Here is a 55,433-nt window from a genome sequence, read left to right on the forward strand (position 1 = left end):
GCGACCGAGGCCCGGGCGACCCCTCCAGCCGTGGTGTGATGCTGGACCTCGACGCCAAGACCTTCGCCGAGCTGACCGGCGGCCGCTTCAACCCCGAGACCCTGGGCGTGGACGGCATCGGCGGCGAGGGCCACATCAAGATCGACTACGTGGTCACCAAGTGGGGCGACGGCGTCGGCCGGAAGAACTACCCGGTCGCCTTCTCCACCGGCTCCTGGTCCGAGAAGGACACCAACCCCGTGACCCAGCCGGTGTCCGTCAAGAAGCCCACCGGCTGACCCCTCCCACCGGCTGGCGTCTTTCTCCGGCTGGCGCCTCCCGGCCGGTTGACGCCTCCCTCCGGCTGGCGCCTCCCACCGGCTGACCTCTTCCGCCGGCCGACATGGCCGCACGCTCGCAAGGGCGCCCCTCCACCGCCAGGGGCGCCCTTTTCGTGTACGGAATGTGTTTCACGGGTCGAGGTGTCGCCCCGGCAAGCGGCACATCAACGATCCCGGAGTGCAACGCCACGTGCGCCGACAGGCCGATCGCGCGCTGTCAAGGTGAGCCGGCGGGTTGGCGGTGCATGGCCGGCCTCGCCAACGGGGTGGTGATGCTCCGCGGCGTCTCTGGCCAACGGTTCGGCCGAGTGTCACCGGTGTGCGCCGACGGATCGGTCATCCGCTCTCCGGCCTGGGTGTTCTCCGGCGGTCGGGACGTGGGTTCGGGCGGCGGCGGCAACATCTACGCCCTGCGCCCATGAGAACCCGGCCCGGCGGCGCCGTCGCGATCGTCGACACTCTGGCGCCAGATGAGTGATCTACGTTGTAAAGGCGCCCGGCTGAATGACCGTCCGGTGATCCAAGTGGCGTACGGAAGACGAATCAAGGTCACCTCTCCGAGAAGGGACTTCGATGGCCCAGCCTCACTGGTTACGCAAGGCTCTCGCGGCCGGAGCGATCCTGGCCGCCGCCGCGGGCGTTCTGGCCCCCGCATCCTCCGCCTCGGCAGCCGGCGTCTCGACCGCCGTCGTGCCGCCGCCTTACGCGGCTGACCTGCCCGATCTCAGCACCCCGGCCGTGGCCTACGACCGTGCCGGTCAGCCCGTCGCGACCGGTGCCGCCGTGCGCGGGGCCGATGGCGCGCTGCTCTACAGCGCCCGCTCGGGCTCCACGTTCGGGCCGCTCCAGTCGCTCGGCGGGGTGATCGTCGGCGATCCGTCGGTGGTGGTGAACTCCTTCGGCACCCACTTCTTCGTCCGCGGGACCGACGATCAGGTCTACACCAACACGATCACCCCGTCCGGCGCCGTGACCGGTTACTCGACGGTGCCCGGCCTGACCGTCACCGGCGACGTCGAGGCGCTCGTGCCCAACCTCGCTCCGGCGGGCAGCCTGCGGATCTTCGCGCGCGGCCAGGACGGCGCCGTGTGGACCAACAGCCTCAGCGCCGGCGCGTGGGCGGGATGGAGCAGTTTGGGCGGCTTCGCCACCAGCGACATCACCGCCACCCGGACCTTCGCCGTCCCGAACGACACCGTCCGGGTGTTCGTCCGGGGTGCCGACCACCGCGTCTACGTCAGCAGGGTGAGCGCCGGCGGCGTCACCGCGTTCGAGCCGCTGGGCGACCTCCAGGTCACCAGCAACATCGCCGTCGCCGAGGACGCCCTCTTCGGTGGCGGCTTCATCGCCGCCCGGGGCACGGACAGCGGTGTCTGGACGCTCAACCTGTTCACGATCCCGTACGTATGGAAGCCCCTCGGCGGGACCGCCACCAGCGACCCCGCCATCAGCTTCCAGGGCAACGTCACCTCCCTGTACGTCCGGGGCACCGACGACGCCCTCTACGTCAACAAGGCGGCCTCGCCCGATGCCCCCTACCGCGGTTACGAGCGGATCGACGGCGCCGTCGCCGGCAACCCGGCGGCGTTCGGCCCCGGCGTCAGCGCGCTGGGGCCCGGCCTCCTGCTGGCCCGCCTAGCCGGCGGATCCCTGGGCCTGAACGTGGACCCCTCTCCCACGCTCCAGCCGCCGCACAAGTTCGGCGGCTTCACCCCGGTCCCGGGCCCGGCCGTCGGCTGAGCACGTTCCACGAAGTGCGCCTCATGGTCGCTCGCGTCTGCTAGCGGCGCGAGCGACCGTCCGGGCCGTGATCAGGGACGATGCGGGGAACCGCACGGTGATGGACAGACCGCCTTCCGGCCGGGCGACGGCGGCGAGGGTGGCCTGGTGGGCCTGGGCGACGGCGTCCACGATGGCCAGGCCGAGGCCGTAGCCGTCGCCGCGCCCGCGGCTTTCGGAGGCGAGCCTCTGGAAGGGCTGGAAGAGGCGCGGGACCTGGTCGCCGGGGACGACCGGCCCGCTGTTGGCGACGGTGAGGGACGCCTCCGTGCCCGAGGTCCAGGTGGTGACCGTCACGTGCCCGCCCGCGTGGTTGTGGCGGACGGCGTTGTCGACGAGGTTCGCGACGAGGCTCTCGACCAGGCGCGGATCCCCGGACGTCGTCGCGGGCGCCAGGTGCCCGGCGAGGTCGACACCCTCCCGGATCGCGTGCTCGCGGCGGGAGGCGAGCACCTCTTCGACGACGGAGGAGAGGTCGACGGCGTCCCAGCGGGTGACGCCGCGCTCGCTGGTGGCCAGGGCGAGCAGTGCCCGGACGAGCCGTTCCTGGTGTTCGCCGAGGGAGAGAGCCTCCTGACAGGCCGATCGCAGCGTGCCGGCATCGGCGTCCGGGTCGGTGAGAGCGACTTCGAGCAGCGTGCGCTGGCCGGCGAGAGGGGTGCGCAGTTCGTGGGAGGCGTTGGCCACGAAGTGGCGCTGGGCGTCGAACGCGGCCTGCAGACGGGCGAGCAGGCCGTCGAGGGTGTGGCCGAGCTCGGTCAGCTCGTCCCTGGGCTCGCCGAGGCCGAGGCGCCGGTCAAGGGTGCCGGCGGAGATGATCCCGGCGGTGGCGGTGATGGCGCGCAGCGGGTGCAGGAACCGGCCGGCGACGTACCAGCCGATAGCCAGGGCGACGGGGACCAGCAGGACCAGCGCGACCGCGGATCCCGCGAGAAGCCGGGTCAGGCTGATCCCCGGCCCCGACCCGGTGATCACGCCCGGCGAGAGGCCGCCCACAGGGGTGGTCATCTCCACGCTGGCCAGCGGGACGTCGACGAGGACGACCACGAACACCCCGGCCGCGTAGACGCCCGCCGCGTAGGCGAGCGCGAGCCGGGTCCGCAGGGACCTTCTGGCGGATGTGCGGGCGGTCATGACGGGCCGACGCGGTAGCCGCCCTCGCGGACGGTCTCGATCACGGGCGGGTCGCCGAGCTTGACCCGCAACCGGTGCACGGTGTGCTTGACGGCGCTGGTGAAGGGGTCGGCGGCCTCGTCCCAGACGCGTTCGAGCAGCTCCTCGGCGGAGACGACCAGGCCGGGCACGGCGAGCAGGCATTCGAGCAGCGCGAACTCCCTGGGGCTCAGCTCCAGCCGCCGGCCCGCCCGTGACACGGTCCGGCGGGCCGGATCGAGGGTGAGGTCGCCCCACGTCAGCGTGGGCGGGAGCGGCGGGGTGGCGCGGCGGGCCAGCGCGCGGACGCGGGCGACGAGTTCGGCGAACGCGAACGGCTTGGGCAGGTAGTCGTCGGCGCCGAGGCCGAGCCCGGCGACGCGGTCCTCGATGGTGCCGGAGGCGGTGAGCATCAGCACGCGGGACTCGCAGCGGCCGTGGGCCAGCCGCCGGCAGATCTCGTCCCCGTGGACGCCGGGCAGGTCGCGGTCGAGGATCACCACGTCGTAGCGGGTGGCGGCCAGGCGGTCGAGGGCGGCGGTCCCGTCCAGGACGACGTCCACGGCCATGCCCTCGCGCTGCAGGCCGGTGCCGATGGAGCGGGCGAGAACCTCGAAGTCCTCGACGACGAGGACCCTCATCGCCGCTCACCGCCCGCCGTCGTGCGGGCGGGTCGGCCGGACCGGACACGGGATCGGGGTGCCATGGGGCAACGATGTCAGATCCCCGGTCGCAGCCGGGTCGCGGCGGCCGCGACCTCACCGGAACCGGGTGCCGCGTACAACCGTCGCCATGAGTTCCTTCACCTCCAGCCCCACCGGCTCGCGGGACGGCTTCCGCCGGCTGCTGCGTGCGCGGTGGGCCGGCCTCCGCTCCGCCCGCGGCCGGACGCTCGCGATGGCGGCCTCCGTGCTGGTCACCGTGTCGCTCGGACTGCTGATCGCCGGGGGCGTGCGCAGCACCTGCGTGACCTCGGCGGGAGAGGGGCCCTGCCCCGCGCCCCTGGTGGGTCCCGACGGTACGGCGGTCAGCGACAAGTACTACTTCGTGCACCAGCCGCTCAAGGGCGACGGCAGCATCACCGCCCGGGTGTCGGACCTGACCGGGCAGATGCGGCAGCCGGACCTCGTGCCCGGCGTGCGCAACGTCAAGCACGGGGCGGTGCCGTGGGCCAAGGCGGGGCTCCTCGTCAGGCGGAGTCTCCAGCAGGGCACGTCGTACGCCGCCGTCATGATCACCCGCGGTCACGGGGTGCGGATGCAGCACGACTTCATCCACGACGTGGCCGGCAGCGCCGCGCGGGGGCCGCGGTGGCTGCGGCTGGACAGGTCGGGCGACCTCCTCACCGGGTACGAGTCCGGCGACGGCAGGACGTGGACCCGGGTCGGCGAGGCCCGGCTGGCCGGGCTGCCGGAGACCGTCGAGATCGGGCTCTTCGCCACCTCGCCGGGCGCGCTGTGGACGATGGCCTCGGCCTTCGCCCAGGCGACGGCCACCTTCGACCGGATCACGCTGCGGGGCGCGAGCGGTTCGTGGCGGCATGACGACGTCGGCGTCACCCTCGGTCCCGACGGCAGGACCCCGCATCACCCGGGCGGAGCCGTCGAGTCGGGCGGCAAGGTCGTCGTGACCGGCGGCGGGGACATCGGGCCCGCCACGGTGGAGGGCGGCCTGCGTGCCGACCTCCTGCTGAGCGGCGGGGGCCTGGGGCTGATCCTGGTGCTCGTGGCCGCCGTCATGTTCCCCCCGGCGGAACGGGGGCGAAGCGTGCTGGCGGCCGAGGCCGTGGTGGTCGGTGCGGTCGCGTTCGTGGCCGGGCTGGTGGCCGCCGGGGTCGTGGTTCCCGCCGGGCTGGCGTTGCTGCGAGCACACCGGAACCCGATCCAGCCGATCACCCTGGGCACCGAGCTGCGGGTGATCATCGGGTACGCGGCGCTGGCCGCGATCTCCGCCTTGCTGGCTCTCGGGCTGGCCGCGCTGGTCAGGAGCAGGATTCTCGCCGCCGGCCTGGCCGTCGCGCTGATCGTGGTGCCGTATCTGCTGGCGAGCGCGGGGGTGGCGCCATGGCTGCTGGCGATCACTCCCGCCGCCGGGTTCGCGATCACGCAGAGCGTGCCCGCGTTCGCGCACGTGGACGTGGGCCCGTCACTCCTCGAAGGCCACCACCCGCTTGCGCCGTGGGCGGGTCTGACGGTGGCCTGCGGCTACGTCGTCGTCGTCCTCGGGGCGGCGATCATCGCGCACCGGCGGAGGGCCGCACCCGCCTGAGCCGTCACGACGTCTTCCGCCAGACCGAGATGTGGCTCCGGCTGTCGCCGGTGTAGGGCTCGCGGTTCCAGCCGGACCACCGTTCGCGCAAGGTCATTCCGGCGATGCGGGCCATCAGGTCGAGCTCGGACGGCCACACGTAGCGGTGCGGGGTCGAACGGGTCTCCAGCCGGCCGTCCACGACCCAGTAGTGATGGGAGACGGCGGTCTGTGACGCCACGTCGTACTCCTCGAACCCGAGATGCGCCGGGGTCACGGTGAACGGGTGGACGGTCTGGCCCGGTGGCAGGCGCCGGAGCTCGGGGATGTAGACCTCGATGACGAACGAGCCGCCGGGTCCGAGCTGGTCCGCCACGGTACGGAAGCATTCGACCTGCTCATCCTGGGTGGTCAGGTTCGTGATGGTGTTGCGGACCAGGTAGGCGAGGGTGAAGTCGTGACCCACCTTCGTCGTGGCGAAGTCGCCGATGATCACACCCACGTGCTCCGCGCCCGGTTTGCCGTCCATCTCGGCCGCCATCGCCGGCGACAGCTCGATGCCGTGCACCCGGACGCCTCGCCGGCTTAGCGGCAGCGCGATGCGGCCGGTGCCGATGCCCAGTTCGAGCGCGGCGCCGCCCGGGCCGGCCAGGCCGGCGAGGAAGTCCACGGCGGGGTCGACGACCGCGGGATCGAACAGCTCCGGCCATTTGTCCTCGTACGTGCGCGCGGTGTGTTCGTCGAAGTTGTTCTCTGGCACGGAGGTGGTTGTGCCCGGGAACGCGGGGTGGTCACCATCCGATTCGGTGAGGGCTATTCGCCGCCCTCGACACAGAACTCGTTGCCTTCGGGGTCGGCCATGATCACCCACCCGCCGGGGCTGACGCTCCGGCGGTCGTCCACGAGGTGCGCGCCCAGCGATTCGAGCCGGGCGATCTCCTGCTCCTGTGATCCGTCACGAGGCACGAGATCGAGGTGCAGGCGATTCTTGACCCGTTTCGGCTCAGGCACCTCGACGAAGACGAGGTGAGGGGAGCCGCCGCCGTCGAGGCCCACCCACCAGAACGGGTTGCCCGGCATGTCCACCTTCGAGCGGGGCCAGCGGGTGACCGCGCTCCAGAAGCGCGACATGGACTCGGGGTCGGCGCAGTCGAACGTCACGTTCAAGATCGAGGACCTGCTCACGCCCGCCTCCTCCGCCGGTCTCGTCCCGGCGGAGCCTCGCACGGGTGGCTGAACGGGGCAAGCGGTTTTCCGGCCCGCCAGACCATTGGTGCGGGGTCCGGCGGGCGGGTCCTGGAGGCCCGCCCGCCGGACCCCGGTCACCTGATGGATGGGACGGGGACCTTCGACCAGTCGATGTCCGAGCCCAGGTAGAAGCTCGGGTAGGCGGGCTGGTTGTAGGCGGTCTGCTGCCGGGCCACGTCCACCCGGTACTGCGGGTCGTGCATCAGGGTGTACAGCTTCCTGTCGGTCAGCTCGGTGCTGACGTACATCCGGACGGCGCTGCTGTCGGCGGTGCGGACCAGCAGTTCCTCGCGCCAGTCGCCGAACACGTCCGCCACCAGGCCGGGGTTGCCCTTGGTCCAGTTGTTGGTCAGCGTGCCCTCGGCGGTCAGCAGCGTGCCGCGCCGGCGGTCGTCGATCGTCGGCGTCTGCAGCTCCGTGGTGGCGGTGCCGTTGACGATCTGGGTGGTCATGTCGGCGGCCCAGCGGATGCTCATGTTCGTGCCGGGCGCGTCGCGGCCCAGGTACTCGCCGCGGGCCGACCACAGGCCGGCCTGGATGGCCTGGTCGGGCGGCATCGACGACCAGGTCTCCAGACCGGGGACGGCCGGGTCGACGTCGCCGGCCATGCCGCGCCCGGTGTCGACGCCGCTGTAGCCGCCGTGGATCACCTTGCCGGTGGCCGCCTCGCGCAGCGCCCAGCCGTACGGGGCCCAGGCGCCGCCCTCGTGCACGGTCCAGATCTCCAGGCCGGGCCGGGCGGGGTCGATGTCGCCGACGTGCATCGCGTCGCCGTGGCCGAGCCGGACGTTCTGGCCGGGCACGTTGCTCTGCGGCGGAGCCTGCGCGAAGGAGGAGTAGAGCAGGTCGCCGTCGTCGTCGATGGTGGCGGAGCCGTAGACGATCTCCTGCCTGCCGTCGTCGTCCACGTCGGCCACGCTCATCGAGTGGAAGCCCTGCGTGGTCAGGCTGGCATACTCGGGGTCGCTGCCGTCCACGCCGTGCGGACTAGCGTTGAACGGGTTGGCCATCGGGACGTGGCCGCTGTCGACGTACCAGCGCTCCTTGAGCCGCCTGCCGTCCCAGTCGTAGGCGACCAGCGTGGTGCGGGTGTAGTAACCGCGGGCGAAGATCGCCGACGGCCGCCTGCCGTCGAGGTAGGCGACCGAGGACAGGAAGCGGTCGACCCGGTTGCCCGGCTCGACCCTGGCCATCGCGTAGTCGCCCCACAGCAGGCCGTCGTCGCCGCGGCCGGGCTTGTAGGGGATGGTCTGCAGCTCGCGGCCGGTCGCGCCCTCGAAGACCGACAGGTATTCGGGGCCGGTCAGGACGAAGCCGGCGAACTCGCGCAGCCGGTTGTTGCCGCTGCGGGCGGGCGCGTAGACGTCCACGAAGTACGTGGCCAGCTCGACGGCGTCCGCGTGGGAGAGCGGGTAGCGGTACTTGGGCGCGATGCCGAACGCCGCTTCGAGCGTGGCCGGCCAGCGTCCGGCGACGACCTCCGGGTGCTCGTGCCATTTCTCGAACATGGCGGCGACATGGTCGAAATAGTCTGCGGCGCTTTTTCGATAGTCGTCGGTATTCGCGTATCCGGCTTTGACGTCCGCGCGCGGCATCGTGACATAACGCTCGGAGACGACCTGGCCCCTGCCGCCGTACCGGATGATCTTCGTGCCGGGGGCGGTCTTGAGCATCATCTCCGAACGGCCGTCGCCGTCGAGGTCGTAGACCAGGAACTGGGTGTAGTGGGCGCCGGAGCGGATGTTGACGCCCAGGTCGAGGCGCCAGCGCAGGGTGCCGTCCAGTTCGTACGTGTCCACGTAGGTGTTGCCGGTGTAGCCGCGCTGGGAGACGTCCTTGCTGTTGGACGGGTCCCACTTGACGACGTACTCGTATCGGCCGTCGCCGTCCACGTCGCCGACGCTCAGGTCGTTGGCCGCGTACGTGTACGCCTCGCCGGCGGGGGTCACGCCGTCGGCCGGCTTCTTCAGCGGAAGGTCGTAAAACGTTTTAAGCCAAGGCGTGGCTGAATCGCTCTTACGGCCTTCGCGGCCCTTGACGATCGGCGCCACCCGGTACTCCGAACGGGCCGTGCCCCTGGCGTCCTTGTAGTTGGTGCTGTCGGTCACGGTGGCGATGGGGCGGCCGTCGCGGTAGACGCGGAAGGTGGCGCCCGTCATGCCGTTCGGGCCGTGGCCGGCGACCTCGTCCCCGAGCAGACGCCAGCTCAGGAAGACGCCTTCGCCGGTGGACGCGGCGACCAGGCCGCGGTCCAGCTGCTCCAGCCGGGGGCCGGGGCGGTGGCGGCCGGAGGCGTGCGGGGCCTTGGAGCTCTTGGAGGCGCTCGTGCTCTTCGCGGCTCCGGCGCCCGGGGTGCCTGCCGTGTCCGCGATCGAGGGGAGCGCGGTGAGCGGCAGGCAGAGCAGAGTGGCCAGGCCGGTGGCCAGCGCTCGGCGGATGCTGCTGGGGGGTCTCATGGTCACGAGCTCCGCAGATTAAATCGATATAATTTTAGCTGGGAGAGTATTGGTGGATGGCGGCCTCTGTCAAGGCTTTGTTACCGGTCGATTTCTGGCCTGGCGAAATGGGGCGTTCGCCGCGAAATAGTCGTTAGTGGAAATGAGGCGATTCGCCGGGCGGGCGGTGAGCGGAAACGCCTATGGCGCGATCTGCACCTCGACCCCGGTGAAGCCCGCGGGGACGCCGTCCGTCACCAGCAGGTCGGCCGCGTCCCAGTCGCACACCCGGATCGGGGCGTTCAAGGAGAACTTGCGCGCGTCGCCCACGACGATCGTCCTGCGGGCGACGGAGATGAGCCGGCGCTTGGTCTCGGCCTCGTACGGCGTGGCCCCGTACACCCCCGAGGCGTCGAGCGCGGTGGCGGCCAGGAACAGGGTCCGCACGCTGAGGTGTTCGAGCGCGGCCAGGGTCTCGGGGCCGCCGAAGGAGCGGGTGTCCCTGCCGTACTGACCGCCGACGCCGATCAGCGTGACGTCCGGGCGGGGGGCCAAAGCGGCGATGGCGGGCAGCGAATGGGTGATCACGGTGAGGCCGGCGTCGGGCGGCAGCAGCTTGGCGATCTCCAGCGTGGTGGTGCCCGAGTCGAGCGCCACGGTCGTGCCGGGCTCGACATGCCGCACGGCCGCGGCGGCGATCGCGTGCTTGGCGACGGCGGCCTGCTCCGACCGGTCGGCGAACGGCGGCGCCGTAGCGTCCGCCGCCGTCGCGCCGCCGTGCACGACGCGGATGAGGCCGTCCTGGGCCAGTCTGCGCAGGTCGCGGCGGACGGTGTTGGGGGAGACGCCCAAGTGGGTGACCAGGTCCGTGGCGGCTGCGTACCCGTCCAGCTCGATACGGCGCAGGATCGCCTCGCGGCGCGCCGGGGCGGACGTGTAGCGCAGGCTGGTGGCCTCCGGGGCGCGGCTCATGTGACCATGATGCCTCATGGGTTGGCGCTTTTCCGCCAACTTCTGGATTTATAGTGACAACATGACGACACCACGGCCCCTGCCCGCCCCTCTCGCCGCTTCGCGTGCTGAGGGCCTGCGGGTGGAGGGGAACGACGGTGGCTGTGAGCGAGGGTGCCGGTGGTGCGGTGCCCGGGGGAGCGGGTGAAGGTCGTCGTGGCGGAGGACGGGTTGTTGGCTGGGGTTGATGTCGGCACCACTCACGTCAAGGTGGGGCTCTTCGATCGGTGGGGTGGGTGTGTCGCGGCGGTGCGGCGGGAGACGCCGCGCGAGCTGCCCGCGCTGGTCGCCGTCGTGTCGGACGCGCTTGGTGAGTGTGCCGCGCGGGCGGGGCGGGGGCCGGAGGCGATCGGGATCGCTGGGATGGCCGAGACCGGGGTGCCGCTCGACTCGTCGGGACGCCCGCTCAGTCCCATGTTGTGGTGGAACGACCCCAGAGGCGCGGAGGAGGCGGCCCGGCTGGGGCGGGACGCGGTGGCTCTGTACGCGCTGACCGGGAGGTGGGCCGACGCCAAGGCGCCGCTGGCCAAGTGGCTGTGGTTGCGGGCCCACGCGCCGGAGGTGCTGCGGGCGATGCGGTGGTGGGCGAGCGTGCCGGACGCTCTGGCGTACGAGCTGACGGGGGTGCTGCGCACTCATCCGACGCTGGCCGCGCGCACCCTGGCCTACGACGTGCGGCGCGGGTGCTACGACGAGGACCTGCTGGCGCTGGCGGGACTGTCCGCAGACCGGCTGCCACCCGTGGTGTCGGCGGTGGAGCCGGTCGGTGGGCTGGCGGCCGCCATTCCCGGGGTGGCGCCGGGCGTTCCGGTGGTGGTCGCGGGTCATGATCACGCCGTGGGGTCGTGGGCCGCCGGGGTACGGCGTCCGGGCGACGTGGCCGACTCGCTCGGCACTGCCGAGGCCGTGATGGTGCCGGCCAGGGAACGCCCCGACCCTCGTACGGGACTGGCGCTGGGCGTGACGGCGGACCCGTCGCTGGACGGAACCGGAACGGTGCTGGTCGGCGGGCTGCCGACGAGCGGCGCGATGCTCGACTGGCTCCTCGATCTGCTGAGCCCGCCGACAGGTGACGACCCCGCGCACTCCCGGCCCGGTGAACGACGTGACTACACGGCGCTGCCCGGGTTGCTCGCCGGGGTGCCGCTGCCTACCGGGATCGTGGTTGAGCCGTATCTGCGGGGCCGGGTCGCGCCCGCGCCTGATCGGGACAGGCGGGTGGCGGTGTCAGGGGTCGGCTCCGGGCACGGGGCGGGTGATCTGCTGGCCGCTGCCGTTGAGGGCACCTGCCTGCACGTCCGCTGGATGCTGGACGAGCTCACCGCCGTGACCGGCACCGCGCCGGAACGGCTGGCGGTCTTCGGCGGGCAGGTCAGGATTCCGCTGTGGATGCGGGTCAAGGCCGCCGTCTCGCCCGTCCCCGTGGAGGTGGTCCGTTCCGACGACGCGGTCTGCGCGGGCGCGGCGCTCATCGCCGGGCAGGCGGGCGGGTCGCTGCAGGACGTTCCCGTACTGCCGCGCGAGCCGATGCCGTCCGACCCCGCACTTCAGGCCGCCTACCTGCCCCCATACGAGCGTTTCCTGACCCGAGCCACAGCCCAGAGCACCCCAGAAGCTGGGACACAGAAGAACCCCAGAAGCTGCAGCACAGAACAGGAGCACCAATGACCAGCCCCGGCACTACCCCCGAGCCGACACTCGACCTGCTCGCCCGCCCCTCCGGCGGGTTCGCGATGGTCGCCATGGACCAGCGCGAGAGCCTGCGGCAGATGTACGCCGCCGCCACGGGCGAGCGGGTCGGCGATGAGGTGCTGACGTCGTTCAAGCTGGCGGTGGCACGTGAGGTCGGGCCGTACGGCTCCGGGTTCCTGATCGACCAGGACTACGGGTTCGAGCAGGTGGCCGCCGAGGGCGTGGTGCCCGGCGGGCTGATCGTCGCCGTGGACAGTCTGCGGCAGGACCCGGACGGGCCGGTCGAGGACACCGGGATCGACGAGCGGGTGGACCTGGCCGCCGCGCGCGCGGCCGGGGCGGTGGCGGCCAAGTTGCTGCTCATCTGGCGCGACGACGAGGAACGGGAGCGCCGGCTGGAGACGGCGGCCGAGTTCGTCCGGCGCTGTGCCGCGGCCGGACTGCTCTCCGTGCTCGAAGGCGTCGCCAAGCCCGCTGCCGGGGAGACCGGGTTCGACGGGCCGGCCGCGATCAGGGAGGCGGCGCGGGAGCTGGCCGGGCTGCGGCCGAGCCTGTACAAGGCGCAGGTTCCGCTCGGCGGGGCCGCGCCGGAGGAGAAGCTGCTGGAGGAGTGTGCCCTGCTGGACGAGGTGATCCCCGTCCCGTGGGTGGTGCTCTCGCAGGGCGTGGAGCGCGACGACTTCCCGGCGTCCGTGCGGGCGGCCTGCCGGGCGGGCGCCTCGGGCATGCTGGCCGGCCGGGCCATCTGGAGCGACGTCGTCGGCGAACCTGACCTGGCCGCGCAGCTGCGGGCGCGTTCGGTGCCCCGGCTGCGCAGCCTGGCCGCCATCGTGGACGAGTACGCGCGACCCTGGAACGCCCGATGACCGGGACGGCGATCGCGATGTTGCACACGGTGCCCGCTCTCGCCGCGCCGCTGGCCGAACTGGCCGCCGAGGTGCGGCCCGGCGCGCGGGTGCTGCACTTCGTGGACGAGAGCCTGCTCCAGGACACGATCGCGCACGGCGGCCCGCCGCCGCACGTCCTGCGCCGGGTGGTGTCGTACGCCTCCTACGCCGAGGAGTCCGGGGCGGGCACGCTGCTGGTCACCTGCTCCTCCATCGGCGAGGCCGCCGAGCTGGCCCGGTCGTTCACGCGGCTGCCGGTTCTGCGCATCGACGAGCCGATGGCCGAGGAGGCGGTACGGTCCGGCGCGCGCGTCGGTGTGCTGGCCACCCTCGCCACCACGCTCGGCCCCACCACCCGGGCCGTCCAGCGGGCCGCGGTCCGGCAGGAGGCGGAGCGGGAGGTGGTGCCGTACCTGTGCGAAGGGGCCTTCGAGGCGCTGCGCTCCGGCGACCCGGCCCGCCACGACCGGCTGGTCCTGGACGGTTTCAGGGAGCTGAGCGGGGAGGTGGACGTGGTGGTGCTGGCCCAGGCGTCCATGGCGCGGATCGTGGCGGAGGCGGCGCAGGGGCACGATGCGCCGGGCGTGCCGGTGCTGTCGTCGCCGAGGTCGGGGGTGGCGCAGCTGGCCGGAACCAGCGCCCGAACCGGTGGGTGACGCGGCCGGCCGGAACCAGCGCCCGAGCTGAGGGGTGACGCGGCCGGCCGGAGCCAAGTGCCTGAGCCGGCCGGTCTCAGTGCCTGAGCCGGCCGGGTCAGCGGCCGAGACGGTGGGTGACGCGTACTCGCCACAAGCCGGGCCCGCAGGCCAGGTACGTGAAGCCGTAGTCGTCGTGGCCGGCCGCCAGCGCGTCGCACAGGTCGCCCGGGTCGGTGCTTGAGCACAGATCGAGCTGCTCGCCGCGGGACAGCCGGTGCAGCCGGTCGCCGATGGCCTCCGTCAGCCGGTCGGCCGGAAGGGCGTCCAGGTCGACGGCGGGGCCCTCGGTCAGCGGGTACCAGCGGTGCGGGCAGGCGCCGAGGGCGGAGGTGGAGGAGGCCGGTCCGCCCGGCGCGGCCAGGACCGCCTGCTCGGTGGCGAGGTGGTCGCCGAGCTGGGTGAGCAGGTCGCGGACGGTCGTGGCGATCTGCGCGGGGGAGCGGGCGCCGCGTTCGCGGGCCGCGGCGGCGAGGGTGTCCACGCAGGCGCGCAGCCGGGCGTGGTCGCGGGCCAGCCGGGACAGCTCGGGCGTGGCCTCGTGGGCGGGGAAGAGCAGCCGTTCCTCGTCGGTGACCTGCCTGATGAGCTCGGCGCGCAGGTAGCCGGCCAGCGCGGTCAGCTCGCGGCCCGGCCAGCGGTCCTGGGCGGCGACCCGCAGCACGTCACGGGCCCGGCCGGTGACCTGGGTCAGGAGGTGGGCGTGTTCCATGGGCAACGTCGTCTGGGTATCCATGATCCCTTCCTTCGAGAGGAGCGGAGCGAACCGGAGCCGATGGGCACACGCGCGTCAGTCGGGCGAGGGCGCGGGCTCGGACTCGGGTGAGGGCTCGGGTGAGGACGAGGACGAGGGCGAGGGCTCGGGTGAGGACGAGGGCGAAGGCGAGGCGCTTTCCCACTCAGGGGGCAGGATCGCGGTGTCCATCCGCCGGAGCTCGTCGCGGTGCAGCGCGCCCAGGCGGGTCAGGACGCGTTCGCCCGCCGGAGCCAGCGCCACCCGCACCGCCCGCCCGTCGCTGGGATGGGCGCTCCGCTGCACGAGGCCCTGGTTCTGGGCCCGGCCGACGAGCTCGACCACGCTGTGGTGACGCAGCAGCAGCCGGTCGGCGAGCTCCCGCACGCTCGCCCAGTCACGGCCGGGGAACCCCTTGAGCGCCAGCAGCAACTGGTACTGCTGCGGGGTCAGGCCGGCGGCGCGCACCGCGTCCTCGCTGAAGCGCAGGTAGGCGCGGATCGCGAAGCGGAACCTGGCCAGCGCCTCGAAGTCCTGCTTGGTCAGGGGCTCAGGTTGCGCCGCTGCGTCGTCCACGACCGCGCCGCCTCTCTCTCGCGTCTCCCGGGTCACCCGCGGCCCGGGCCGCGGGTGACAGCGTCCATGGACTTCATTTTATATCGTGCTACGATACAAAATGTCCAGGTGGCGTGGGAGCGTGCCTGGTGGCATCGCCCTGGAGGTGTGTCGTGCTCGATGATTACGAACGTGCGGCCCTGCGGGACATCCAGCGCCGGTTATCAGACGACGATCCGGACTTCGCCCGATCGTTCGGCGCCGGCGCCCAGCGCCTGGAACGGGCGGCGACACCGCTCCTGCCCAGGGAGGCGTACACGATCATGACCGTGTTCGGCGCGGCGTTCGCGGTCATCTCGCTGCTGGCCGGATCGCCGTTCGTGGCCCTGCTGTTCGCCGGGCTGAGCGGCTGGACCTGGTACGCCCGCTCGCGCGGAGCGGAGAAGGGGCCCTGACGCCCGGCGAGAGACGGCGAAGCCCCCGGCGCCCGCGCGAACCAGGCACCGGGGGCTGAGCCCCGTGCTCACCAGTCGTGGACGGTGCCGTCCTTGAGCCGGTTGAACGGCAGGTAGGCCGGCTGGTACGGGAACCGCGCCGCGGCCTGCTCGTCGAGCTCCACCCCGAGCCCCGGCAGCTCACCCGGATGCAGGTAGCCGTCCTCGAAGGTGAACGACTGCCGGAACACCTCGTTGGTCGCCGCCCCGTGCTGCATGTACTCCTGGATGCCGAAGTTGTGGATCGCCAGGTCCAGGTGCAGCGCCGCGGCCATGCCGACCGGGGAGATGTCGGTCGGGCCGTGGATGCCGGACTTGATCTGGTACTGGGCGGCGAAGTCGAGCAGCTTGCGCATGGCCGTGATGCCGCCGGTGTGGGTGACGGCCGAGCGCACGTAGTCGATGAGCTGCTCGCGGATCAGCGTCTGGTAGTCCCACACGGTGTTGAACACCTCGCCGATCGCCAGCGGCGTGGTCGTGTGCTGCCGCACCAGGCGCAGCGCGTCCTGGTTCTCCGCCGGCGTGCAGTCCTCCAGCCAGAACAGGTCGTACGGCTCCAGCGCCTTGCCCAGCCTGGCCGCCTGGATCGGCGTCATCCGGTGGTGCCCGTCGTGCAGCAGCGGCAGCTCGGGACCGAACTCGTTACGCACCGCCTCGAAGACGCCGGGCAGGTGACGCAGGTAGGCGCGGGTGTCCCAGTCCTCCTCGGCGGGCAGCGGGGTGCGCTGGGCCGGCTCGTAGTCGTAGCGCTTGCCGTCCACGCTGGGCTGGGCGGCGACGCCGTACACGGCGTTGATGCCCGGCACGGAGGTCTGCACCCGGATCGAGCGGTAACCCTGCTCCAGGTGCCGGCGGATCGAGTCGAACAGCTCCTGCTCGTCCCGGCCCGAGGCGTGCCCGTACGCCATGATCCCGGTCCTGGAGGCGCCGCCGAGCAACTGGTAGAGGGGCATCCCGGCGGCCTTGGCCTTGATGTCCCACAACGCCACGTCCACGGCCGCGATGGCGGCCATGGTGACGGGCCCGCGCCGCCAGTACGCCGAGCGGTAGAGGAACTGCCACGTGTCCTCGATGCGGTGCGCGTCCCGCCCGATCAGCAGGGGGACGACGTGGTCGGCCAGGTAGGAGGCGACCGACAGCTCGCGCCCGTTGAGGGTGCCGTCGCCCAGCCCGGTGATCCCGTCATCCGTGGTGATCTTCAAGGTGACGAAGTTGCGGTCCGGACTGGTGACGACGACGTCCGCGGCGATGATCTTCACAAGGGTGCCTTTCTCACAACAGGAACGGGGCTCACCATTCCGCGAACGAGCCGTCGCGGTGCCGCCAGATCGGGCCGCGCCAGGCGTGCCCCCGCTTGTCGGCGGCGCGGACCGAAGCCTCGTCGATCTCGATGCCCAGGCCGGGCGCGGTCAGCCGCTCGATGTGGCCGTCCGCGAACGCCAGCGCGGCCCGGTCGACGCAGTAGTCGAGCACGTCGGCGCCCCGGTTGTAGTGGATGCCGATGCTCTGCTCCTGGATCAGGTAGTTCGGCGTGGCGAAGCCCACCTGGAGGCAGGCGGCCAGCGCGATCGGGCCGAGCGGGCAGTGCGGGGCGAGCTGCACGTCGTACACCTCGGCCAGGGCGGCGATCTTGCGTACCTCGGTGATACCACCGGCGTGCGCGAGGTCCGGCTGGGCGACCGCGATGCCGGCCTGCAGCACGGGCAGGAACTCCTGCCGGCTGTAGAGCCGCTCCCCGGTCGACACCGGGACCGGCGTCGAGCGGACGAACTCGCCGATGAGGTGCGAGTTCTCCGGGACGACCGGCTCCTCCAGGAACAGCGGCCGGTACGGCTCCAGCAGCGGCGCCAGCCGGCGGGCGTTGGCCAGGGTGAAGCGCCCGTGCAGGTCCACGGCCACGTCGCGGGTGTCGCCGAGCACCTCGCGGGCGGCGGCCACCCGGGCGACCACGGCGTCCAGCTCGGCGACCGAGGCGAGCGGGCTCATCCGGCCGGAGGCGTTCATCTTCACCGCGGTCAGCCCGGCCTCGACCTGGGCGGAGATGTGGTCACGCACCTCGCTGGGCTCGTCGCCGCCGACCCAGCCGTACACGCGGATCCGGTCCCGGACCGGGCCGCCGAGCAGCTGGTGCACCGGCGCGCCGAAGTGCCTGCCGGCGATGTCCCACAGCGCCTGGTCCAGGCCCGCCACGGCGCTGGCCAGAATGGGCCCGCCCCGGTAGAACGAGCCCTTGGTCATCACCTGCCAGTGGTCCTCGATGCGCAGCGCGTCCCGGCCGATCAGCAGCTCGGCGAGCTGGTGCACGGCGGTGCGCACGGTCTCGGAACGTCCCTCGCAGGTGGCCTCGCCCCAGCCGACGACGCCGGAGGCGGTCTCGACCCGGACGAAGAGCCAGCGGGGGGCGACCAGGAAGGTCTCGACGCGCGTGATGGTCGTCATGCCGTCAGCCCTTGGTCGCGCCGGCGGTCAGGCCGGAGACGACGTACTTCTGCACGAACAGGGCGATCACCATGATGGGCAGCGTGACCACGGTGGTCGCGGCCATCAGGCCGCCCCAGTCGATGCTGGCGTACCCGACGAAGTCGAAGATCGCCACGGGCAGGGTCTTGGTGTCCGCGTCGGACAGCACCAGAGCGAACATGAAGTTGTTCCAGGAGAAGATGAACGACAGGATCCCCGCGGTGGCGATCCCCGGCACCGACAGCGGCAGCGTGATCCGCCGGAACGCGCCCACGTGGGTCAGCCCGTCGACCAGCGCCGCCTCCTCCAGCTCCTCCGGCAGGCTGTCGAAGTAGCCCATCATGATGTAGACCACCAGCGGCAGCGACACGAACATGTGGCTGATGATCAGCACCCCGAAGCCGCCGACCATCTTCAGGTTGGAGAAGACGTAGAACCAGGGCACCAGCAGCGACACGCCGGGGATGACCCGCGCCATCAGCACCACCAGCGCCGACTTGCGCATGTTGAACCGGCTCATCGAGTACGCCGCCGGCACGCCCAGGATCAGCGAGGCCACGGTCGCGGCGAACGCCACCCAGAGGCTGTTGAGGATGAACTCGATGTAGTTCGCCTGCTGCAGCACGGTCGCGTAGTTGGCCAGGGTGGGGACGAAGGCCAGCGCCTTGCCGGGGTCGTAGATGTCGACGTTCGTCTTGAACGACGCGGCGACCATCCAGACCAGCGGCGCGATCAGCCCGAGCACCACGACCGTGAGCGCCACCCCCCGGAACACCTGGTACGAGGTCCGGGGTCTCATCGCTGGGCCTCCTTGCGCCGGGTGGTCAGGGCCCACATCGCCCCGATGATGATGAGGAAGAAGAGGATGAGGACGGTGGAGGAGACGCCGTACTCGTTGTAGTCGAAGCTGAGGCCGTAGGCGTACACGTTGAGCGTCTCGACTTCGTGGAAGGAGCCGCCGCCGCGGCCCTTGGTGGCGTACAGGATGTCGAAGGTCTTCAGCGCGTCGATGCCGCGCAGCAGGATCGCCACCGTCAGCGTCGGCATCAGCAGTGGCAGCGTGACGTGCCGGAAGCGCTGCCAGGTGCTGGCGCCGTCGATGCGCGCCGCCTCCTGCGGCTCCTCCGACAGCGAGGTGAGGCCGGCCAGCAGGATCAGCACCACCATCGGCGTCCACTGCCACACGTCGATGAAGATCGTCGTGGGCAGGGCCGTGTGCTGGCCGGCCAGCCACGGCTGCGGCCCGATGCCGACCCAGCCGAGCGCCTGGTTGGCCAGGCCGATGTTCGGGTCGAAGATGAGCCGCCACATCATGCCGACCGCGACGGGGGTGGCGACCAGCGGCAGCAGCACGGCGACCCGGACCCAGCGCTCGCCCTTGAACGGCCGCCACAGCAGCAGCGCGATCGCCATCCCCAGGACCACCTCGAACAGCAGCGCCACGACGGTGAACGTGGCGGTCCGCCCGACGGCCGGCCAGAACCGTTCGACGTCGGTGAGCACGTCGAGGTAGTTCCGCAGGCCGATGAACTCGCTCTCCGCCCGCACGGACCCTTCGGCGTCGGTCAGGCTGAGGTAGCCGGTCCAGGCCAGGGGGAAGATGAGCAGCGCGGCCACGAACGTCATCGCGGGCGCGGCGAACAGCCACTTGCGGTGGTGATCGACCCAGCGGGCCCAGCCGGGCGTGGCGGGGGTGGCGGCGGCGCCGGGCGGCGCCTTGGTGGTGGTCGTTGCCATGAGGTCTCCAGATGAGGCGGGACTGCGGAAGGACGCGGGCGACGGGCCGTGCCCGTCACCCGCGTGCGCCGCTTACCTGGCCTCGTCGTCCAGGAACTTCTGGAACGCGGTGTTGGCGGCATCGGCCGACGCCGCGGCGTCCTTGCCGGTGATGGCGTCCACGATCGGCTGGCCGACGATCTCGCGCGACTCGGCGACCTTCACGACCAGCGGGCGGTCATGCCCCACGCCGGTCTTGGTGCTGGCCGCGATGGCGTCGGCGAGGTCCTTCGGGAACGTCGAGGTGCCCTCGGGGTTGGCCCAGACGGAGGTGCGGGCGCCCGGCACGCCGGACTTCTGCTGCGCCAGCGTCTGGTCCTTGCCGGTGGCCCACTCGATGAACTTCCACGCGTTGGCGGTGTTCTCGGAGCTGGCGTTGACGCCCAGCGCCCACGACGGGATGTTGTACGGCTTCGAACCGGCCGGGCCGGCGGGGAACGGCGCGAAGCCGACCTGGTCCGACACCTTGGACTTGGCCGGGTCGGTGGCGTTCTTGTACAGGGAGTTCGCCTCGGTGTAGAAGGCGGCCTTGCCCTGGGTGAAGATGGCCATCGCCTCGGGCCAGCCCATGTCGGTGCTGACGTTCGCCGGTCCCGAGTCCTTGATCAGGCCGCCGTAGAAGGCGTACGCCTGCTTGGCCGCGTCGCTGGCCACCGCCGACTTGCCGCCGCCGTCGACGAAGTCGCCGCCGAAGCTGTACAGGAAGCTCGAGAACTGGGTGACCGCCGTGGACTTGCCGGTACGGGCGACGAACCCGGCGACGCCGGGGTCGGCCGCCTTGATCTTGGCGGCGGCGGCCTTCAGCTCGTCGAGGGTCTTCGGCGCGGCGTCCAGGCCGGCCTTCTCCAGCAGGTCCTTGCGGTAGTACAGGACCTCCTGCTCGGTGATGATCGGCACACCGACCGGCTTGCCCTCGTACGTGGTGGCCTCGGTCGGGCCGGCCTGGAAGTCGGCGAAGTCCCAGTTCGCGTTGGCCTTCACCTGGTCCGACAGGTCCGCCAGGTACTTGTTCTTGGCGAAGAGCTTGCCCTCCTGGAGGGGCCGGTACATCATCACGTCGATGTCGGACGAGCCGGCGTTGAGCTTGACGTTGTACTGGTCGGAGAGCTGGTCCTCGCCGAGCTGGGTGACCTCGACCTTGAGCCCGGACTGCTTCTCGAACTCGGGCAGCGCCTTCTTGATGTTGTCGGTCCACACGTGGTTGGCCAGCGTGACCCGGACCGTGGTCGATCCGCCCTCACCGCCGCCGTCGCCACCGCCGCCGCACGCGGACAGGCTCATGGCCACAACCACGGCCAGAGATGGACCGATTATCGATCGATGTCGCACGTCATCTCGCCTTTCGTCATGGTCGCCGCCCCCCGGTAGAGCGCCACGCATCCGTAACATCCGTTTAATGTCGGGATGCTAGGCCAAAAAAGCTGACTTATTCAAGTATCGACGTTCAATTGATATGCTTTGTCCGTGACCCAGTCCTCCCCCAGGGGCGCATCGAGCCCACAGACCCCTGCCGAGGCTGGGCTTCATGCTCGTGTCCTCGACGAACTCGGCACCGTCATCTGCAACGGCGACCCGCCCGCCGGCGCCGTCCTCAGCATCGAAGACCTGGTCGACCGCTACCAGGTCTCCCGCTCGGTGATCCGCGAGGTGCTGCGGGTGCTCGCCTCCATGGGACTCGTCGAGACCCGGCGCCGCGTCGGCATCATGATCCAGCCCGCCGAGGCGTGGAAGGTCTTCGATCCGCAGGTGATCCGGTGGCGGCTGGCCTCGGACGACCGCATGGCGCAGATGCGCTCGATCACCGAGCTGCGTACGGCGATCGAGCCGTACGCGGCCTGGCTGGCCGCCGAACGCGTGCACGACGACGCGGCGAGCGACTTAGTGGGACTCGCCGGCAAGATGTGGGCCGCCGGCAAGGCGGGTGACGAGGCCCGCTTCCTCGACCTGGACATCGACTTCCACCGGCGGGTGCTGGTCGCCTCGGGCAACGAGATGTTCGCCGAGCTCCAGCTGATCGTGGCCGAGGTGCTGGCCGGCCGCCACCACTACCACCTGATGCCGCACTATCCCGACGAGGAGGCGCTGCAGCTGCACACCGACGTGGCCCACGCCATCCAGCGCCGCGACGGCGAGCGGGCCAGGCGGGCCATGGTGCGGATCATGGAGCAGGGGTTCGCCGAGATGAAGTCGATGTGGGAGCGGATCGCCGAGCCCGGCGGGGAATGACGCGCCGAGCCCGGCGGGGAATGACGCGCCGAGTCCGCCGCGAATGAGCGGCGCCCGCCCCGGGCCGGGCGGGCGTCCGGTCGGGGGGTGCTCGGCCGGGTGGCGTTCAGGCCGTCGGTGAGAGCGGGCGGCCGGGCAGCAGCCGGGCGGGCGGCGGGAGCGGGGTGGCGCCGGGGGCGGCGCGCAGCGCCTGGATGGTCAGCGCGGCGAAGCGCCGGGAGGCCGCCACCCGGCCGGCCGGTGAGGCGGCCTGGAGGCCGTTGTTGGCCATGAGGACGAGCACCAGGTCGTCCAGGACGAAGTCGGCGCGCAGCCGCCCGGCCGCCTTGGCCCGGCGGGCCAGCTCGGAGATCGCCTCCAGCGTGCGCCCCCGGCTCGCCGCGAAGTCGATCGCGCCGGGGAAGGTGGCCATGAAGGCCGCGGTGAAGCCCCGGTCGCGGGCGTGCAGTTCACAGATCCGCTCGATCACGTGGCAGAAGCCGCGCCACGGATCAGGTTCGTCGAGCCCTCCGGTGACGATGACCTCGCAGGCGCGCATCTGGTCCGCGAACGCCTCGGTGGCCAGCGTCTCCTTGGTCGGGAAGCGCCGGTAGAGCGTGGCGGGGCCGACTCCGGCGCGGCGCGCGATCTCCCGCATCGGCACGTTCAGGCCCTCGGCGGCGAACACCGCGCGGGCGGCCTCCAGGATGCGTTCGCGGTTGTCGAGGGCGTCGGAGCGCAGCTTGTGAGTCAAACGGTCGTTCACCGTTCTCACTTTAGCTAAACGGACGGGGGCGTCCACTAGTGTCCTCAGCGCTCTGAGAGAACGCCTCGACCGGCAGGAGACGATGATGAAGGCAGTGGCCATCCAGACGTTCGGCGGCCCGGAAGGACTCGCGGTCATCGACGTGCCCGACCCGAGCCCCGCCGCGGGCCAGGTGGTGATCGCCACCGAGGCGATCGGCGTCGGCGGTGTCGACGCCTTGATCCTCAGCGGCGCCCTGGCCGGGTACGGCTTCCAGGAGGGGCACATCCCGGGCGGCGAGGTGGTGGGCACCGTGACCGCCGTGGGCGAGGGCGTGGATGCGTCCTGGCGCGGCCGGCGCGTGTGGGCGTTCACCGACGGGGGCGGCGGCTACGTGGAGCAGGCCGTCGCTCCGGCCTCGGCGCTCGTCCCGCTCCCCGCGGACGTGTCCGCCGCCGATGCGGTGACCCTGGGGAGCTCCGGCACGGTGGCCCGCTTCGGTCTCCGCCATGCCCGTTTCGTTCCCGGCGAGTCCGTGCTGGTGCGCGGCGCGGCCGGCGGCATCGGCATCATGGCGGTCCAGCTCGCGGCGCGTGACGGCGCCGGCGTGGTGGCGGTCACGACGTCGTCGGCCGAGCGGGGCGACCGGCTGCGCAAGCTCGGCGCGACCCACGTGCTGGATCGTTCCGGCGAAGGGGACGAGGGGGCTCCGGAGGCGTACGACGTCATCATCGACATCGTCGCCGGCGCGGGCCTGCCGTCGTTCTTCGCCAAGCTCAACCCGAACGGGCGCATGGTGGCCCTGGGCGCGGTCGCGGGCTTTCCGCCGGCGGACTTCGGCATGGAGGTGTTCGCGGCGTTCCGCAGGTCGCTGTCGTTCGCGGTCTTCAGCGCGGACTCCGTGTCCCACGACGACCGGCGCGCCGCGACCGCCGGCCTGCTGGCCGCGGCGGGCCGGGGCGAGCTGGAGGCGGTGGTGCACGAAGTGCTGCCCTTGGAGCAGGCCGCATTGGCACACCGGAAGATGAACGCCGGCGAGGTGTTCGGCCGGCTCGTGCTGACCCCTTCGACCGGCTGACGCGGTCAGGCCGTCGCGCGGCTGACGCCGTCAGACCGGAGCCACGTTGGCGGGGGCCGGTCGCGGTTGGTCTGGGGGCTGGTCAGCCGAGGTCCAGCACGATGCGTACGCCGGAGGCGCCGGACGTCTGGCCGTGCCAGGCCCGCGCGGCCTGGTCCAGCGGCACCACCTCGTGCGTCACGGCGAGCCTGCCCGCCGCCGACTGCTCGGCGACGTGGGCGACGGCCGCCGCCCGCCGTTCCCTGGACAGCTCGTTGTTGGTGTAGCCGAGGACGCGCAGCGACCGGCTGCGCAGGGTGGCGGAGTCCAGCGGGCACGTCTCCGCCGCCGCGCTCCCGAGGTTGACCAGCCGCCCGCCCGGGCGCAGCGTCCTGGCCGCCGCCGCGGCGGGGACGCCGTACAGCGGGTCGAGGACCAGGTCCACCGGACCGTCGCAGGCGTCGGCGAACCGCCGTGCGAGCCCGTCCACGTCGCCGGAAGCAAGCTCGCCGGCGGCGGGATCGGGACCGTCGGAAGCAGAACCGGGCGTGGGAACGGCCGGGGGGAGGGGGACGACGGCGTCGGCGCCCGCCTGGCGGGCCCGGTCCAGGCCGGCCGCCGAGCGGGCCGCGGCCACCACGCGGCGCGCGCCCGCCAGCCGGGCCAGCTGGATCGCCGCCTGCCCGACCGCGCCGCCCCCGCCGAGCACCAGCACCTGCTCGCCCGCGGCCAGCTCGCCCCGCCAGGTCAGCGCCTGGTACGCGGCCACCGCCGACAGCCCGAGCGCCGCCACGGCGAACGGATCGGCGCCTTCCGGCAGCTCGACCAGGTCCTCGGCCCGCGCCAGGGCCAGCTCCGCCATGCTGCCGTCCCCTGGAGCCATCCCGGCAGCGGTCGGGAACCACACGAGCCGCCCGCCGGCCGACCCGACGCCCTGGACGCCGGGCACGTACGGCAGCGCGGGCAGCCCGAAGTAGGACGTGCCGGTCGCGCACAGCAGGTCCAGCGGGGTGATCGGCGCGGCGACGACCCGCACCAGCTCCAGGCCGGGACCCGGCACCGGTTCCGGGCGCGCGGCCACGGCCGGCGGCCGCCCGCACTCGTCGATCTGGAGGGCACGCATCATCGGGCTCCTGCGTCGTACGCCTACCGGCGGCCCCGGACCTCCGGGACCGCCGCTGCCGGAAGGTGGATCAGGTGGCGATGTCCGGATACGGCAGCCGCATGTGCGACAGCCGCCGCGCGTACTCCGTCTGGAAGCCCAGCGGCGGATGGTCGCGCTCGAACATCGCGATGAACAGGGTCAGCGTCAGGAACGGATGCGCCCCCAGCTCGAACAGCCGCGGATAGTCGTGGGCGGCCAGCGCCTCCCGCTCCACGTCGTCGAAGCGCAGCCAGGTGGACGACTCTCCGTCGTGGCAGTTGAGGATGCGGTTGGCGTACTCGCCCTCCCACCACTCCACCGTGGCGCGCGGCTCCTCGCGGTAGCGCTCGACCAGCTCGGGATCGCGGTCCACGGTGAACAGGAACTTGTTCAGCAGATACTTGCTCATGCGCCGGCGCCTCCGTCCGGGTACCAGGTGAAGTACGCCTCCATGGTGTGGAACAGGTCGTAGGTGTCCACGTAGTCCGCCTTGCGGCCCTCCCCGGCGACCCCCATCATCAGCATGAAGTCCATGAACCCGTGGGTGGCGTTGCCCGGCAGGTGCAGGCTGTCGAGGGTGACCTCGGCCAGGCAGCCCTCGATGTCGCCCGAGGAGATCCACTCGACGGCCTTGCGGTCGAACTCGGGGTCGGGGCCGTGCGGCCCGAACTGGCGCGGGCCGCCGAGCTCCAGCGACAGGTGCCCGGTGCCGATGATCGCGACCCGCTGCTCGGCCGGCCACGACTCCACCAGCTCCCTGATCGTCTGCCCGAGCTGCACGAACCGCTTCGGCCGCGGCAGCGGCGGGGCGAAGATGTTGGTGTAGACGGGCACGATCGGCAGGTCGTTCTGCGGGCGCAGGGTGATGATCGGGCACGTGATCGAGTGGTCGATCCGCAGCTCGTTGGAGAAGGCCAGGTCGAAGCCGGCGTCGATGCCCTCGCGCAGGATGTACGACGAGAGCTCCTCCTGCCCCTGGCACACCATGCGCGGCAGCCCGAACTCGCGTTCCTCGTTGTAGAAGTTGGCGTCGTAGAAGGGCGCCTTGCCGATCAGGAACTGCGGCATGTTGTCCAGCCAGAGCTGGTGGAAGTGGTCGGAGCCGACCATGACCAGCACGTCGGGCCTGGCCCTGGTCAGCGTCTCCCGGAACGCCTCCACCTTGCGCACCCACTCGTCGGCGAACGGCGGGCGGTCCTCTCCGGTGGCGGTGCTGGCGCGGTAGTAGAAGGGGTGGTGGGTGGACGCGATGACCGCGACGACCTCAGCCATGCGAACCTCCGATGACCTCAGTCATGCGAACCTCCGTCGGGGGATGGGAACGGCTCGGGCGGGATGGACCGGTTGTTCAGGTCCACCGAAAGGAAGATCTCGTTGGCCACCGGCCGGCGCAGCTCCTCGGCGAGCTGCCCGATGAGCCCGGCGGTCCTGGCCAGCAGCGCGAACCCGCGCAGCAGCTCCAGCGGCAGGCCCAGGTCGGCCAGCGCCGCGCCGCAGACGCCGGCGCCGTTGAGCGGCAGCGTGCGGCCGAGGACCTGCGGGTGCACGCGCCCGATGGCGGCGAACAGCGACAGGTGCGGGCCGAGCAGGCCCTCCTCTTCCGCGATCTCGAACAGCCTGGGCGTGCGCGGGTCGCCGTTCTTGTGCACGTGATGGCCGAGCCCGGGGATGAGACGCCCGGACTCGCGGCGGGCCCGCACGGTGTCCAGGGCGAGCGCGTCCCAGCCGGGCTCCTCGGCCGGCAGCGGGTCGTGCGCGACGATCACCTCGTGCAGGAAGCGGCCGCAGTCCTCGGTGACGCCGAGGAAGCGGGAGCCGCCGCCGAGCAGGCCCGCGGCCAGAGCTCCCTGTACGGAGTCGGGCGCGGACAGGTACGTCAGCCGTGTCACGATCGCGGTCGGCGTGAACCCGTGGTCGGCCAGCGCGGCCAGCACGGCCTCGAACACGCGGACCTCGCCGGGCGACGGGCGGCGCTGCGTGGCCAGCCAGAAGGCCAGCTCGCCGAAGCCCACCTCGCCCATCACGTCGGCGGCCAGGTCGTGGCCCAGCAGGGTGATCGTGTCGGGCGTCGACGCCCCGAGCGCGGTCGGATACTCAGGCACGTCCGTCCTCCAGCCACTTGCGCAGCTCGGCGCCGTGCTCGTCCAGGTCGGGCGGCGGCAGGGCGTACCCGGCGGGCGTCTGGGAGAAGCGGATCGGGTGCCGCGTCGTCGGCACCGCCCGATCGCCCTCGCCGACCACCACGACGGGGTCCAGCCCGAACCGCTCCGCCGCGGCGAACCCGCCGTCGATGGTGTTGATCGGCCCGCTCGGCACCCCGGCCTCGACCAGGAGCTGGAACCACTCGTCGGCAGGCCGCCGGACCAGCTGCTCGACGAGCAGGGGCCGCAGCTCCTCCCGCCGCTCGGTGCGGTCGGCGTTGCGGGCGAACCGCGGGTCGTCGGCCACCTCGGGGATGCCGAGCACCTGGCACAGCTTGCGGAACTGCCCGTCGTTCGCGGCCGCCACGATGAGGTCGTTGTCGGCGGTCGGCAGCGGCTCGTACGGGAACACGCTCGGATGCGCGTTGCCCATCCGGTACGGCACCACGTCCCCCGCCACGTACGCCGAGCTCTGGTTGACCAGCCCGGTCAGCGCCGACGACATCAGGTTCACCTCGACGTGCTGCCCCTGCCCGGTGGCCTCGCGGTGACGCAGCGCGGCCAGCACGCCGATCACCGCGTGGTTGCCCGCCATCACGTCGAACACGGAGATCCCGGCCCGGTAGGGCGGCCCGTCCGGCTCGCCGGTCAGGCTCATCAGCCCCGACATGGCCTGCACCATCAGATCGTAGCCCGGCACCCGCGCGCCGGCCCCCGATCCGAACCCGCTGATCGAGGCGTACACGAGGCCGGGGTTGGCCGCGCTGACGGTGTCGTAGTCGAGGCCGTACTTGGTCAGCCCGCCGGGGCGGAAGTTCTCCACCAGCACGTCGGCCCGCCGGGCCAGCTCCCTGGCGAGCCCGGCGTCGCCCTCCTGGCGCAGGTCGAGCGCGATCGACCGCTTGCCCCGGTTGACGCCCAGGTAGTAGGTGGACGCGGTGCCGCGCGCGGGCGGCGTCCACGAGCGGGTGTCGTCCCCGCCGGGGCCCTCGACCTTGACGACGTCGGCGCCCAGGTCCGCGAGCAGCATCGTGGCGTACGGGCCGGCCAGCACCCGGGAGAAGTCGGCCACCAGCACACCGGAGAGCGGCCCGTCGGGCACGTGGTCAGTCATCCGGATCCATTCTTCCGTTCGCTCAGCTCGTTCGTCCGCTCAACGGACGTATGTCCGCTGAAGCGATCCCAGCATCTAAAAGCTGTCTCGTCAACCATCTTGACAGTGCGGCGGCATCTCATCACAGTGGCGTTGACCGTACAGCGGACGAATGTTCGCAATCGAGGAGCGTGCCATGAACGAGTTCGAGGCCGGACGCCCCGTGGTGCTGCGCGGCGGCACCGTGCTGCCCATGGACGGCAGGCGGGTGCTCACCCGCACGGACGTCCTCGTCACCGGGGACAGGATCGCCGCCGTCGGCCCCGAGCTGGAGGCGCCCGAGGGCGCCGCCGAGATCGACGCCACCGGCGGCATCGTCATGCCGGGCATGATCGACACCCACCGGCACATGTGGCAGACCGTGATGCGCGGCTACGGCGCCGACTGGACGCTCACCCAGTACTTCGTCTGGTACTACCTGGAGCACGGCAAGCTCTTCCGGCCCGAGGACGTGCACGCGGGCAACACCCTGGCCGCCATCGAGGCCCTCGACGCCGGCGTCACCACCGTCGTCGACTGGTCGCACGGCCTGCGCACCCCCGACCACGCCGACGCCGCCGCCGACGCGCTGCAGGCCGTGCCAGGACGGTACGTGCTCGCCTACGGCAACATCCAGCAGCCGCCCGCCGAGTGGACCGCCGCGCCGGAGTTCCGCGACTTCGTCCGCCGCCGGGTCACCGGCGACGACCTGCTCGGCTTCCAGATCGCCTTCGACGTGACCGGCGACCCGTCCTTCCCCGAGCGCCCCGCCTTCGAGGTGGCCCGCGAGCTCGGCGCGACGGTCACCACCCACGCCGGCGTGTGGGGCGCCACCAGCGACGACGGCATCCGCCTCATGTACGACCACGGCTTCATGACCCCCGGCACCGTCTACGTGCACGCCGCCTCGCTGTCGGCCGACTCCTACCACCGCATCGCGGCCACCGGCGGCTCGATCTCGGTCTCCACCGAGAGCGAGCAGAGCGCCGGCCAGGGCTACCCGCCCACGTGGGCCATCCGCGCCCACGGCATCCCCGTCTCGCTGTCCATGGACACCAGCGTATGGTGGAGCGGCGACCTGTTCTCGGCCATGCGCACCACGCTCGGCGCCGACCGCTCGCGCGAGCACCTGGAGGCGCACGCCAAGGGCGAGACCGTCACCCACTGCGCCCTGCGCGCCGACCAGGTCGTCGACTGGGCCACCAGGGGCGGCGCCCGCGCCATCGGCCGCGACGACCTCGGCACGATCGAGCCCGGCAAGAAGGCCGACCTCGTGCTGATCAAGAACGACGCGTCGCCCGTGTCGTTCCCGCTGCTCAACCCGTTCGGGCACGTGGCCTTCCAGGCGCAGCGCGGCGACGTGCACACCGTGCTGGTCAACGGGCGCGTGGTCAAGCACGAGCACCGCCTGCTCGGCATCGACCTGGCCGCCGTCCGCGCCCAGGCCGACAGCACGATCGAGTACCTCAGGGGCGAGATGGGGGAGGAGGCGTGGGAGCGGGGGATGAACCCCGACATCCCCTCGGCGAAGGTGCTCGACAACCCGTACACGTACACGGACTATCGCAGCGACGCCACGCACCGCCTCTGACCGGCCGCTGTGCGGACGGGCGACCGTCTAGAGTCGGATCGACAGATCCGAGCGAGTGAGGGCGTACATGGCACGTGGTGAGACCGGACCTGACTTCATCGAGGCGCTGGCCCGAGGCCTCGACGTCATCAGGGCCTTCCGGCCGGGCTGCCCGGTCATGTCGCTGACCGAGGTGGCGGCCGCCACCGGGCTGGCCCGGCCGACGGCCCGCCGCATCCTGCTCACCCTGCAGGAGCTGGGTTACGCCAGGGCCGAGCGGGGCGGGTTCGCCCTCACACCTCGGGTGCTGGAGCTGGGCGTCACCTACGTGCGCTCGATGGGGTTGTGGGAGGTGGCCAGGCCGCACCTGGAGACCCTGGTCAAGGAGACGCGCGAGTCGTCCTCGATCGCCCAGCTCGACGGCTCCGACATCGTCTACGTGGCCAGGGTCGCGGTGCCGAAGATCGTGGCGCTGTCGGTGCAGATCGGCACCCGCTTCCCCGCGCTGCAGACCTCGCTGGGCAAGGTGCTGCTGGCCGCGCTGTCCCCGGCCGAGGTCGAGCGGGTGCTGGCCGAGCCGAGCCGCTCCGGCATCGAGCCGCGCTGGCGGCCCGACCCGGGCGAGCGGGAGGCGGCCCTGCGCGCCGTGCGGGCCAAGGGCTGGGCGATGACCGACGAGCAGCTCGCCCTGGGCATCCGCTCGGTGGCGGCGCCGCTGCGCGACGGGCTCGGCAACGTCATCGCGGCGGTGAACGTCAACGCCCACGCCGCCGAGACCTCGATCGAGCAGCTGACCGAGGAGCACCTGCCGCTGCTGCTCAGGACGGCCAGCGCGATCAGCGCCGACTGGGCGGCCTACGACGCCGTGCCGCACGTCACGGCCTCGTGACCGCCAGCCCGCCCGGCGGGCGATGACGTTCCTGGGTCTTGCCGGTCGCCCGTTGTCGGCTTTGAATGATCCCCATACAGGTGATCCCTGGAAGGGGCTACATGCACGGCTTACGGGTGTCCGCCGTCCTCACACTGATCGTCGGCGCCGCGTTCCTCGGCGCACAGCCGTCCGCCCCGGCCGTAGCCGGGCCGGCCGATCCCGAACCCGTCTCGCTGGTCACCATCTCCGTGCCCGACGCGGCCGCGATGGAACGGCTGGTGGAGTCCGGGGCCGATCTCACCGAACGCGTACGCCCGCAGCCGGACGGCAGCGTCCAGGTCGACGCGGTGCTCACCCCCACCCAGCTCGCCGCCCTGCCCCAGCTCGGCGCGAGCCTGGCCCCCGACGCGGCGCCCCGGGCGAGCACGACGGCCGGCGGCACGCGGGACCGGATCGTCATCGAGCGGGCGGTCTGGTACAAGTCGCGCGACGGGTACTTCCTGTCCGTCGAAGCCTCCAGCAGCGCCGCCCAGGCGGCCACGCTCACCGTCGCCTGGAAGGGCCGGCGCGGCACCAGCGGGCAGGCCGAGATGGTCGCGTACGTGGACGCCGGCGCCTACCTGGGCCACCAGCTCACCGCCCCCGTCCCGGCCGACGCCCAGCCGACCCGGATCACCGTCACCTCCGCCGGCGGCGGCAAGGCCGAGGCGCGGGTGGCCGAATGGCCGGGCGGTGACCGGCCCGCCAAGACCGGCCCCGGCTACCAGAAGGACTTCGTCACCCAGTACATGACGCCCGCCCAGCTCAACGAGCGCATCAGGGCGCTGAACCGGCGCTACCCCAAGCTCACCGAGCTGATCGCGCTGCCGTACCGGACCAACGGCTACCGCCGCCACGCCCAGGCGCTGATCGGCACCGCGCCCGCCGCCGCCGTCGTGATCACCTCCACGGCCTACGGCTCCGAGGGCGGCAACGACCTGTCCGTCGAGCTTACCGATCCCGGCACGCCCGGCAGCCCGCTCCGCGTCAGCATCGACGGCAAGCTCGTCGCCGTCAGCCTGGCCACCGACGACTCCGGCGCGCCGGTCAGCACCGCCGCCCAGGTCGCCGCCGCGATCAACGCCACGCCGGGCCTGCCCGTCAGGGCCTCCGTCTACCGCACCGACCCGGGCGCCGGCGTCATGGCGCCCGCGCCGCCCGTCCAGCTCGACGACTTCCTCAGCGCCCCCGCCGACGTCTCCCGCGCGCCCGCGCAGGTGCTGGCCCTGCGCATCGGCAGCCGCCGCGACGGCTCGCGCACCGGCGTGCTGGCCTACGCCCAGGAGCACGCGCGCGAATGGGTGACGCCGCTGGTCACCATCGAGGCCGCCGAACGGCTGCTGCGCAACCACGACCGGGACAAGGCCACCCGGCGGCTGCTCGACCGTACCGACATCTTCATCGTGCCGACCGTCAACCCCGACGGGGCGAACTACAGCTTCTACGACTTCAACGCCCAGCGGAAGAACATGACCAACCACTGCCCGGCGCAGCAGGCCGACCCGGCGGCGCGCAACACGTGGGGCGTGGACGTCAACCGCAACTACGCCGTCGGCTCGCTGTCCGACGGCTACTTCGGCGCGTCGGCGAGCTGCCAGTCCGGCACGTACGCCGGCCCGTCCGAGCACTCCGAGCCCGAGAGCCGCAACGTCATCTGGCTGGCGCAGCGCTACCGCAACATCAGGTTCGCGATGAACGTGCACAGCTACGGCGGCTACTTCATGTGGCCGCCCGGCGCCTACCGGCTCGACGGCCGGGTCACCCTGCCCAGGCCGACGCGCCAGGAGGAGGCGTACTTCCTGCGCTCGGCCCGCACCATCGAGCAGGCCATCGTCGCTGAGCGCGGCACCGTCATCTGGCCGCAGCAGACCGGCCCCGTCACGGACGTGCTGTACTCGGCGGCCGGGAACTCCGCCGACGAGCTGTGGTACGACTACGGCGTCTACGGGTGGGACTTCGAGGTCGGCGCCGACCTGTGGAACCCCTCGACCCGCCGGTGGGAGGGCGTTGGGTTCCAGCCGCCGTTCAGCGAGGGACACGCCGAGGCGATGGAGTTCGCCGCGGGCCTGATCTCCTTGATCGGCATCGCCGCCGACTACCGGGAGCCGTGATGGATCCGCGCCTCAGAGCACCTGCCGGCCTGCCCGCCGCACCGTCCGCCCGTCTGCCCGCCCGTCTGCCCGCCCGTCTGCTCGGCGCCGTCGTCGCAGTCGCGCTGATCGTCGTGCCGCAGGCCGGCGGCCTGCCCGCGCTGGCCGATCCGGCCGAGCCGGCGCCCCCGGCGGTGCGCGACTTCGGCAACGGCCCCGAGCGGAACGAGGTCGCCGCCGGCACGCCCGGCGAGGCCGCCGCCCTGCGCGGAGCCCCGGCCGGGGAGCGCCCGTACGGATGGTCGCACGACCGCGGCTACCCCAGGCGCACCCGGCTCCCGCTGCCGCCGGAGAACCCGGCCGACGCCTCGATCAAGCTGGGTCTGGTGCCGTACCACGGCATCGCGCCCAAGCTGAACGACCTGCAGTGGCGCGGCGACCGGGTGAGCGCGGAGATCATCGGCAGCTCCGCCCAGGGCCGCGACCTCTACCTCGTCACCGTCACCGCGCCCGAGAGCGCCGCCCAGGCGCGCGAGCAGGCCCGCATCCGCGAGCGCATCGGAGACGATCCGGCCGCCGCCGCCCGGGACCGCAAGCTGGCCAGGACCTACAAGGCGCCGATCTTCGTCAACGGCAACATCCACGGCAACGAGTGGGAGGGCGCCGACGCCGCCCTGCGCACCATCGAGCAGCTCGCCACCAGCACCGACCCCGCCGTCACCGACCTGCTCAAACGCACCCGCCTGTACTTCAACGTCACCGCCAACCCCGACGGCCGGGTGAACAACGCCCGCCAGAACGGCGCCGAGTTCGACCTCAACCGCGACTTCGTCACCGCCTCGCAGCCCGAGGTCAGGGCGATGCGCCAGATCATGATCGACACCCAGCCGGTCGCCATGCTCGACCTGCACGGCTACGTCAACGGCACGCTCATCGAGCCCACCACGCCGCCGCACGGCGCCAACTACGAGTACGACCTGTTCATCACCAACGCCTACGCCAACGGCCTGGGCATGGAGGCCGCGATCAACGGCCTCGGCTACACCCCGGCGAAGGACGGCGTGGAGCCGGCGCAGATCCCGTTCCGCGACTCCGCCGAGGGCTGGGACGACTGGCCGCCGATCTTCACCCCGCAGTACGCCCCCTTCCACGGCGCGGTCGCCGCGCACACCGTGGAGATCCCGCTGCGGGTCAACGGCTCCGCCTACGACCAGACCCCGGCCGAGGAGCTGCGCCGCCGCTCGGCGGTCAACACCGACGTGGCCGCCGCCGCGATCCGCGCGACGTACGGCTTCGTCCGGTCCCGTCACGACCGGCTGATCGCCGACCAGATCGAGGTCTTCAGGCGTGGCGCGGCCGGCGAGCCGTCGAAGCCCGTGCCGCTCGGCATCGTGCCCGGCTTCGGGCCCGAGGACGTCTACACCACCACCTTCCCCCGCGCGTACGTCATCCCCGCGGGCTCCGGGCAGCGCTCGGCCACGGCCGCCGCCCGCCTGGTGGACCACCTGATCGCGAACGACGTCCGGGTCGAGCGGGCGCGGAGCTCCTTCCGCTCGGGCGGCAGGACGTACCCGGCCGGGTCGTACGTGGTCGACATGCGCCAGCCCAAGCGCGGTCTGGCCAACGTGATGCTGGAGCCCGGCGCGGACATCTCCCCTCGGGTCGATGCCATGTATGACATCTCGGGCTGGAGTCATGCCCTGCTCTGGGGCGCCACCGTGGAGCCGGTCTCGTCGCTGCGCGCGGACACCGTCTCCGTCAAGGCGGCCGCGCCGACCGGCTCGGTCCCGCGCGCGCCGGGGCCGCTGGCGCTCAGGGTCGGGGACGCCAAGGAGGTCAGGGCGCTCAACGACCTGCTGGCCCAGGGGGTCGCGGTGACGTGGAACGGCGGCGCGGCGATCATCCCGGCCTCGGCCAGGAACGCCGCCAGGACCGTCGCCGAACGCCACGGCGTCGCGTTCACCCCGGCGGGCGGTCACGCGGGCGCTCACGGGAGCTCCCCGGGAGGCGCTCAGTCGGGCACATCGTCAGGTGCTTCGGCGGGCACTCCGGCGGGTGCTGCCGCCGGCACCCCGCTCGGACAGGTGCGCGTCGCCGCCGCGGCCTCGGCGGACGAGCTGTTCACGCTGCGCGAGCTGGGCTTCCCCGTCACGCCCGTCTCCACCGCCGTGCTCAACGCCGGCTTCGACTGGAGCGGCACCGACGTCCTGTACGTCTCCAGCGGCCTCAGCCACGCCGCGCTCAACCCGGCGGCCAGGACGGCGCTGGAGGCGTTCCTGGCCGGCGGCGGCGTGATCACCCGAGGTCAGACGGGCGCCCGCTTCAACACCGACGCGGGCCTGCTCACCGCCACCACGGTGCCCGGCCGCGGCGACGCCAACGGCGTGGTCCGCACCGTCGCCTCCGGCGGGCCCGTGGGCGGCGGATCGCCCGCGCACTCGTTCGTGTACTCGCCGCTCTGGTTCACCGGTCTCGGGCCCGAGGTCACGGTCGAGCAGTCGTACGCGGCCGACGGCCCCCTCGTGTCCGGCCACTGGCGGCCCGACGGGCAGGGGGCGGGCGGCCCGGACGCGGCCAGGGGCCAGGCGGCCGTGGTCAGCGGGCGGGACGAGCGGGGTGCGGCCGTGGTGCTCTTCGGCACCGAGCCGATGTTCCGCAACCATCCCAAGGGCCTGTTCGCGCAGGTGGCCAGGGCGGTGTACTGGTCGAGCTCGGTCACGGTCACCACCCCTTGACCAGGCCCATGATCAGACTGTGCTAGATTCACACCTTCCGGCCGGATTTGATCCCGGCCGGAAGGTGTTCGTATGACCTCTACACCAGCATCGGTGCGGCCCATGAGCGCCGCCGACCGTCCCGTGGCCGAACGACTGTGGCTCATGTTCCGCCACGACATGGCCGACTACCAGGGCGGACTGCCCAGCCGCGACGCCACGTACCACAGCGACCGGCTGAACGCGGCGCTCGCCGGCGATGATTGGGCCGCCTACCTGTTCACCAGCGGCGACCATCCCGTGGGCTTCGCGTTCGTCCGCGCGCTGTCCGGCCCGGCGCGCGTGCTGAACAGCTTCTTCGTGGTACGCGGCGCCCGCCGCTCCGGGATCGGGATGGCGGCCGTACGGGACGTGATCTCCCGTCATCCCGGCCCCTGGGAGATCGCCTTCCAGGACGCCAACACGACGGCCGTCTCGTTCTGGCGCCGCGTGGCCACCGAGCTCGCCGGCCAGGCGTGGACCGAGGAACGCCGGCCCGTACCGCACCGGCCCGGCGTCCCCCCGGACGTGTGGATCTCCTTCACCGCCTGACACCTGGCCGGGCCGCACCCCCGTCAGGCCGCCGGCGTCCAAGGCGCGGGCGGCCCGACTCCGGGCGGCGTCAGCCCGCTCGGCCGGTCAGGCGGGTGCGTAACCGGCCGGGCGGGTGGTGAACGTGCCGCGGCCCTGGGTACGGCCGCGCAGCCGGGTGGCGTACCCGAACATCTCGGCCAGCGGCACCACCGCGGTGATCACCACCGTGCCGCCACGGGCCGTCGAGCCCGAGATGCGGCCGCGGCGAGCCGGCAGGTCACCCAGCACGCCGCCCGCCATGTCGTCGGGAACGGTCACCGTCACCTCCACCACCGGTTCCAGCAGCACCATCGCGCACGAGCGCAGCGCCTCGCGCAACGCGAGGCGCCCCGCCGTGCGGAACGCCATCTCCGAGGAGTCCTTCACGTGCGTGGCCCCGTCGGTCAGCGTGACCCGCAGGCCGGTCACCGGATGACCGCCCAGCGGGCCGTCCGCCAGCGCGTCCCGGCAGCCGGCCTCCACCGCGCGCACGTACTCGCGCGGCACCCGCCCGCCGGTCACCGCCGAGGCGAACGCGAAGCCCTCCGCCAGCGGTTCGACGTCGATCACCACGTGCGCGAACTGCCCGGCGCCGCCGTCCTGCTTGACGTGCCGGTACAGCAGCCCGGACACGCCGCGCCCGACCGTCTCCCGGTACGACACCTGCGGCCGGCCGACGGAGACCTCCAGCCGGTGGTCGCGGTGCAGCTTCTCCGCCGCCACCTCCAGATGCAGCTCGCCCATCCCGGACAGAACGGTCTGCCCCGTCTCGGCGTCGGTCCGCACGGCCAGCGACGGATCCTCCTCCGCCAGCCGCGCCAGCGCCGCCGCGAGCCGGTCGGCGTCGGTGCTCCTGCGCGCCTCGACCGCCACGGACACCACCGGCTCGGTCGCGCCCGGCGGCTCCAGCAGCAGCGGCGAACCCGGCGCGCACAGGGTCGTCCCGGTGCGGGCCGCCTTCGGCCCGACCAGCGCGACGATGTCGCCGGCCGCCGCCTGCTCCGTCTCGGCGTGCCGGTCGGCCTGCACGCGCAGGATCCGGCTGATCCGCTCCGTCCGGCCCGTGCCGGCGTCCAGCACCGTGTCCCCCTTCCGTACCGTGCCCGCGTACAGGCGCACGTAGGTGAGCCGCCCGGTCGCGGTCGAGCTGACCTTGAACACCAGCGCGGCCAGGGGCGCGTCCGGGTCGGCGGCCCGTTCCCCGCCGTCCTGCCCGCGCACGGGAGGCACGTCGAGCGGCGAGGGCAGATACCGGACGACCGCGTCCAGCAGCGGCTCGATCCCCCGGTCGCGGTACGCCGCACCGCACAGCACGACCAGCCCGGCACCACTGCCGGTCAGGTCACGCAACGCGGCGGCCAGCGTCGCCTCGGAGATCGCCGGCCCTGGGGCCGGGGATGCCGGATCCGCGGGCCACGAATCCGGCATTCCCGCATCCGCCGGGGCCGCGCAGAACTCCTCCAGGGCGGCCGGATGCAGTTCGGCGACCGCCTCCTCCAGCAGGCGGCGCCGCCGCAGGGCCTCCTGGCGCAGGTCGGCCGGCACCGGGCCGGTGTGGCAGACGCCGTCGTTCCAGACCAGGGCCCGCAGGGTGAGCAGGTCCACGACGCCGGTGAAGCCGTCCTCGCGCCCGATCGGCAGCTGGACCACCAGCGGCGCGGGATGCAGCCGCCGCCGGATCGACTCGACGGCCGCGTCGAGGTCGGCTCCGGCCCGGTCCAGCTTGTTGACGAACGCGACGCGCGGCACGCCGTGCCGGTCGGCCCGTCGCCAGACGGACTCGCTCTGCGGCTCGACCCCGGCGACGCCGTCGAACACCGCGATCGCGCCGTCGAGCACCCGCAGCGAGCGCTCCACCTCGTCGGAGAAGTCGACGTGGCCGGGGGTGTCGATCAGGTTGATCCGGTGCCCGTCCCAGTCGCAGCTCACCGCGGCGGCGAAGATCGTGATGCCGCGGTCGCGCTCCTGGGAGTCGAAGTCGGTGACGGTCGTGCCGTCGTGCACCTCGCCGCGCTTGTAGGTGGCGCCGGTGAGGTAGAGCATCCGTTCGGTGACGGTGGTCTTGCCGGCGTCCACGTGGGCGAGAATGCCGATGTTGCGGACGGTGGTCAGGGAGTTGAGCAGGTGAGCACGCACGGCCCTTGCCCCTTCCGGGACGTTGTCGTTCGAGGACGGCGCGATTACCCCGGCGAAGGGGAATCCGTCAGGGCAGCATCCAGCGGCGGCCGCGCAGCCGGCGCCGGGAGGGCGAAGACACCAGGATCACCTCGTAACGCGACGGGGGGACGACGGCGGCGGTGTGGTCACGCATGGCCGGCTCCCTTCCTCGTCCCGTGATGGCGTCGATCAAGGAGTGTAGCGACGGCGTACGGCGGAGGAAATCGAATTTCCCCGCTCAAAGTGCGGCTTTGGGTGCCTATCTGGTCACGTAACGTCACGATGGGTGGTGCGGCCCCTGTAGGGGGATTTGTCAGGAAATGTCCGAGACCCGTGTGCGCGCGGGCATCCGGGCCACCACCGCCCCGGGGCGCGGGGAGAAGGTGTTTGATGCCGTCGGCAGAATGGTAGAGGCGTATTTAGCAGGGGATATGGAGATCGCCCCGCTATCGGGAGCCTTCAGAGAAGGCGTGATAGGCGGTCTCCGCGGTTACTGAGACCGCCGGATCGGGGGAACCCAATGCGCAAGACCCTCACCGGGCTGGGCCTGGCGTTCTTCTTGACGCTAGCTCCGGCTGCTGTCGCGACGGCCGACTCGCCGGTCGCGCCCGTCGCGCAGAGCCAGGTGACACCCGCACCACAGGACGACAGGAGAGACGAAGGCGGCGGCAACGCCGGCCTGTGGGGCCTGCTGGGCCTGCTGGGTCTGCTCGGCTTCGCCGGTATGCGCAAGCAGCGCAACCACGTAGGCAGCGCCGAGCACATGGGGCACCGCACCCAGCGCCCGTGACAAGGCCAGACCTCGGCCCCCGGCCGGGGTGACCTCCGATGTGACACGGCCGGCGCCGACCGGCCGTGCCACTCGGCGGAGGAATCGTCGTCCGTCCGGAACCGGCCTTGACCGGCGGGTACGTGACGCTCTGGCCGTCCGGAACCGGCCGTGACCGACGGGCACGTGACGCTCCGGTCGTCCGGAACCGGCCGTGACCGGCGGGTCCGTGAGGCTCCGGCCGTCCGGAACCGGCCGTGCCGGGTCCGTGAGGCTCCGGCCGTTCACCGGGAGACGACGTGGCCGACGCGGAAGAAGCCGTCCGGGTCGTAGGCCCGCTTGACCTCGCGCAGCCCCGCGTAGTCCGCCGCGGTGAAGGCCTGCGCCGTCCGCGCGGGGTCGGCCAGGAAGTTCAGGAAAGTCCCGCCGTTCGCGTACGGCCGCAGTTCCTCGGCCAGCCCCGGCACGACGGTGTCCACGATCGCCGACAACCGGGTGGAACGGTGGCTCACAGGCCCGGCGTCCGGTCCGGGACGGCCCAGGGCGCCGCCCCAGTGGCGGATCTCCACCGTCTGCGCCCGCTCGGCGGCCCGCACCAGGGTGCCGATCAGCGCGTCGGGGACGGTGTCGAACATGTCCATGTGCCGGTTCGGGGTCCCGCCCATGGCCGTGGCCGCGTACGTGCTGGTCCTCGTCTCGTCCAGCAGCGCCGGGCCGGCCGCCCGCCACAGCGGCGCGAGCAGTTCGCGGGCCTCGCGCGCCGGTCCGGTGTGCACGACCTTGACCATCGCCACGTGCCTGCCGCGCACCGCCGCCGGCGTCCCCTCGTCGCCGGGCATCCGCCTGAGCACCACGGCGGTGCTGATCTCGTCGGGGGCGTCGTCGATCCAGTCCCGGTACGCCGTCAGCAGCTCCGCCGCCACCTTCACCGGGAAGTACGCGAACCCGGAGAACACCTCGGACACCGGGTACAGCCGGAACTCCAGCGAGGTCACGACCCCGAACCCGCCACCGCCGCCGCGCAGCGCCCAGAACAGCTCCGGATGGCTGTCCGCGCTCGCCGTGACCTGCCGGCCGTCGGCGAGCAGCACCTCGGCCCGCACCACGCTGTCGGCGGCGAAGCCGTGCTTGCGCCCGAGCCAGCCCAGCCCGCCGCCGAGCGTGTAGCCGACGACGCCCACGGACGGCGACGAACCGGACAGCGGCGCCAGCCCGAACGGCGCGGCGGCGGCGGCCACCTCGCCCCAGCGCGCGCCCGGCCCCACACGGGCGATCCGGCGGGCGGGGTCGACCAGGACCGACGCCATCGGGGCGGTCTTGACCAGGATGCCGCCGTCGCAGGCGGTGTGCGTCCCGTGTCCGGTGGCCTGGACCGCGAACGGCACCCCGTTGGCCCGCGCGGCCAGCAGCGCGGCGCGCACGTCCGCGGCATCGTACGCCTCGGCGACCAGCGCCGGGCGGGAGTCCACGGCCGGGTTCAGCGAACGGCGCGCCTCGTCGTAGCCGGCCTCGCCGGGCAGGTGCACGGGTCCGGTGAACCCGGGCAGGCGGATCTCGTCCTGGATGGTGTACGGCTGGCTCATGTCTGCGGCCCTTCTCGTCCTCGGTGATCTGAGATCACTGTGCTGGAGGGCGCTTACGGCCTTGTTCCGATCGCCTTACCGCGGCCCTTAAGCGCCTGAAGGACTCCAGGATCGTCCGGCCGGGGCCGCCGCCGAATCGGCCGCTCGTCGCCACGGGGGATACGCCGAGGGGCGTAGGAGAGGGGCGGTCCGCGTACACCGTCGTAGACCCACGTGCGGCGGGACGTCCCGCACCGCCCTCCGCCCCCGCCGCTACCTCTGACTCGGGGGAGGGCTCGTGGGCCTGGACCGATGACCGCGGCAAGAACATCTCACTCCCGCGGCGGCCGCAGCGCGTCGTCGCCCAGTCGGGCGCCGTCGCCGCGCTGTGGGGCTTCGGCGTGCGCCCCGTCGGCGTGTTCGGGCCGCACAAGCTCAAGGGCGGCGGGCCCGACCCCGAGGTCGGCGAGGTCGGCATCACCAAGGTGGAGTCGATCGGCAACGTGTGGGGCGAGTTCGACATCGAGAAGTACGAGCAACTCGCCGCCGCCCTCGGCGCGGACCCGGGTGCGGCGCCCGTGGTCGAGGCCAGGAGGCGCTTCGAGGCCGCCGGCGCGCGCTCCAAGCTCTCGCCGCCGAGCGGCCGGGGCTCAAGGTCGTGATCGTCACCGGCACGCCCGAGTCCCTGTACGTCGCCTATCTGCCGGATCACCCCGACATCACGTACTGGGGCGAGCTCGGCCTGAACATCGTCTCCCCCGAGCAGCCGACCGCGAGCGAGGGCGGCTTCTGGGAGGTGCTCAGCTGGGAGAACGCCGACAAGTACCCGGCCGACGTGATCCTCGTGAGCGGGCGTGCCCAGCCGATGAAGATTGAAGAGATGCCGGATTCCGGATCAGGTGACGGGGACGATCTCCGCCGCCGTCAGGACGCCGCCCTTGATGGTGAGCAGGCCGATGGTGCCGTGCGGCTGTCGGCGGCGGTCGGTGGGGGAGCCCGGGTTGAAGATCCGCAGGCCCTCGCCGGACTCGTCGAGCGGGATGTGCGAGTGCCCGAACACCACCAGGTCCGCGTCCGGGAAGCGGCGGCGCATCCGGGCCAGGCGGCCCTTGGCCGGGCCGCTGTCGTGGATCATCCCGACCCGCAGGCCGTCCAGCGTCAGCTCCAGCGTCTCCGGCGCCTTCACGTCGGGGCCGTCGTTGTTGCCCTTGACGACGTGCACGGGAGCGTAGGCGGCCAGCTCGTCCAAGACCGAGGGGACACAGACGTCACCCGCGTGCAGGATGACGTCGGCGCCCCGCAGGTGCCCGGCCACCTGCGGCGGGCACGCACGCCAGCGTCGGGGCGCATGCGTGTCGGACAGGGCGACGACCTTCACCCGCTCAGTCCTCCCCACTCAGCCGCGCCTCACCCCCGCGACTCCTGCTCACCCCCCACTCACCTCCGCGAACCGGCCGCGGGAACCGGCCGCGACCCAGCCCTCCCGAGGCGATCACGCCGTGTCGTACAACTCTCGCAGCCACTCCCGCCACCGCGTGCCCTGCTCCTCCCCGCCACCGTCGAACAGCAGGTGGGAGGCGATCATGGAGCCGCCGAACCCCTGGAGGAAGCGGTAGATCGCGTCGCCGGTCCGCACCCCGACCGTCTGGGAGTTGCGATAGAAGACGACGCCCTCGACCCCGTCCCCGGGCCCGAAGCGGATCCGGTCGCCGGGTGACGGCGGGCCGCCCAGCGCCGCGTTCAGCCGTTCCCACGCGTGCGGCCAGTCCGTGACGGGCGGGCTGAACTCGGTGAGCGGGGTCGCCGCCCGCCCCGCGAAGTGGTTGAGGTATTCGACCAGCGTCGCGAAGTACATCTCCAGACCCCTGGACATGGCCTCGAACTCGTCCTGCCAGTCGTCGCCCGGCAGGAACCCGCTGGTCACCATGCGGATGACGGTGCTGCTCCGCTCCCGCCCCTCGATCATGAACTCGTACGCGACGAAACGGCCGTCCTCGCCCTTGTCACTGCCGTGCGCCAGGCGGGCCGGCGGCTCGGCCTCGGTCACGGTGGACGGCGGCAGCTCGAACGGCCCGAACGCCGTGCGGACGACGCCGTCGGCCACCTCGGTGCGCCCCATGAACCAGGAGTCGATGCCGGGGCCGGTCGAGATGGCCTCCCAGACCTCCTCCGGGCTCGCCCCGACCTGCGCCTCCTGGGGGAGCTCGAACCCGTGCCCCACGTCAGTGCTCCTTCACCGCGGGATGGACGGCCACGATCAGCCGATGGTCCCGCCCGCCCTCGGCGCTCTCGTCGTGATATTTGCTGACAAGTGAGGTGACGCACTGCGCCAGCTCCTCCGCGAACGCCGCCCGGTCGGCCGCCGACGCGAAGCGCACCTCGCCGTCGAGGGCGAACGTGGCCACCCGCTTGCGCGTCTTGGCGGCCCCCGTGATCAGCGTGCCGACATCGCGTACGAGCTGCGCGGCCAGCGCCAGCAGCCAGCGCGCCGACAGCCGGTCGGAGAACCGGCCCGGATCGGGCTGCACGGAGGCCAGCGCGACGGGCGAGATCACGAAGGACGCGGCCGTCGCCTGCATCACGCGCTCGGTGACGTTGCCCTTCTTGCGCTCCTCGACCAGCTCCACCAGCCCGTGCCGCTCCAGCGTGCGCAGGTGGTAGTTGACCTTCTGCCTGGCCAGGCCTACCTTGGCGGCCAGCGAGGTCGCCGAACCCGGCTCGACCAGCTCGGACAGCAGTTTCGAGCGCATGGGGTCGAGCGACGCCTCGGCCGCCGCGGGGTCCTCGATCACCGCCACTTCATGCATGGCTGAACCATGCCACCGAAAAAAATCCTTGTCAAGAAGCCGAGTGGCCGGCCGTCACGGGTGAGGGCGAACGTCTACCCTTGACACCGTGCGTACCCCCGATCCCGCCCCCGACCTCGCCGGCATCGCCGATCGGCTGGCTGCCGTCCCCGGTGTGGTGGCCGTCGTCCTGGGCGGCAGCCGGGCCCGCGGCACCCACCGGCCCGACTCCGACATCGACCTCGGCCTCTACTACCGCGGCGACCTCGACGTCGGCGAGTTGCGTACCCTCGCCGCGAAGCTGACCGGCCAGGACACCGAGGTCACCGAGCCCGGCGGCTGGGGTCCCTGGGTGGACGGGGGCGGCTGGCTCACCGTGGACGGCTGGCGGGTGGACTGGATCTACCGCGACCTCGACCGGGTACGCCGCATCTGGGACGACTGCCAGGCCGGCCGCTACGAGATCGGCTTCCAGGTCGGTCACCCGCTCGGCTTCTACTCCCACGCCTACGCCGGCGAGGTGGCCCTGTGCCAGGTGCTCGCCGACCCCGGGGGCGAGCTCGCCGCGGTGCGCGAGGAGACCAAGCACTACCCTCCCGCACTGCGGGAGGCGCTGATCGGCGGGCTGTGGGAGTGCGACTTCGCCCTGACGACCGCCCGGTACGGCGCCGCCGGCCGCGATCCGGCGTACGCGGCGGCGACCCTGTTCCGGGCGATCGGCGTGGCCTGCCACGCACTGCACGCGGCCGACGAGACGTGGCTGATCAACGAGAAGGGCATGATCGCCTCGGCCGACCGGCTCCCGTCGGCCCCGGACGGCTTCGGCGACCGGGCGCGCGCACTCCTGGCGGCGGTGGGGGAGACCCCGGAGCAGATCGGCCACACCATCGACGCCGCCACCCACCTCATCACCGACGTCCGTACAGCCTGCGGCACCTGACAGGGTACGGCCCGCAGCACCTGACCGCTCAAGCCGGCGCCCGGGTGCCCGACCGCTCAAGCCCGCACCCGGAACTTTCGTGGAGCGCGCGTCGTACCGCCGGAACCGCGGCGGATCCGCGAGCGTTGTACTGGCGATGCCGGACGACCAACCGCCCCTGGCGGCGACCGAGCGGGCGGCGACCGCGGGGGAGCACGCCCCTGTCGTGGTGTTCCTGCACGGCGTGGGCTGCGCCCGCGACCAGTTCGCCGCCCAGCTCGCGGGCCTCGATCGGCGGCTGCTGCTGCTCAGCCTGGATCTGCCCGGCCATGGCGAGTCACCGCCGCTGCCCGGTGGCGGGTACGGGGTGGCGACGGTGGCCGCGGCGGTGGAGAACGACCTGGTCAGGCGGGGCTTGGGCGAGATCGTCCTGGTCGGGCACAGCGCAGGAGGCATCGCCGCCCTCCTGGTCGCTGCGACACGACCCGATCTCGTGCGTGGTGTCGTCGTCGTGGACTCCACCATCGCGCTCACGGAGCCCGAGCTCCAGGCAAACCGGGCACGTTCCACCGAATCGGACAATAGTGACTGGCGGCGCCACTTCATGGGCGCGATGACCCAAGCGTGGGGCACGGGCGAGCACGGCCGGGCCGCGGTGTTCCGGACGCTGGAACGCACGCCCATGCACGTCGCCAAGCCGTTCTGGCACAGCGTTCTGGCCTTCGAGCCGGAGTACCTGTGGCGCCGCGTCACGGTGCCCGCCCTGTACATCAGGTCCCGGCGCGACACCGACCTGCGGCTGCTCCGGACGCTCAACCCGTTGATCTCGACAGCGGATCTGCGCCCGCGCTGCGGCGGGCACTGGCCGCACGTGCAGTGTCCTGACGCGGTCAACGCGGCACTGCACCAGTTCCTGACCCGGCTCGGACTTATCGGCGGATGAGGGGATGCCATCGTGGACGTGTCCGTGCTCATCAACATCGGAGCGGTGATCGTGTCGATCCTGGCTCTGGTCACCTCGGCGCTGCTGGCGCGTAACCAGTTCAAGGCGCAACGGCACGGCAACCATGTCGGCCCGCTCGTCGAACTGCTCAAGGAGTTCCGCTCGCTGGAGTTTCACCGCAACTACGCCTTCATCAGGAACGAGCTCCCGAAACTCTCCAGTGACCTGGGCATCTCCGGGCTGGACGAGGAGGTCCAGCGCAAGATCTACGACATCGGATACTTCTTCCAGCTCTACAGCATCCTCGCGCATCTTGACGTCATCGACCGGGAGTTCATCAGGTCCCTGCTGCGCAGGCGTTATGTCGAAGCCTGGGCCGCACTCGAACCGTTCGTGCGCAAGGAGCGAGAGCTGCAGGGGCTGCCCGGCAGTTCGATACTCAACATCCTGGAGCATTTCGCGGTTGATCTGCGCGACCACCCGCCGACCGACATGCAGGTGGTATTGCGTCGCTGAACGCGATGCCGGAGGCGGGCGGCTCGGCGCTCAGACCGGCTGGTCGAGGGCGCGGGTGAATCGGATGGCCTCTTCCCGGTAGCCCGCGCCGGCGTAGAAGCGGCGGGCGGTCGTGTTGCTCGCCGCCGTCTCCAGCGTCATCTGGCTCACGCCCTGCTCGCGCGCCCAGGCCTCCGCCGTGCTGAGCAGCCGGCGGCCTAGGCCCGTCCGGGCGGTGTGGGGGGCGACGGCCAGTTCGCCGATGTAGGCCTCCATCGACCCGGTGAAGTGGCGACGGGTGTTGACCGAGACCACGCCGACGACCTCGCCCTCGCCCTCGGCGACGAACACGGCGCCGGGATGGTCCTGTTCGGGCGTGAAGTAGCCGGCGAGCCACTGCCTGGCCGCCTCGACGACGGCGTCGGGGTCGGTCCATTCGGGCAGCCCTTCGCCCAGCCGGGAGACGAGGGCCATGACGGCCTGGCGATCTTCTACGCGAACGGGACGGATCTGGATGGATCTGTGCTCGACGCTCATAGGTCGAAGCATGTCATTTGGGGCCGTGCCGGGTGGCGGTCCGGGTATGTCATCAGCTGTCGGAGGAGCAGCTCGGCTCAAACGTGGTGGGCAAGAGCGCCCTGCTCGGTCTGCTGGGAGCCGTCACCCATCCCAGCCGCGGCGTGGTCGAACACGGCGGCGCTCGTTCCCCGCTGGACGCCGTCACCGGCACCGGGCCGGCCCCGGCGCCGCTGCCCCGTCTCAGTGCGGTCATGAGCGGCAGCGGGCCGACGGCGGGGACGGGGACTTCGGGCGGCCGACGCGGGCCACGTGGAGAAGCGTCTCCGGATCAGACACCCCCAGCCGCCCCGCCAGCACCTCCCTGGTCGGCTCGCAGTCGATGACCTGGCTGAGCGGATGCGTGGTGTACCCGAGCCCGGACAACGTCAGCCAGTTCCGCATCAGCGCCCGGCCCAGCCCGACCTCCTCGGTGACGTCGCCCACCAGCACCAAGACGTCCCCGTCGTAGTCGAGCAGCCCCCGCGACGCCCCCGCCAGCACCCTGGGCAGGCCGAGCCGCCGCAGCGCCGGGTACAGAGCCAGCGAGGCGCGCAGCCCGAGCGCCTCCGCCCTGGTGAGCGCGAGGGCCCGGTCGCTCAGGCCGTCGAGGAAGTAGCGCCGGTGCCGCCGGGTCAGCCGCAGCCAGGCGCGAAGCTCCCGCGTCACCCGCCGGTCGCCGAACTGGTGCAGGTCCGCCGCGTGCAGCAGGTCCGCCAGGTCCCGGCAGGGGAGCCGGCGCATCCCCTCCATGGCGCCGGCCACCTCCTCGGGCAGCCGCCCGCCGTGGTACTCGCCGCGATTGGCCCCTCTGGCCCGTACGTCGGCCGTGGTGAACGGCGTCTCGTACCGTCGCTCGGCCGCGTGCAGGAAGCCCACCCGCAGCGGACCCGGATCGGGGCGGAAGGCGACGTCGAGGCCGGCGTCCGCGCACACGATCAGGCAGCACTCGACGAACGCCCCCAGGCTGAGCCGCAGGTCACGCCCCGTCGGGTCGCTGACGGGCAGGGCGCGGGCCGGGTCCCAGCCGACGGCCACCTCGTCACCGTCGTACGTGAGCGTCCACGGCTGGGTGTTGTGCGCGCTGGGCGCGCGCCAGAAGTCGGGCTCCAGCGCCCGCAGCTCTCTCACACGAGGTCCTTGGCGTAGAAGGTGTAGCCGTGCAGCGGCCGGCCGCCCATCGCGGTGTACTGGGCGGCCGAGCCCGGGTTGGTCCGCTCCACATACGTGCTGCGCAGCGTGTGGTAGCCGCCCCGCCGCAGCCCGTCGTGCAGCTCGCGCGAGAGCAGCCGCATGTAGCCGCGCCCCTGCTCGTCCGGGACCGTGCCCTTGACGATCAGCACGGCCTCACGGCGGAAGCGGGAGCGGGTGGCGAGCAGGCGGAGCTGGTTGAGCGGATGCAGGTTCCCGCGGATCCGGGTCACGAAGGCAGAGATGTCGGGCAGGCACAGGACGAACGCGATCGGCCGGCCCGCCTTCGTCAGATAGAGCAGCAGGGCCTCGTCCAGCAGGTACGCCAGCCCGTCCGTCTGCTCGGCCAGCTGCTCCGCCGAGATCGGCGTGTAGTAGCCGAGCGAGGCGAAGCTCGCGTTCAGCATCTCCCGCAGGATCGGCAGCTGCTCCTTCACCCGCCGCCGGTCGCCCCGGTGCACCCGCAGTTCCTCGGCCCGCAGGCGGGCGTCGTCGAAGGCGAAGACCGGCTTGTCCGGCACGGGGCAGATCCAGGTGTCGGACTCGAAGCGCCGGGTGAAGCCGTGCGCCTCGTACGCGGCCGGATAGTACGGAGGGTTCCAGGCGCTGTCGATGAAGCCGCGCTCGGCGAACCCGGAGGTGATGACGCCGCCCGCCTGGTTGGGCAGCAGCGAGACCGGCCCGAACAGCGGCCGCCCGCCCCCCGCCGCCGCGATCCCGTCGAACAGCTCCTCCGCCGCCTCCTCGGCGAACTCCGTCAGCCCGAACAGCTGCGTGGCCCGCCCGAGCCTGGCGTCGAGGGCGGCGTCGGTGTGCAGCGTGGTCCTGGCCACGACCCGGCCGCCGCGCCGCAGCACGTACAGGGGCACACCGCGGCGCCGCCACGCGCGCACGGTCGCGTGCAGCGGCGGCACGAAACGTTCGTCGCCCGCGTACAGGCGGTCGGTCAGCGCCAGGAAGTCGCGCAGGTCGCGGCGCGTCTCGACCCGGCTCAGCGCTCCAGGGCTCACGGGCGCACCACCCGCGGGCCTTCGCCGTCCTCGGTGGACAGCGGCGTGAACGTCTCGATGTGCGCCATCGGGCCGCCCTCGGCCCGCCACGCGCCGTTGCTGTAGCCCTCGGGCTCGGCGTTGTAGAGCCGGATGTAGCCGGCGGTGGCGTTCCTGGTGCCGTCGGTCACCCATCGCATGAGCTCGCGGTGGTGCCGGCTGCGGGCGAAGCGCAGCAGCGCGTCGCGGTCCTCGAAGAACGCGATGGTGCCCAGCGTGTACGGGAACTCCCAGTAGATCTTGTGCCAGCGGTAGCCGCGCATGCGTTCCATGTCACGGACCATCCGGAACCAGGTCAGCGTGAGCTTGATGATCGACAGCGGCCCCCGGTAGCGGGTCGCCCCGACGAACATCGCCGTCGCCCGCCCCTGCGGCGGCGCCTGGCTGAAGTCTGTGGTCCTCATGCGTCCTTCACCAGATAGACGTTCTTCATCTTGGTCAGCCCCGCGAACGGCCCCTCGCCCAGCCCGAACACCCTGATCCGCAGGTCGGCGGCCGACGGGTCCTCCTTGAGCGACTCGGCGAAGTCACGCGAGACGGCGCTCAGGTGGGCCACGACGCCCTTGCGGCAGATCGCCACGAGATCGTCCCGGTCCACCTCGCCGCGCACCTCCAGGTTGATCACCGGGCGGTACTCCAGGCCGGGCAATTCCTCCAGCGACAGGCAGAACCGGTTGATCGCGGCGGCGTGCGGGTTGCCCTGGTAGAGGCCGTACTCGACGTCCTGCGGATAGAGGTTGGCTCCCATGTAGGAGATCGTCGAGTCCTTGCGCCCGAACAGGAACAGCAGCGGCAGGCTCATCCGCTCGTCGGTCCACATGCGGGCGTACGCGTCGTCGCCGAGCGCCCGCCTGACCTCGGCCAGGGTGTGCAGCCGAGCCTCGTCGCCGACGTTGTAGCGCAGCTTGGGCTGCAGGCAGCTCTTGGTGTTGATCGTGCACAGCAGCTCGCCGTCTGCGTTCACCTCCAGGAACGTCTCCAGCGGGTTGTAGTGGAAGATCATCGGCAGCCGCTGCTCGCCCGGCCCGAGCAGCCGGTCGCGCAGGCCCTGGTCGGTGGCCAGCCGCTTGCGCAGCCGCACGCTGAACCCGCTCTCCGCGCCCATTCCGATCGTCAGGTCGCTGGCGCCGTAGCCGGAGCGGACCTCCTCGAAGCGCTCCTCCAGGTAGTCGCGCAGCGCCTCCGTCATGCCCTCGCCGCCGACCATGCCGCGCACGCGGTACTCGGCCCAGGGGAAGCCCGCCTCGTCGAGGCGGTCGCGCAGATGCTTCAGGAACGGCGGGTACGCCGCCACCACGTAGTCGTAGCCCGGCCCGAAGTGCTCCAGCGTGTCGGCGATCTTCTCCAGGTCGGGGCCGGTGTTCTTGACCATGGCGATGCGGGCCATGGCGGCGCCCGTGGTGGTCCCGGTGGCCCACGCGCCCATCGAGTACGCGTTGATCACGAACAGCCGCTCGCCGGGGAAGACCAGTTCGATGTAGCCGGCCGCGTTGCGGTAGATGCCCTTGAGCTCGCGCGGCCCCCGTACCCAGTTGTACGGTTTGCCGCTCGACCCCGACGACTCGTCCACGATCACGCCCGGCCGGTGCAGCCGGCCCTCCTGGCAGCGGCTCGCCTCGTCGTAGACCCCGGCGTAGTTCTGCTTGGTGGTCTCGGGGAAGTCCGCCAGCCCGCGGGCCCGCTCGGCGCCGTTCGCGCGCAGGAAGTGGCGGTAGGCGGGCACGTCCACGGCCGCGAACTGGCAGGCCACCCGCGCGTGCCTGGCCGCGACCCGGTCGAGGGCGGGGTGGTAGCCGCGGGCGACGAATCGCCAGACGGCGGGGTGCAGGGCGCCCAGCCGGTACGCGCCGGTCAGGGCCCAGGAGTAGGCCTGGAGCCGGGCTCTGCGCCAGCGCTGGCGAGGGGTGAGCGGCCCGAGGGCGGGGCTGAGGCGGATCATGACGGGTGACATTAGTGCGATCAGATGAAAGATCGCTTTAAGTCCACTTTCATCGGTATAACGGCGCACATGCGGAACGACCCTTTCCGCGTTCTCTTCTAGCGTGGGTGCACCGGACGAGGAGGACATGGTGATCGAACTGTCGTGGCCGCAGGTCAGCGCGCGGCGGCTGGAACGCGCCGGCCTGAACGGCCGCCCACCGGGCCCCACCGGGCCTGACGTGGCGAGGCCGGATGCGGCGGGATCGGACGCCGCGGGGCCCGTCGCGGCGGTGGCGGCGATGTGCGGGGCGCACGCGCAGGTGATGTCGGCCGCCGAGGCGTCCATCGGGCTGCGGCTGCCCGGCGTCACCCGGGCCGCCGTCCGCGAGGCGCTGTGGAGCGAGCGCACCCTGGTCAAGACGTACGGCCCGCGCGGCACCGTACACCTGCTGCCCGCCCGTGACCTGCCGATCTGGGTCAGCGCCCTGTCGTCGGCCCCCGCCGCCACCCCCGTCGCCACGGGCGACGTCAGGATGACGGGCGAGCAGACCGAGCAGGTGGTCGAGGCCATCGGGAAGGCCGTCACCGGGGCCGCGCTGACGATCGACGAGCTGAGCGAGGCGGTCGTCGCCGCCACCGGGCCGTGGGCGGCAGACCTGGTCATGCCCGCGTTCCAGACCTACTGGCCGCGCTGGCGGCAGGCGATGGCGCTGGCGGCGCACCGGGGCGCGTTCGTGTTCGGGCCGGTACGGGGCCGCAAGGTCACCTACACCGCCCCGCCGGACGCGCCGCCCGTGACGGACGGGCTCGCCCGGCTCGTCACGAGCTACCTGACCGCGTACGGGCCGGCCACGCCCGAGGACTTCGCCCGCTGGGCCGGCGGGCCGGTGCGCTGGGCCGGCGAGGGGTTCGGCGCGGTGGAGCTGGAGGAGGTGCTGTTCGAGGGGCGGCGGGCCTGGGTCCTCGCGGGCGACACCGCGGTGCCGGAGGAGCCGCCGCGCGGGGTGCGGCTGCTGCCGTACTTCGACGCGTACGTGGTGGCGGGCCGGCCCCGCGAGCTCCTGTACGCCGGCGAGGCGGCCGCGCGGGCGCTGGCCGGCGGCCAGGCGGGCAACTTCCCCGTGCTGCTGGTGGACGGGAACGTGGCCGGCGTCTGGCACCAGCGGCGCTCGGGGAACCGGATCGACATCACGGTCGAGCCGCTGCGCGACCTCACCGCCGGGCGGTCGCGCGAGCTGGAGGAGCAGGTGGAGCGGCTGGGCGAGGTGCTGGAGGCCCGGCCGCGCCTGACCATCGGCCCGGTCACCGTGGGCGCGCACGCCTGACAGACTCCATGTCACTCCCTTTCGTACGGCATAATAGGGAGTGATATGGAGCGATATACCGTCGAGCAGGTGGCCGATCTGCTCGGGCTGCACGTCAAGACCGTGCGCAACTACGTACGCGAGGGGCGGCTGCCCGCCGTCAGGATCGGCAAGCGATACCGGATCGCCAAGGAGGACCTCGAGGCGTTCACCGGCGTTCCCGTGACGCCGGCCGGGCCCGCCGCGTCCCGCCGCGCGGAGGTGTCGAGCATCGTGCAGGTCGACGGCCTGCCCAGACCCGCGATGGACCGGCTCAGCACGGCGGTCCTGGGCGCGCTGGGCGGGGAGCCGAGCGGCGTGCGCGTGCAGTTCGTCTACGACGAGGAACGCGAGCACCTCAAGGTCGTCGTGCTGGGCGGCCTGGAGGAGAGTGCCCAGGTCCTCCGCCTCATCGACGCATTGGTCCGCCCCTGATCCCCGGCACCCACCCGTTTCCTGGAGATTCCCTGAAATGACCGACATCCTGCGCTACGACCCCGACGGCCGGCCCCTGAGCGAGGTCCGCGACGTGCTCGACCTCATCGGCGAGGCCTGGTCCACGCGCGCCACCTGGGTCTCCGTGCCCGCCGACCGCCTGCCCGGCGGCTTCTTCACGCTGAGCAACGGCGTGGCGGGCGAGATCACGCAGAAGTTCGCCCAGTACGGCATCGGCCTGGCCATCGTGGGCGACGTCTCCGGCCACGCCGCGAGCAGCTCGTCCGTGCGTGACTGGATCTACGAGTGCAACCGCGGCCGCCAGCTCTGGTTCGTCCGCGACGACGAGGAACTGACCACCCGCCACGGGACTCTCGGCTGACGTCACCGACCTCCGCCCGCGCTCGACAAGCGACGCCGGCACGGCCGCCCCGAAGCCGTCCGGCCGGTTCGGCGGAGCTCAGCCCGCCTTGACGGCCGTCTCGATGCCGTCCAGCAGCACGCCCAGCCCCGCCGCGAACGTCTCGCTGACCCGATGCTCCAGGTACGGCTCGTCGTCGCCGGGCCCGTCGTCCTCCGACTCGATCCACGCCACCATCGGGAACCGGGCGGCGAACCCCGGCGCGACCTCCTCCAGCAGGGACGAGCGCGCCTGCCACCACTCCTCGTCGGAGACCCCGGTCTCCGACGGCGCCAGCCGCGACTCGCTGACCGTCTTGGCCGCCCCCCTGACGAAGTCGAACAGCAGCGCCACCACCCCGCGCAGCCGGCGCGGGCGCAGCCCGGTGCCGCGCAGCACCGCCACCACGCTCTCCAGCATCGCGAACTCGTTGGGCCCCAGCACCGGCCGCGCCTGCGACACCTGCAGCACCCAGGGGTGACGCAGGTAGAAGGCCAGCGTGTCCTCGGCCCACGCGGCGACGGCCGCCCGCCAGCCCCGGCTCAGGTCGTAGGCGGAGGGCAACTCGGCCAGGGCGCGGTCGTACATGAGGTCGACCAGCTCGCCCTTGCTCGGCACGTACGTGTACAGCGCCATGCCCGTGCGGCCCAGCCGCAGGCCCACCTTCCGCATGGACAGCGCCGCCATGCCCTCGGCGTCGGCCACCGCGATCGCGGCCTCCACGATCGCGTCGACGCTCAGCCCCGGCTTGGGGCCCGGCCGCACCTCGCCCGGCTCGCCGCTGCGCCACAGGAGTGCCATGGACCGCCGCGCGTCACCCTGACCTGCGTAGACGACCAAGCGGAACTCCCCGTCCTGGACAATTCTTTACGGCATAAGGATATCAGCGGCGTTCTTTCCCCGATCTCCGCGCGATCACCGCGGCGAGCATCTCCCACGACGTCTCCGGATGCAGGGTCTGCTCGGGGTCACCGTGGAACGGGTCGAGCACCACGGTCTCCGCGCCGAGCACGCGCAGCTCCTCGAGGTCGTCCATGATCTGCTCGATCGTGCCCACGCCGGCCAGCCGGTCGGTGCCGGTCACGGGCTCGGGCGTCACCCGCAGCTGGATCCGCGGGGCCAGCGCGGGGGCGGCCACGCCCTGCTCCGCGGCCAGGGCCACCACACGCGGATAGGTCTCACGCAGGTAGGGCAGGGTGTTCCAGAGCGGGTGCCAGGCCTGGCCGAAGCGCACCGTGCGGAGCAGCGCCGCCGGGCTCTCGCCGCCGACCCAGATCGGCACGCCGCCGCGGTAGTCGCGTTCGTCGGCCCAGGCGGCGGTGATGGCCGCCAGGTGCTCGTCGGTGAGCCGGCCGCGCTGGTCGTGGGCCACCCCGAGGGCCTCGAACTCCTGCCGCGCCCACCCGATCCCGACGCCCAGCACCAGCCGGCCGCCGCTGAGGTCGTTGAGGTTGGCCGCCATGCGCGCCACCAGCAGCGGATGACGGTAGGGGACGATCAGCACCGTGGTGCCGAGCGCGACGCGCGTGGTGACGCCGGCCAGCCAGGAGAGCGTGGTGAACGGCTCGTAGAAGGGCGCGGGATACTTCGCGGCGACGTCGGGGGTGATCGCCACGTGGTCGGAGACCATGAGCAGATCGAACCCGAGTCCTTCCACCGTCTGCGCCCAGTGGCGGATCACGCCGGGGTCGGTGCCCGGACCGAAATTGGGGACGTTCACACCTAGTCGCACCCGGTCAGGCTATCGAGTGATCACCCACCGCGGAAACCAGCACCGCTCAGGTGGGGACGCGCAACGTCCCGGCACCCCTACCGCGGGTGCCGGGACGGTCACGTGACGGGAGGTCAGCCGCGGACGCCCGCGCCGACGCCGGGGCCGAGCCCGTGGCCGACCCAGTTGCCGTTTCCGCTGGTGGGCCAGTTGCGATGCAGCCACTTACGGACCTCGTCGTGGTCACCGTACTGGCCGTACCAGTGGTCGCCGTGGTGGCCGTGGCGCCCGCCGCCCTTGCAGCCGTCGGCGTCGCGGGTGCCGGCGAAGACGCCGTGGTCGGTGACGTGGTGGTACGTGGTGTCCTCGTTCAGGCCGACACCGCAGTCCTTCGGGTAGGTGTGGTTCCAGTCGGTCCAGATGTCGGCGGCCGCGGTGCCGGTGGTCCCGAACAGCGCGGCCGCGGTGAGCAGCGCACTCCCGGCGGCGATGAGGCTCTTTCTCATGATCTCCCCCTGTAATCACGAAGTGACATCGGCCATCACTCTACGGAGCGATCTTGGGCGATGAAGGCAGCGCCACACCCTGTTTCACCCAACAGGCGACCCTCTACCAGCAAACTCACCACCGGGCTCCAGGGCAGGGGTGTACGCGGCCGGCTCGCGGCGCACGTTCCGGCACACACGCTCAGCCGCCGAAGGTCAGACGCCTACGGTCAGGCGAGCAGCACTTCGGCGCCCACCGGCGCGTACCCCGCCGCGAGGATCGCCCGCACGCTCGCCACGTTCCCCGGCGCGACCTGCGCCCACACGGGCTCGGGCACGACGTGCCTGGCCGCCGCGGCCAGCCGCCGCCCCAGGCCCCGGCCGCGGCACTCCGGCTCGACCTCGACCGCCGCCTCCCAGCGGCCCGCCACCCCGCGCCCCACGGTCAGCAGGCCGCCCTCCGCGGCCGTCCACACGCGGACGGAGTCGCGGTAGCGGCGGGCCCGCGCCACCCGGGGGTGGTCGCTGCGGGTGAGTTCGTCCAGCGCGACCGGCGGCGGTCCCGGCAGTGGCGCGGCCAGGCCGAGCAGGTCCACGTTGCCGATGCCGCGCCCTGTACGGCCCGCCAGCGCCTGGAGGAACGCCGGCCCGAGCGGCGCCGACAGGTCGCCGGGCGGCAGCAGGCCGCGGATCCAGGCGGGGTCGGCGTCGGCGAAGACCACCGCGTGCGCGGTGAAGGACAGCACGCCCAGGTCACGGGGCGAGGGCTGCGGCACGATCGTCAGCCCGCCGTCGGCCGGCGGGAAGCGACCGCGCCGCACGTTCGCCAGGATCTCGGCCAGGGTCGTCACGCCGGCCCGTTCCGCAGCGCCCGTACGGCGGCGAGGTAGGCGTGGATGGCGTCGCGGT

The 55,433-nt window shown here is 72.3% G+C and carries 56 protein-coding genes (2 of these 56 cut by a window edge); 22 read left to right on the forward strand and 34 right to left on the reverse strand.

Going from position 1 to position 55,433, the window contains the following annotated elements:
- Together B0I32_RS61485 and B0I32_RS33685 are read left to right on the forward strand one after the other, a co-directional pair.
- On the forward strand, window positions 1-278 hold the 3' end of the coding sequence (locus tag B0I32_RS61485) for a hypothetical protein (RefSeq protein ID WP_106246681.1). It extends 292 nt beyond the left edge of the window; only the last 278 of its 570 coding nucleotides appear in the window; the start codon falls outside the window, past its left edge; its stop codon occupies window positions 276-278.
- Window positions 279-893: 615 nt separating this feature from the next.
- On the forward strand, window positions 894-2,060 hold the full coding sequence (locus B0I32_RS33685; protein ID WP_106246683.1) for a DUF8189 domain-containing protein: 1,167 nt from the start codon (window positions 894-896) through the stop codon (window positions 2,058-2,060).
- A 21-nt stretch (window positions 2,061-2,081) separates the two neighbouring features.
- Here B0I32_RS33685 and B0I32_RS33690 read toward each other — a convergent pair whose 3' ends face one another.
- Window positions 2,082-3,233, reverse strand: a complete 1,152-nt coding sequence (locus B0I32_RS33690) for a sensor histidine kinase (protein ID WP_106246685.1) — start codon at window positions 3,231-3,233, stop codon at window positions 2,082-2,084.
- Window positions 3,230-3,892 (reverse strand): response regulator transcription factor, encoded by a 663-nt coding sequence (locus B0I32_RS33695; protein ID WP_106246686.1) that lies wholly within the window; start codon window positions 3,890-3,892, stop codon window positions 3,230-3,232. Before B0I32_RS33695 ends, B0I32_RS33690 begins: the two co-directional genes overlap by 4 nt.
- 151 nt (window positions 3,893-4,043) lie before the next feature.
- On the opposite strand from B0I32_RS33695, the gene B0I32_RS58020 reads away from it, so the two are divergent.
- Window positions 4,044-5,519: a DUF1349 domain-containing protein gene (locus B0I32_RS58020; RefSeq protein WP_181308052.1), complete on the forward strand. Its 1,476-nt coding sequence runs from the start codon at window positions 4,044-4,046 to the stop codon at window positions 5,517-5,519.
- A gap of 4 nt (window positions 5,520-5,523) precedes the next feature.
- On the opposite strand, the gene B0I32_RS33705 is transcribed toward B0I32_RS58020, so the two are convergent.
- The 4 genes from B0I32_RS33705 to B0I32_RS33720 form a co-directional block, all read right to left on the reverse strand.
- Window positions 5,524-6,258: a methyltransferase domain-containing protein gene (locus tag B0I32_RS33705; RefSeq protein WP_106246688.1), complete on the reverse strand. Its 735-nt coding sequence runs from the start codon at window positions 6,256-6,258 to the stop codon at window positions 5,524-5,526.
- A gap of 53 nt (window positions 6,259-6,311) precedes the next feature.
- On the reverse strand, window positions 6,312-6,683 hold the full coding sequence (locus B0I32_RS33710) for a VOC family protein (protein ID WP_219912130.1): 372 nt from the start codon (window positions 6,681-6,683) through the stop codon (window positions 6,312-6,314).
- Between the two features lie 137 nt (window positions 6,684-6,820).
- Entirely contained in the window at window positions 6,821-9,202 is a 2,382-nt protein-coding gene (locus B0I32_RS33715; protein ID WP_181308053.1) for a rhamnogalacturonan lyase, read from the reverse strand.
- 180 nt (window positions 9,203-9,382) lie between these two features.
- The gene (locus B0I32_RS33720; protein ID WP_181308054.1) at window positions 9,383-10,153 is read right to left on the reverse strand and encodes a DeoR/GlpR family DNA-binding transcription regulator; all 771 of its coding nucleotides are present in this window, start codon (window positions 10,151-10,153) and stop codon (window positions 9,383-9,385) included.
- 213 nt (window positions 10,154-10,366) lie between these two features.
- On the opposite strand from B0I32_RS33720, the gene B0I32_RS33725 reads away from it, so the two are divergent.
- The 3 genes from B0I32_RS33725 to B0I32_RS33735 are packed head-to-tail and all read left to right on the forward strand — an operon-like array spanning window position 10,367 to window position 13,427.
- Window positions 10,367-11,860, forward strand: a complete 1,494-nt coding sequence (locus B0I32_RS33725) for an FGGY-family carbohydrate kinase (protein WP_181308055.1) — start codon at window positions 10,367-10,369, stop codon at window positions 11,858-11,860.
- Window positions 11,857-12,750: a hypothetical protein gene (locus B0I32_RS33730; protein ID WP_106246694.1), complete on the forward strand. Its 894-nt coding sequence runs from the start codon at window positions 11,857-11,859 to the stop codon at window positions 12,748-12,750. The genes B0I32_RS33725 and B0I32_RS33730 overlap by 4 nt, the downstream gene beginning before the upstream one ends.
- Window positions 12,747-13,427, forward strand: coding sequence for an aspartate/glutamate racemase family protein (locus B0I32_RS33735; RefSeq protein WP_106246695.1), 681 nt, complete (start codon window positions 12,747-12,749; stop codon window positions 13,425-13,427). Before B0I32_RS33730 ends, B0I32_RS33735 begins: the two co-directional genes overlap by 4 nt.
- Before the next feature lie 97 nt (window positions 13,428-13,524).
- Here B0I32_RS33735 and B0I32_RS33740 read toward each other — a convergent pair whose 3' ends face one another.
- Both B0I32_RS33740 and B0I32_RS33745 read right to left on the reverse strand, forming a co-directional pair.
- Entirely contained in the window at window positions 13,525-14,202 is a 678-nt protein-coding gene (locus B0I32_RS33740) for a hemerythrin domain-containing protein (protein ID WP_106246697.1), read from the reverse strand.
- Window positions 14,203-14,256: 54 nt separating this feature from the next.
- Complete coding sequence (locus tag B0I32_RS33745) at window positions 14,257-14,775, reverse strand: MarR family winged helix-turn-helix transcriptional regulator (RefSeq protein ID WP_106246699.1); 519 nt, start codon at window positions 14,773-14,775, stop codon at window positions 14,257-14,259.
- Between the two features lie 152 nt (window positions 14,776-14,927).
- On the opposite strand from B0I32_RS33745, the gene B0I32_RS58025 reads away from it, so the two are divergent.
- Entirely contained in the window at window positions 14,928-15,209 is a 282-nt protein-coding gene (locus tag B0I32_RS58025) for a DUF3040 domain-containing protein (RefSeq protein ID WP_181308057.1), read from the forward strand.
- 68 nt (window positions 15,210-15,277) lie between these two features.
- Here the strand turns inward: B0I32_RS58025 and manD are convergent, their stop codons facing one another.
- The 5 genes from manD to B0I32_RS33775 form a co-directional block, all read right to left on the reverse strand.
- Window positions 15,278-16,507: a D-mannonate dehydratase ManD gene (gene manD / locus B0I32_RS33755; protein WP_106246702.1), complete on the reverse strand. Its 1,230-nt coding sequence runs from the start codon at window positions 16,505-16,507 to the stop codon at window positions 15,278-15,280.
- 31 nt (window positions 16,508-16,538) lie between these two features.
- A complete protein-coding gene (dgoD, locus tag B0I32_RS33760) occupies window positions 16,539-17,687 on the reverse strand; it encodes a galactonate dehydratase (RefSeq protein WP_106246704.1) in 1,149 nt (382 codons plus the stop codon).
- 4 nt (window positions 17,688-17,691) lie between these two features.
- Complete coding sequence (locus tag B0I32_RS33765) at window positions 17,692-18,507, reverse strand: carbohydrate ABC transporter permease (RefSeq protein ID WP_106246705.1); 816 nt, start codon at window positions 18,505-18,507, stop codon at window positions 17,692-17,694.
- Window positions 18,504-19,445 carry a carbohydrate ABC transporter permease gene (locus B0I32_RS33770; RefSeq protein ID WP_181308058.1) on the reverse strand — a complete coding sequence of 314 codons (942 nt, stop codon included), beginning with the start codon at window positions 19,443-19,445 and terminating at the stop codon, window positions 18,504-18,506. The genes B0I32_RS33765 and B0I32_RS33770 overlap by 4 nt, the downstream gene beginning before the upstream one ends.
- Before the next feature lie 72 nt (window positions 19,446-19,517).
- Window positions 19,518-20,765 carry an ABC transporter substrate-binding protein gene (locus tag B0I32_RS33775; RefSeq protein ID WP_219912131.1) on the reverse strand — a complete coding sequence of 416 codons (1,248 nt, stop codon included), beginning with the start codon at window positions 20,763-20,765 and terminating at the stop codon, window positions 19,518-19,520.
- 183 nt (window positions 20,766-20,948) lie between these two features.
- On the opposite strand from B0I32_RS33775, the gene B0I32_RS33780 reads away from it, so the two are divergent.
- Window positions 20,949-21,710 (forward strand): FadR/GntR family transcriptional regulator, encoded by a 762-nt coding sequence (locus tag B0I32_RS33780; protein WP_106246899.1) that lies wholly within the window; start codon window positions 20,949-20,951, stop codon window positions 21,708-21,710.
- Between the two features lie 106 nt (window positions 21,711-21,816).
- Here B0I32_RS33780 and B0I32_RS33785 read toward each other — a convergent pair whose 3' ends face one another.
- Window positions 21,817-22,455, reverse strand: coding sequence for a TetR/AcrR family transcriptional regulator (locus tag B0I32_RS33785; protein ID WP_245956193.1), 639 nt, complete (start codon window positions 22,453-22,455; stop codon window positions 21,817-21,819).
- 82 nt (window positions 22,456-22,537) lie between these two features.
- On the opposite strand from B0I32_RS33785, the gene B0I32_RS33790 reads away from it, so the two are divergent.
- Window positions 22,538-23,512, forward strand: coding sequence for a zinc-binding dehydrogenase (locus B0I32_RS33790; protein WP_245956194.1), 975 nt, complete (start codon window positions 22,538-22,540; stop codon window positions 23,510-23,512).
- An 82-nt stretch (window positions 23,513-23,594) separates the two neighbouring features.
- Here the strand turns inward: B0I32_RS33790 and B0I32_RS33795 are convergent, their stop codons facing one another.
- The 5 genes from B0I32_RS33795 to B0I32_RS33815 form a co-directional block, all read right to left on the reverse strand.
- Window positions 23,595-24,617 carry a zinc-binding dehydrogenase gene (locus tag B0I32_RS33795; RefSeq protein ID WP_245956195.1) on the reverse strand — a complete coding sequence of 341 codons (1,023 nt, stop codon included), beginning with the start codon at window positions 24,615-24,617 and terminating at the stop codon, window positions 23,595-23,597.
- Window positions 24,618-24,684: 67 nt separating this feature from the next.
- Window positions 24,685-25,044 carry a hypothetical protein gene (locus B0I32_RS33800; protein ID WP_106246712.1) on the reverse strand — a complete coding sequence of 120 codons (360 nt, stop codon included), beginning with the start codon at window positions 25,042-25,044 and terminating at the stop codon, window positions 24,685-24,687.
- Window positions 25,041-25,907: a DODA-type extradiol aromatic ring-opening family dioxygenase gene (locus tag B0I32_RS33805; RefSeq protein WP_106246714.1), complete on the reverse strand. Its 867-nt coding sequence runs from the start codon at window positions 25,905-25,907 to the stop codon at window positions 25,041-25,043. The genes B0I32_RS33800 and B0I32_RS33805 overlap by 4 nt, the downstream gene beginning before the upstream one ends.
- A 17-nt stretch (window positions 25,908-25,924) precedes the next feature.
- Window positions 25,925-26,737 (reverse strand): citryl-CoA lyase, encoded by an 813-nt coding sequence (locus B0I32_RS33810; RefSeq protein ID WP_106246716.1) that lies wholly within the window; start codon window positions 26,735-26,737, stop codon window positions 25,925-25,927.
- The gene (locus B0I32_RS33815) at window positions 26,730-27,890 is read right to left on the reverse strand and encodes a CaiB/BaiF CoA transferase family protein (protein ID WP_106246718.1); all 1,161 of its coding nucleotides are present in this window, start codon (window positions 27,888-27,890) and stop codon (window positions 26,730-26,732) included. Before B0I32_RS33815 ends, B0I32_RS33810 begins: the two co-directional genes overlap by 8 nt.
- Before the next feature lie 175 nt (window positions 27,891-28,065).
- On the opposite strand from B0I32_RS33815, the gene B0I32_RS33820 reads away from it, so the two are divergent.
- From B0I32_RS33820 to B0I32_RS33840, 5 genes are all read left to right on the forward strand, one after another.
- On the forward strand, window positions 28,066-29,499 hold the full coding sequence (locus B0I32_RS33820) for an amidohydrolase family protein (protein WP_106246719.1): 1,434 nt from the start codon (window positions 28,066-28,068) through the stop codon (window positions 29,497-29,499).
- Window positions 29,500-29,566: 67 nt separating this feature from the next.
- The gene (locus tag B0I32_RS33825; protein ID WP_106246721.1) at window positions 29,567-30,367 is read left to right on the forward strand and encodes an IclR family transcriptional regulator domain-containing protein; all 801 of its coding nucleotides are present in this window, start codon (window positions 29,567-29,569) and stop codon (window positions 30,365-30,367) included.
- Window positions 30,368-30,468: 101 nt separating this feature from the next.
- Window positions 30,469-32,499, forward strand: coding sequence for a M14 family metallopeptidase (locus B0I32_RS33830; RefSeq protein ID WP_106246722.1), 2,031 nt, complete (start codon window positions 30,469-30,471; stop codon window positions 32,497-32,499).
- Complete coding sequence (locus B0I32_RS33835) at window positions 32,499-35,213, forward strand: M14 family zinc carboxypeptidase (protein ID WP_106246724.1); 2,715 nt, start codon at window positions 32,499-32,501, stop codon at window positions 35,211-35,213. The genes B0I32_RS33830 and B0I32_RS33835 overlap by 1 nt, the downstream gene beginning before the upstream one ends.
- A 72-nt stretch (window positions 35,214-35,285) precedes the next feature.
- A complete protein-coding gene (locus tag B0I32_RS33840; RefSeq protein ID WP_106246726.1) occupies window positions 35,286-35,783 on the forward strand; it encodes a GNAT family N-acetyltransferase in 498 nt (165 codons plus the stop codon).
- Between the two features lie 87 nt (window positions 35,784-35,870).
- Here B0I32_RS33840 and B0I32_RS33845 read toward each other — a convergent pair whose 3' ends face one another.
- The gene (locus tag B0I32_RS33845; protein WP_106246728.1) at window positions 35,871-37,940 is read right to left on the reverse strand and encodes an elongation factor G; all 2,070 of its coding nucleotides are present in this window, start codon (window positions 37,938-37,940) and stop codon (window positions 35,871-35,873) included.
- A gap of 541 nt (window positions 37,941-38,481) precedes the next feature.
- On the opposite strand from B0I32_RS33845, the gene B0I32_RS33850 reads away from it, so the two are divergent.
- On the forward strand, window positions 38,482-38,751 hold the full coding sequence (locus B0I32_RS33850) for a WGxxGxxG family protein (RefSeq protein WP_106246730.1): 270 nt from the start codon (window positions 38,482-38,484) through the stop codon (window positions 38,749-38,751).
- Window positions 38,752-39,014: 263 nt separating this feature from the next.
- On the opposite strand, the gene B0I32_RS33855 is transcribed toward B0I32_RS33850, so the two are convergent.
- A complete protein-coding gene (locus B0I32_RS33855; RefSeq protein ID WP_106246731.1) occupies window positions 39,015-40,313 on the reverse strand; it encodes an FAD-binding oxidoreductase in 1,299 nt (432 codons plus the stop codon).
- A 380-nt stretch (window positions 40,314-40,693) separates the two neighbouring features.
- On the opposite strand from B0I32_RS33855, the gene B0I32_RS33860 reads away from it, so the two are divergent.
- On the forward strand, window positions 40,694-40,954 hold the full coding sequence (locus B0I32_RS33860) for a hypothetical protein (protein ID WP_106246733.1): 261 nt from the start codon (window positions 40,694-40,696) through the stop codon (window positions 40,952-40,954).
- 233 nt (window positions 40,955-41,187) lie between these two features.
- Here B0I32_RS33860 and B0I32_RS33865 read toward each other — a convergent pair whose 3' ends face one another.
- The 3 genes from B0I32_RS33865 to B0I32_RS33875 form a co-directional block, all read right to left on the reverse strand.
- Window positions 41,188-41,670: a metallophosphoesterase family protein gene (locus B0I32_RS33865; protein WP_106246734.1), complete on the reverse strand. Its 483-nt coding sequence runs from the start codon at window positions 41,668-41,670 to the stop codon at window positions 41,188-41,190.
- Window positions 41,671-41,784: 114 nt separating this feature from the next.
- Window positions 41,785-42,513, reverse strand: a complete 729-nt coding sequence (locus B0I32_RS33870; RefSeq protein ID WP_106246736.1) for an SRPBCC family protein — start codon at window positions 42,511-42,513, stop codon at window positions 41,785-41,787.
- A gap of 1 nt (window position 42,514) precedes the next feature.
- Window positions 42,515-43,099, reverse strand: a complete 585-nt coding sequence (locus B0I32_RS33875) for an ArsR/SmtB family transcription factor (protein ID WP_181308060.1) — start codon at window positions 43,097-43,099, stop codon at window positions 42,515-42,517.
- An 88-nt stretch (window positions 43,100-43,187) separates the two neighbouring features.
- On the opposite strand from B0I32_RS33875, the gene B0I32_RS33880 reads away from it, so the two are divergent.
- The 3 genes from B0I32_RS33880 (at window position 43,188) to B0I32_RS33890 (ending at window position 45,456) form a co-directional block, all read left to right on the forward strand.
- On the forward strand, window positions 43,188-44,018 hold the full coding sequence (locus tag B0I32_RS33880; RefSeq protein ID WP_219912132.1) for a nucleotidyltransferase domain-containing protein: 831 nt from the start codon (window positions 43,188-43,190) through the stop codon (window positions 44,016-44,018).
- A 136-nt stretch (window positions 44,019-44,154) separates the two neighbouring features.
- A complete protein-coding gene (locus B0I32_RS33885; protein WP_106246739.1) occupies window positions 44,155-44,940 on the forward strand; it encodes an alpha/beta fold hydrolase in 786 nt (261 codons plus the stop codon).
- A 12-nt stretch (window positions 44,941-44,952) separates the two neighbouring features.
- Window positions 44,953-45,456, forward strand: a complete 504-nt coding sequence (locus B0I32_RS33890; protein ID WP_106246740.1) for a DUF4760 domain-containing protein — start codon at window positions 44,953-44,955, stop codon at window positions 45,454-45,456.
- A 30-nt stretch (window positions 45,457-45,486) separates the two neighbouring features.
- Here B0I32_RS33890 and B0I32_RS33895 read toward each other — a convergent pair whose 3' ends face one another.
- The 5 genes from B0I32_RS33895 to B0I32_RS33920 form a co-directional block, all read right to left on the reverse strand.
- Window positions 45,487-45,972, reverse strand: coding sequence for a GNAT family N-acetyltransferase (locus B0I32_RS33895; RefSeq protein WP_181308062.1), 486 nt, complete (start codon window positions 45,970-45,972; stop codon window positions 45,487-45,489).
- A gap of 231 nt (window positions 45,973-46,203) precedes the next feature.
- Window positions 46,204-47,121: a nitroreductase family protein gene (locus B0I32_RS33905; RefSeq protein ID WP_106246744.1), complete on the reverse strand. Its 918-nt coding sequence runs from the start codon at window positions 47,119-47,121 to the stop codon at window positions 46,204-46,206.
- Complete coding sequence (locus tag B0I32_RS33910) at window positions 47,118-48,191, reverse strand: hypothetical protein (protein WP_106246745.1); 1,074 nt, start codon at window positions 48,189-48,191, stop codon at window positions 47,118-47,120. Before B0I32_RS33910 ends, B0I32_RS33905 begins: the two co-directional genes overlap by 4 nt.
- Entirely contained in the window at window positions 48,188-48,634 is a 447-nt protein-coding gene (locus B0I32_RS33915) for a DUF4188 domain-containing protein (RefSeq protein WP_106246747.1), read from the reverse strand. Before B0I32_RS33915 ends, B0I32_RS33910 begins: the two co-directional genes overlap by 4 nt.
- Window positions 48,631-50,169, reverse strand: coding sequence for a phenylacetate--CoA ligase family protein (locus B0I32_RS33920; RefSeq protein WP_106246904.1), 1,539 nt, complete (start codon window positions 50,167-50,169; stop codon window positions 48,631-48,633). Before B0I32_RS33920 ends, B0I32_RS33915 begins: the two co-directional genes overlap by 4 nt.
- A 103-nt stretch (window positions 50,170-50,272) precedes the next feature.
- Here B0I32_RS33920 and B0I32_RS33925 point away from each other — a divergent pair, with 103 nt between their 5' ends.
- From B0I32_RS33925 to B0I32_RS33935, 3 genes are read left to right on the forward strand one after another with little or no spacing between them, the layout of a single operon-like run.
- Complete coding sequence (locus B0I32_RS33925; RefSeq protein WP_245956196.1) at window positions 50,273-51,475, forward strand: winged helix DNA-binding domain-containing protein; 1,203 nt, start codon at window positions 50,273-50,275, stop codon at window positions 51,473-51,475.
- 45 nt (window positions 51,476-51,520) lie between these two features.
- The gene (locus B0I32_RS33930; RefSeq protein WP_106246750.1) at window positions 51,521-51,928 is read left to right on the forward strand and encodes a helix-turn-helix domain-containing protein; all 408 of its coding nucleotides are present in this window, start codon (window positions 51,521-51,523) and stop codon (window positions 51,926-51,928) included.
- A gap of 37 nt (window positions 51,929-51,965) precedes the next feature.
- Window positions 51,966-52,310 (forward strand): DUF4180 domain-containing protein, encoded by a 345-nt coding sequence (locus B0I32_RS33935; protein ID WP_106246752.1) that lies wholly within the window; start codon window positions 51,966-51,968, stop codon window positions 52,308-52,310.
- A gap of 78 nt (window positions 52,311-52,388) precedes the next feature.
- Here B0I32_RS33935 and B0I32_RS33940 read toward each other — a convergent pair whose 3' ends face one another.
- From B0I32_RS33940 to B0I32_RS33960, 5 genes are all read right to left on the reverse strand, one after another.
- Complete coding sequence (locus B0I32_RS33940) at window positions 52,389-53,168, reverse strand: TetR/AcrR family transcriptional regulator C-terminal domain-containing protein (RefSeq protein WP_106246753.1); 780 nt, start codon at window positions 53,166-53,168, stop codon at window positions 52,389-52,391.
- 43 nt (window positions 53,169-53,211) lie between these two features.
- A complete protein-coding gene (locus B0I32_RS33945; protein ID WP_106246755.1) occupies window positions 53,212-54,060 on the reverse strand; it encodes an LLM class flavin-dependent oxidoreductase in 849 nt (282 codons plus the stop codon).
- Window positions 54,061-54,173: 113 nt separating this feature from the next.
- Window positions 54,174-54,545 (reverse strand): hypothetical protein, encoded by a 372-nt coding sequence (locus B0I32_RS33950; RefSeq protein ID WP_106246757.1) that lies wholly within the window; start codon window positions 54,543-54,545, stop codon window positions 54,174-54,176.
- 209 nt (window positions 54,546-54,754) lie between these two features.
- Entirely contained in the window at window positions 54,755-55,375 is a 621-nt protein-coding gene (locus B0I32_RS33955) for a GNAT family N-acetyltransferase (RefSeq protein WP_106246758.1), read from the reverse strand.
- Window positions 55,372-55,433: the 3' portion of a MerR family transcriptional regulator gene (locus tag B0I32_RS33960; protein WP_106246760.1), read on the reverse strand. It continues 319 nt past the right edge of the window; the window shows 62 of its 381 coding nt (coding positions 320-381); its start codon lies off the right edge, out of view — the gene reads right to left on this strand; it ends in the stop codon at window positions 55,372-55,374. Before B0I32_RS33960 ends, B0I32_RS33955 begins: the two co-directional genes overlap by 4 nt.

The organism is Nonomuraea fuscirosea (assembly GCF_003001935.1).
GTDB lineage: Bacteria > Actinomycetota > Actinomycetes > Streptosporangiales > Streptosporangiaceae > Nonomuraea > Nonomuraea fuscirosea.

Bases quoted from the DNA above. Each gene is read 5' to 3' on its own strand.
- B0I32_RS33770 (WP_181308058.1), bottom strand. From the start codon at position 19,445: ATGGCAACGACCACCACCAAGGCGCCGCCCGGCGCCGCCGCCACCCCC.
- B0I32_RS33950 (WP_106246757.1), bottom strand. From the start codon at position 54,545: ATGAGAAAGAGCCTCATCGCCGCCGGGAGTGCGCTGCTCACCGCGGCC.
- B0I32_RS33825 (WP_106246721.1), top strand. From the start codon at position 29,567: ATGGCACGTGGTGAGACCGGACCTGACTTCATCGAGGCGCTGGCCCGA.
- B0I32_RS33775 (WP_219912131.1), bottom strand. From the start codon at position 20,765: ATGAGCCTGTCCGCGTGCGGCGGCGGTGGCGACGGCGGCGGTGAGGGC.
- B0I32_RS33765 (WP_106246705.1), bottom strand. From the start codon at position 18,507: ATGAGACCCCGGACCTCGTACCAGGTGTTCCGGGGGGTGGCGCTCACG.
- B0I32_RS33850 (WP_106246730.1), top strand. From the start codon at position 38,482: ATGCGCAAGACCCTCACCGGGCTGGGCCTGGCGTTCTTCTTGACGCTA.
- B0I32_RS33820 (WP_106246719.1), top strand. From the start codon at position 28,066: ATGAACGAGTTCGAGGCCGGACGCCCCGTGGTGCTGCGCGGCGGCACC.
- B0I32_RS33895 (WP_181308062.1), bottom strand. From the start codon at position 45,972: ATGAGCGTCGAGCACAGATCCATCCAGATCCGTCCCGTTCGCGTAGAA.
- B0I32_RS58020 (WP_181308052.1), top strand. From the start codon at position 4,044: ATGAGTTCCTTCACCTCCAGCCCCACCGGCTCGCGGGACGGCTTCCGC.
- B0I32_RS33935 (WP_106246752.1), top strand. From the start codon at position 51,966: ATGACCGACATCCTGCGCTACGACCCCGACGGCCGGCCCCTGAGCGAG.
- B0I32_RS33730 (WP_106246694.1), top strand. From the start codon at position 11,857: ATGACCAGCCCCGGCACTACCCCCGAGCCGACACTCGACCTGCTCGCC.
- B0I32_RS33875 (WP_181308060.1), bottom strand. From the start codon at position 43,099: ATGCATGAAGTGGCGGTGATCGAGGACCCCGCGGCGGCCGAGGCGTCG.
- B0I32_RS33840 (WP_106246726.1), top strand. From the start codon at position 35,286: ATGACCTCTACACCAGCATCGGTGCGGCCCATGAGCGCCGCCGACCGT.
- B0I32_RS33830 (WP_106246722.1), top strand. From the start codon at position 30,469: ATGCACGGCTTACGGGTGTCCGCCGTCCTCACACTGATCGTCGGCGCC.
- B0I32_RS33795 (WP_245956195.1), bottom strand. From the start codon at position 24,617: ATGATGCGTGCCCTCCAGATCGACGAGTGCGGGCGGCCGCCGGCCGTG.
- B0I32_RS33695 (WP_106246686.1), bottom strand. From the start codon at position 3,892: ATGAGGGTCCTCGTCGTCGAGGACTTCGAGGTTCTCGCCCGCTCCATC.
- B0I32_RS33720 (WP_181308054.1), bottom strand. From the start codon at position 10,153: ATGAGCCGCGCCCCGGAGGCCACCAGCCTGCGCTACACGTCCGCCCCG.
- B0I32_RS33930 (WP_106246750.1), top strand. From the start codon at position 51,521: ATGGAGCGATATACCGTCGAGCAGGTGGCCGATCTGCTCGGGCTGCAC.
- B0I32_RS33805 (WP_106246714.1), bottom strand. From the start codon at position 25,907: ATGGCTGAGGTCGTCGCGGTCATCGCGTCCACCCACCACCCCTTCTAC.
- B0I32_RS33800 (WP_106246712.1), bottom strand. From the start codon at position 25,044: ATGAGCAAGTATCTGCTGAACAAGTTCCTGTTCACCGTGGACCGCGAT.
- B0I32_RS33885 (WP_106246739.1), top strand. From the start codon at position 44,155: ATGCCGGACGACCAACCGCCCCTGGCGGCGACCGAGCGGGCGGCGACC.
- B0I32_RS33690 (WP_106246685.1), bottom strand. From the start codon at position 3,233: ATGACCGCCCGCACATCCGCCAGAAGGTCCCTGCGGACCCGGCTCGCG.
- B0I32_RS33835 (WP_106246724.1), top strand. From the start codon at position 32,499: ATGGATCCGCGCCTCAGAGCACCTGCCGGCCTGCCCGCCGCACCGTCC.
- B0I32_RS33735 (WP_106246695.1), top strand. From the start codon at position 12,747: ATGACCGGGACGGCGATCGCGATGTTGCACACGGTGCCCGCTCTCGCC.
- B0I32_RS33685 (WP_106246683.1), top strand. From the start codon at position 894: ATGGCCCAGCCTCACTGGTTACGCAAGGCTCTCGCGGCCGGAGCGATC.
- B0I32_RS33815 (WP_106246718.1), bottom strand. From the start codon at position 27,890: ATGACTGACCACGTGCCCGACGGGCCGCTCTCCGGTGTGCTGGTGGCC.
- B0I32_RS33915 (WP_106246747.1), bottom strand. From the start codon at position 48,634: ATGAGGACCACAGACTTCAGCCAGGCGCCGCCGCAGGGGCGGGCGACG.
- dgoD (WP_106246704.1), bottom strand. From the start codon at position 17,687: ATGACGACCATCACGCGCGTCGAGACCTTCCTGGTCGCCCCCCGCTGG.
- B0I32_RS33920 (WP_106246904.1), bottom strand. From the start codon at position 50,169: ATGATCCGCCTCAGCCCCGCCCTCGGGCCGCTCACCCCTCGCCAGCGC.
- B0I32_RS33855 (WP_106246731.1), bottom strand. From the start codon at position 40,313: ATGAGCCAGCCGTACACCATCCAGGACGAGATCCGCCTGCCCGGGTTC.
- B0I32_RS33790 (WP_245956194.1), top strand. From the start codon at position 22,538: ATGATGAAGGCAGTGGCCATCCAGACGTTCGGCGGCCCGGAAGGACTC.
- B0I32_RS33715 (WP_181308053.1), bottom strand. From the start codon at position 9,202: ATGAGACCCCCCAGCAGCATCCGCCGAGCGCTGGCCACCGGCCTGGCC.
- B0I32_RS33740 (WP_106246697.1), bottom strand. From the start codon at position 14,202: ATGGATACCCAGACGACGTTGCCCATGGAACACGCCCACCTCCTGACC.